Consider the following 55,090-nt stretch of genomic DNA (forward strand, 5'->3'; position numbering starts at 1 on the left):
AATTTCGCAGCGTCGTTAAACGCGGTGTAACTCATCGGGGTATTGAAAAGAGCGATAAGCTCATTTTGAATCTGACGAGATTAAACATCTCATTTGTGTTCCAGTTTTCATACAGCCAGATGGCATGTACCAAAAACCTTCACGTCATTCTGCGAGCAGAATGTTTACTCACTCGTTGTTCAGTTTTCAAAGATCAAACATAATTTGATGCGTTGTTTTTCATTTTGCCGTCGTTTCAGCGGCGACTTTTATAATGTAACACATCCACGTTTTCTTTGCAAGCATTTTTTTCAACCGTTTTAGTTACTGTCTTATAAAAATGCTTGTCCAATCAAACGGCTCCTTAAAAATGGAACGAAAATTAATTTACCATATAGTTTCGAAAAGGTCAACCCTATTTCGACAAATAAGTTGATCATTCCCTTTAGCAAATGGCGAATACAATGAGAGGCGCATTCTCTATCTAGAGAACTACACCTCTCATCATAACGTTTAAAATTATATGTTCAGCTTTATTTTATAGCTTGGAGTTTTTTAACTTACCGCCTCTTGCATACTTGGATAACTCTTTAGGCGGGGCGAACCGTGCATACATACGAAAAACTGTTTTATACCGACTTGCTATAGCATATTTAATCTCCTGATCAAGACGATGGTCACTCAGATCGAACAGCATTTCATCCAACTCTTTGCGTAATACATAGTCCAGTTCCTTGCATTCCTTCTCGTTAAATAGCATACCCAGCATTAAAAGTTCTCCTTTTTGTGCATAGCCTCTATAGTCACACTACGTTCTCAGCTTTGTTTTTTGTTAAAAGCAGATCTCTTTTTGTCTGCACTGCTGAAACCCGTTTTATTGTTATGGTCAAATTACTGGGAATTTATGAATGCTGGGTATCACAAATTTTCACGAATGATTTCATCCTCTGACTAGTGCATATGTGAGTGTGCTCTCAATAACCGCTGCAACGAGAAGCAAGATGACTATCCAGAAGCTTGCCGTTAACGTCATATTCATAAACTCTTTCCATCTGGGACCGATCATAGCTCGTTTATCGCTTCCCAGTTGTGCCAAGCTTCGTACTACCACCCCGCCGAACCTCAATCCAAATGCACAGGCAATAATAATAACCGGGATTTCGATAATGCCATGTGGAAGTAACCCCTTCACGACAATATCAAAAAAGCTTGCCCCATAATTCATCGTGGTGTGAACAACAAAGCCGAGCACCATCCCGTTAATTATCAGAAAAATGATGGGTAAGATACCGAAAATAACTCCGGCATAGATAACCAGCACACTTTTGATCGCATTGTTGAAAAAGATGAACAAAAAGAAATTCCATTGCACATTACCGCCTTGCTCCAACTGTTGGCTGACTTGACGAAGCCCCTCGATCTGGCCCAATAATAACTCTTCCAGGGGCCCTGTACTCAGCCATCCTGCTCCTATACCAACTGCAAACAACAAGAATGACCAGATTAAAGCTCCTCTAATCGTACCCATATCTCTTATAAACGTACTGAATTTTAGCATAACAACCTCCTATAAACAGAAATGATGGACCAACAAAGATGGAAAACGAATAACTGGGCGGTACGAGCATACATTGAAAAGTAAACAAGCATTTCTTTATTGGGAGAGGGGCGCTTAGCGAAATGAACTCGTTCTATGTATTCAGCGGCAAAAAGATCAAACGTAATCTGATTGTGCTCGTTGCTGCCATTTTTGCGATTGGTATTATTTATTTGGAAAGTGGCAACGTGTCAGTGTTCTCGGAAGAAGCACCTTCCGCCGTCTACAGTGTACCGACTGACAAGAAAGTCATTGCACTTACCTTTGACATTAGCTGGGGTGATAAACGAACTGAACCGATTCTTAAAGTTCTTCAGGAGAATAAAGTGCAGAAGGCCACTTTCTTTCTCTCCTCACCCTGGAGCAAAACCCATCCCGAGATTGTGACTGCCATCAAAGATGCAGGCTATGAGATCGGTAGTCATGGACATCGGCACGAGAACTATACTAGCCTGACCGAAGAGCAGATCCGCAAGGAGATTTCGACAGCTCACAGCATTTTAACCGATTTAACGGGAAAAGAACCCAATTTGCTACGATTGCCTAATGGAGATTTTGATAAGCGCGTGCTTCAGGTGGCGAACAGTCTAAACTATCAAGTTGTTCAGTGGGATACGGATTCTCTGGATTGGAAAAATCCCGGGGTACAGACGATCGTGGATCGAGTCGTCAGCAAAGCACATCCCGGTGACATTGTCCTGCTGCATGCCAGCGACTCATCGAAGCAGACCCATGAGGCACTTCCAGCCATCATCGACAAATTAAAAAATCAGGGTTATGAATTCGTAACCGTATCCGAGTTGCTCAATCATTCCACCGTAGAAGGTAAGGAAGTACGTGATCAAGCCAGTGGCCAATAAGGCACATGGTGTAACCTTTTTTAGATCTTCTGGCAGAAACGGCAAGTCGACAAATGAATCCCATACTAAAAAGTTGAAAAAGAGCTAACGCAGTTAGCTCTTTTGATTTTTTCATAGATATGAGACCTTACTCATGAGTATGACCCTTAAGTATTTTATGACGACATTCGTTTAACGACTAGGAGCAGGATTTACAGCCCCTTCTTTTGAATTATCGACAAGTTTGTGCAGGATCAGCATCTGATATGCATTACATAGCAGCAAAGGGATCACAATAAAGATGGTGGCCGCATTAACGTCAATACGCAGTACACCGATCGTTTCCACTGCAGTCACAGCGATCATGAAAAAGAGCGTTGGCACTAGCGCAGAGATATGTGTCTGTTTCACTTTCACGTAAGCGGTAACAATTGCAGCCGCCAAAATGATCAGTCCCAGCACAATGTCCGAAATACGCTCTCGACCTCCTCCGACAAATAAACGCAAAAACATGAGGTCCAGCAAAGCCAGTACAGTCAGCACAATCTGCACAATCTGCCATCCACGTCTTGGAAATACACCCTTGCCCATATAATTCAAGATGAGATATGCAAAGAAACCCATTTGTGAATATACGCTAATCATCACTCCAGAGCCAAACAGAATTAAAAGATATAACATAAAGTCTGCAATTCCGTTTGTTTTCTCCCCGTTGACCAACATCATAATCAGTCCCGTTCCTAACGCTCCTGCGTCGCCAATAAGCAAGGCTGTCCAAAACAGGAAAAACCATCTACGCAAATTCAAATGTTTTCCACCCCCGAGAGTTTATTTTACCAACCTTCACAGCAAAAAACCATCATTGCTCAACATATTTCCCCCTTTCCCATCACATACTACATCCAGTATCTAATCAAGGAGGGATTGTACACATGAAAAGGCCTATGTGGCAACTATGCTGCATTGTATTAGGGCTATCCGTCATGCTCGCCGGCTGCGGTTCAGATCAGAGTTCTTCGCCTCCTCAGGGCAGTTATAAAGAGATGAAAACGATGGTCGTAGATATTTTGAAAAGTGATGAAGGTAAGAAGGCTGTTGAGGAGGCTCTAACGGGTCAGAGCTCCTCTAGCGGAGGCGGCAGTGGTGGCTCGGAAGAGAGCGGTGGCTCTGGTGGCGGCTCTGGAACGGTTGGTATGAAAATGTTAATGCCCATGCAATCTTCGGAACAAATACGTATTGCCGTTAAAGATACCATAACCGCTCCTGAATACCAGAAGGAATTCGAGAAAATCATGACCGATCCGCAATTTGCTGGTGAATTCGCCAAAGCGATCAACGGACAAAGCAAACAACTGCATATGCAGCTAATCAAAGATCCGACGTACCAGAAATCCATCGGGGATATTATGAAATCACCTGAGGTATCCAAAATGTTTATGGATATGACCAAAACCCCGGAATACCGAAAACAAACCATGACCGTTATGCAGGAAGTGATGCAAAATCCTTTGTTTCGCATGGAAGTTCTTACTTTGCTGAAAAAAGTGGTACAAGAAGAACTCCAGCCTAAAACGGAAAGCGGTGGTGGGCAGAAGGGTCAGGACGGGGGAGATGGTGGCAATGGTGATTCTGGAGGTGGAGACTCCGGTGGTGGTGGCGGAAGCTCATAAGGCTATGGCGCTGATGCAAATTCTCTAACAGATAATATGTGATCCCTTTTTTGGAAAATTTGTAATGATGTCAAAAAGCCTGCATCCAAAGGACGCAGGCTTTTATATAGCCACATTAAATTCCATATTAACAAACCTTATTCAAACTTAGACTCAATCGACTTGGCAACTTCGTCATATATAGCGCCTATTGTAGTCTCTGCCTTGTACACAGACGGTGAGAAATCCGGCTCTGAAGGATGGTTATCCGGAGCACCTAATGGAATCTGGGCAAGCAGCACCGTGTGCAAGCTTTCGGCAAGACGTCCGCCCCCTCCACGACCAAAGACATACTCCTTCTCTCCACATTTACCACATTCGTAATAAGCCATGTTCTCCACTACACCTAATAGCTCATGCTCCGTTTGAATGGCCATCGCTCCGGCACGTGCCGCTACAAAGGCCGCAGTGGCATGTGGAGTGGTAACGATGATCTCTTTGCTCTGTGGCAACATCTGATGTACATCCAGTGCGACGTCCCCAGTGCCTGGAGGCAGGTCCAATAACATGTAATCAAGCTCACCCCACTGTACATCAGTGAAGAATTGGCGCAGCATCCGGCCAAGCATTGGGCCACGCCAAATTACAGGGTTATTTTCCCGAATGAAGAACCCCATAGACATCACTTTGACACCAAAACGTTCGACGGGTTGAATCACCCCGTCCTCAACAACCGGATATTCCTCGATCCCCATCATATCCGGCACACTGAAACCATAAATATCAGCATCAATGAGTCCGACTTTCTTTCCTTGACGTGCCAAAGCAGCAGCCAGATTAACGGTGACGGTAGACTTGCCCACGCCCCCTTTACCACTAGCTACGGCAATAAAACGAACTCCCGAATCAGGACTTAACAGCTCATGTCCATCGAGACCAGCTGCATGGCCTTTTACAAGGACTTCATCCTGATCTTGCTCTTCTTCTACTTGTCCCAAGTCAAGGCTCTGACGGTCATGCTCGGACGCTACTCGTGTGCGGATATGTACATCCTTCACTCCATGCTGGGACAGCAAGTTACGTGCAGCATCCGTTAAAGCGGTTGCATCTTCTGGCCGATTCTCCAGTGTCACCATGCTTAAGGCCACATGATGTTCTTTCACCATAATGTCACGTATCCATCCCAGCTCCGTCAAGCTTAGTCCCAGCTGCGGTTCCTGTAATGGCTGTAAAAGTTCAAGTATCTGTTCTTTTGATAACATCAGACAGCACCTCGGTTTTATCTATTGGCATGTGTTAGGTATGCTGTTCCAATTATAGCACTACCTTTCTTCTTATGACTAACTTTTCGGACGTTCACCAGCAGAATATCGGAGAATACCGTTATAAATAGACGCAGCTACTTTCCGTTGGTACGTTTCTTCAGCGAGCAGACGAGCCTCTTCGGGGTGGGACAAAAAGCCGACCTCAACGAGCGCTGACGGGATTTTCAGAGCCTGAAGCAGATAAACGGTACTCACCGTTTTGGCTATACGGTCTGTATTTTCCAGATTCCGAATCATTTCGGCTTGTAGCAGATTTGCAAGACCTTCGTTATCAGGATGATTAGGCGTATAGAAGACTTGTGCACCGCTCCAACGATTAGATGGCACACTGTTCATGTGAATGCTGATAAATAAATCCGCTTGTTTATCTTCAATCTGTCTTACTCTCTGTTTCAGATCCTCTGTCTTGCGTCTGGAGTATCCTCTCGTCCCCTCGTCAGCCAAATCCTTATCGATTTCACGCGTCATCACAACTAGAGCGCCAGCCTGCTGTAGATAATCTCTAACATACAGCGCAATGGACAAATTGATATCCTTCTCAATGACTCCCTGTCTGCTCACTGCTCCCCCATCCGGTCCTCCATGACCTGCATCAATTGCGATGACTTTACCAGCCAGAGGCAGACTCCAATACCCTGACGTTTTGGCCGAGGGCATCTCATACGAAACTACCGCTACAAACATAGCCATCAAACACAGGCTCAACATAACCCTCTTCACCGTTTTTAATCGGATCCAGACTACCAGATGTTTCCCCATGTTTTTACGCATAAAAAAAACCACCTCGCCCCTATAAATGACTCTAATCATCTATATGGGACAAGATGGACAAATATACCCTTAGGAATGGACTTGCTCAGCCATACCCTCAATCAATACCTCAGCAACCTCAGGACGTGTAAATTCTGGCGGTGGACATTCACCATTACGCAACAATCCACGTACCTTGGTTCCCGACAAAGTCATATGATGTTCCTTGTCATGAGGGCAGGTTTTGCTGGAAGCCATATTTCCGCATTTGGTGCAGAAGAAACTGTGTTCAAAGAACAGTGGTGTAATGCCCAATTCCTCCGCCGTAAAATTAGAGAAGATCTCTTGTGCTTCATAGGTTCCGTAATAATCACCTACACCCGCATGATCACGCCCCACGATAAAGTGGGTACATCCATAATTTTTACGTACCATTGCATGGAAAATAGCTTCACGAGGCCCTGCATACCGCATGGCAGCCGGAAATACACCTAGAAACGCACGATCGGCCGGATAATAGTTCTCCAGCAGTACCAGGTAACTCTTCATGCGCACATTCGCTGGAACATCATCCGACTTCGTCTCACCTACTAGTGGATTTAAGAAAAGTGCATCCACGATTTCCATTGCACTCTTCTGGATATACTCATGTGCCCGGTGGACAGGGTTACGCGTCTGAAAACCAACAACGGTTCTCCATCCTTTATCCTGAAAAATCTTACGTGTCTGAGCCGGGTCATAATAGAAATCTTCAAACTTGGCCGGTTTCGGACGGTTCAACACTTGAATTGGACCTCCTACATATGTTGCAGGACGCTCCAGCAGTTTTTTCACACCAGGGTGTTCAGGATCATCGGTTTTGAAAACTCGACGTGCTTCCTCTGCCTGATCCACCTTATAGATGCTTTGAACCTCGAGCAGACCGTACGTTACTCCATCCGCTTCACCAACAAGAGCTACAGTTTCACCTTTACGAAGTGAATCAGCCTGTTGATCATTTACAGCCAGTGTAATCGGTATGCTCCATACTGTGCCATCTGCCAAACGCATTTGGGATACGACAGACAGATAATCTTCCTCATTCATAAAGCCTTGAAGCGGTGAAAACGCACCTACACCAATCAAATCCAAATCTGAGATCGTCCAGGTGTTAATCTGCAATGAGTTCAGGTTTTTGCTTTCCTGCAATAATTGCTCACGTTCTTCTCCTTGTACGATACGCTGCACCAGCGTACCTCCATGAGGCAGAATCGAAGTCATCTTGTCAGCTCCTTGTTTTATACATCCGTTTTTTGAGGTGATAGCGGCATTATAATTCATAATTTTAAAAATGATTTTACTGAAAAAGACATTTGCATTGTCATTACTCTATTGACACAGCTTATTTATGCAAACCGCATTCCGTTTTATCATTGCCAGACCAACGTCCCGCACGCGGATCTTCACCAGGCATAACCTGCCGTGTACAGTGCTCGCAGCCGATACTTGGGTAATTCTGATCATGCAACGGATTATACGTTACGTTATTGGCACGGATGTACTCCCATACATCCTCATTCGTCCAGTGTGCAATCGGATTAAATTTCATCAGACCAAATTTCGTATCATATTCGACCTTCTTGGCATTGGCACGAGTAGGTGCCTGATCTCTGCGAATACCTGTAATCCATGCATCATACTGCGAAAGAATACGTGTCAAGGGCTCTACCTTACGAATGTTACAACAAGCATTGGGATCGGATTTCCACAAGTCTTCCCCATGTTGAGCAGCTTGTTCTTCTGGTGTGATTTTTGGCGATACTTTTACAAACTCAAGGTTGTACTTTTCTTGCATCCGATCACGCGTATCATATGTTTCCTGAAAATGAAAATCTGTATCCAGATAAAATACATCAGTAGATGGACTAATTTTTTGCAACATATCTACAAGCACAACATCTTCTGCACCAAAGCTGCAGGCAAAAGTAATATTAGGAAATGTTTCAACCGCATAGCGAATAATGTCCTCCGGACTAGCTTGCTCCAGTTCCTCTGCTTTTGTACGGGCCAATTCTTCCTTTTCTAACAAGTTCATTGTTCTTTTTCCCCCATTCATAATCTGAACCACATAAAGCCGACTAATCTAATATGAATTATGTATAGTATAAATCTTTCACTCGGGATGTCAATGCCTGCCATCTGGTAAATTACATCAGTTGTACTCACTAAAAACAGTAAAACAGCGCTCTATTTTTAGTGCTTATTAGGCTCTCCTATAAAAAGCAGGCATAATTATACAACATCTCATGAATGCAAATTTCAAGTTCACTATTCCCTAAAGAGCGAAATTCGTTGCTATTGTTGGCTTTATGAGATGAACGATGAAATATCTTGCATTATTAGACAGCGTAATCTTATAAAGAACCGTCCTCATTAGAGGATATTGAAAGCCGGAGTCTGAAACTCCATCAAACAACAAAAGTAAGAACCCTTTATCGTATTCATAAAAAAGACTGATAACTCAGATATGAGAAAAACGATGATCATCTGGAGAGATGGTATGACTAAAACGGCTAAGATTGTGATAACCATATTTAAAACTATACAGAGAGTCAAGCCATGAATGGGCAAGCGAGGATGGGCATATTAGATGAATTTGAATTTAAAATATGCAAACATTAAGTATAACCTATAGTGTATAAAATATAAAAAAAGCCCTTGGCCGAAGCCAAGGACTTTGAAAATCTTAACGTTTGGAGAACTGAGGTGCGCGACGAGCCGCTTTAAGACCGTATTTTTTACGTTCTTTCATACGTGGGTCACGAGTCAGGAATCCTGCTTTTTTCAGGGATGCACGGTATTCCGGATCTGCTTTGAGCAGAGCGCGTGAGATACCGTGACGGATCGCGCCGGCTTGACCGGAGATTCCGCCACCATGAGCGATAACCAAAACGTCATAGTTAGTGAGCGTTTCTGTCAAAGTCAGTGGTTGTTTTACGATCAGTTTGAGTGTTTCCAAACCGAAGTATTCATTAATATCACGTTTATTGATGACAATGCGTCCTTCACCCGGTACAAGGCGAACACGTGCTACCGAATGTTTACGACGACCTGTCCCATAGTATTGTACTTGTGCCATGAAACTGTCCTCCTTTTAATTAACCGCGAAGTTCGTAAACTTCTGGTTTTTGTGCTGCGTGTGGATGCTCAGTGCCTCTGTACGCTTTAAGTCTCAGCTTCATTTTCTCGCCCATGCGAGTTTTAGGAAGCATACCGCGAACAGCCAATTCCAACATACGTTCAGGTTTGTTTTTAACCATCTCTTCAGCAGTAGTTACTTTCAAACCACCTGGGTGCATCGAGTGACGGTAGTATTTTTTACCTTGCATTTTTTTACCAGTCAATACAATTTTCTCTGCATTGATGATAACAACGAAATCGCCAGTGTCCACATGTGGAGTGAATTGTGGCTTATGTTTGCCGCGGATCAAAGCAGCTGCTTCGCTCGCCAAACGTCCGAGGGTTTTGCCTTCAGCATCAATGATGTGCCATTGGCGCTCAACTTCGTTAGGCTTCGCCATGTACGTAGTACGCATGAAAAGTTCCTCCTTAAATGTTCAAAATCATCATTTTCATTTATCTTCGTTCGTTAAGTGATAACTTTAGGTGTTGATGGATAGTTGTTGCGATGTGAACATCTTAATTGGGGCTGTGGGAAAGCCATTAAGAAAACACAACTTTTATATTACATGATAAGAGACCAATTCGCAAGTATTATTTAAGCTTTTTACTCACCAAATTTAATCTTTTTTGTATTCGAGATCCCAGAGCATTAAACCGCAACTCACTGCAGTAGGTCCTGCAGCAGAACGATTGCATGCAGCAATCATATTCGGTACATCAGAGGCTTTCCGTTTGCCCTCTCCAATCTCCAGCAGCGTCCCGACAATGATACGCACCATATGCTGCAAAAAGCCGTTACCACTCACATAAATATGAATGACACCCTGATCGCGAGGATGGTTCCTACACATTGAACGGTCCACTTCTATCCATGCTTCGTATACCGAACGTACATGATTCTCTTTCTGAGACTTGCGTGAAGCAAAGGAAGTAAAGTCATATGTGCCTATGAAATGACGCAGGCCTTCCTCCATAGCAGTAATGTCCAGCTTGGCATGATGATGATGCTGCAGTCTTCTGTTAAAGACATCCGGAAATTGGTTTGCATTGACCGTATATCGATAGGTTTTCTTTTTCGCTGCATAACGAGAATGAAAATCTAGCGGTACCTCCATTGCATCAATAACAACAATGTCAGATGGCAATCTGGAGTTGAGTGCAATACACCATCGTTCCACCGGAATCTGGGACGCTGTAGGAAAATTGAAGATTTGTCTGCGGGCATGAACGCCTGCATCCGTTCGGCCTGACCCCGTGATTTTCACCGTCTCACCAGTCAACGCACGAATGGCATCCTCAAGGTGGTCCTGAATGGTATTACCTCCTGGCTGTACTTGAAAGCCGTAGTAGGCCGTTCCATCGTAAGTTACCGTCATACATAAGTTGCGCATATTACCACACCTTTGTTCCATACTATACATAACCCTATCCCGAACAGCAAAAGAAGCCCCTTACGGAGCTTCATTTACAGCACGAATTCCGAAATGAAGAGAAAAAAAGGGTTGACCCAGAATCTTGGACTCTGTCCCCTTTCCTCATCTCACATCTGTATTACGCGCGGTCTACCAGTTCCAAGTAAACCATAGGCGCTGCGTCACCACGACGAGGTCCCAGTTTCAGGATACGTGTGTATCCGCCTGGACGCTCAGCGTAACGACCGGACAATTCGCTAAACAGTTTTTGGATTGCATCTTGCTCACCATCGATCGTTTCGCGGCGAACATATGCTGCCACTTGGCGACGGGCATGAAGATCTCCCTTTTTCGCTTTAGTGATCAGTTTTTCAGCAATAGAGCGAACCTCTTTTGCTTTCGCTTCAGTTGTCTGAATGCGCTCGTATAAGAACAGGTCGGTTACCAGGTCACGGAACAAAGCTTTACGTGCGCTGGAATTACGGCCCAACTTTTGGTATGCCATTGTTTTCCCTCCTTCACTTCAAGCACTCAGCTGTCTATTCTTCTGTACGTAATCCCAAACCCAGTTCCTCAAGCTTCTCTTGAACTTCTTCCAAAGACTTGCGTCCGAGGTTACGGACTTTCATCATGTCTTCTTCCGTTTTCGTAGTCAGCTCTTGTACGGTATTAATACCGGCACGTTTGAGGCAGTTGTAGGAACGAACAGAGAGATCCAGCTCTTCAATCGTCATTTCGAGTACTTTTTCTTTTTTGTCTTCTTCTTTTTCAACCATGATCTCTGCATCCTTCGCTTCGTCTGTAAGACCCACGAAGAGCATCAGATGCTCGGTCAAAATTTTAGCGCCGAGGCTTACAGCCTCTTCAGGACGAATACTTCCGTCAGTCCAAACTTCCAACGTGAGCTTGTCATAGTTGGTTACTTGGCCTACACGCGTATTTTCCACAGCGTAGTTTACGCGGCTAATCGGGGTGAAGATGGAATCGACAGGGATGACGCCGATCGGCTGGTCATCGCGTTTATTCCGATCTGCCTGGACGTAGCCGCGACCGCGATTGGCAAAAATACGCATGTGAAGTCTCGAACCTGGTCCAAGCGTAGCAATGTGAAGATCCGGGTTAAGGATTTCTACATCGGAATCAGCACGAATGTCTCCAGCCGTGATTGCTCCTTCGCCTTCAGCATCAATCTCGAGCACTTTCTCCTCGTCAGAATGAATTTTGAGCGACAAAGCTTTCAGGTTAAGGATAATCTCTGTAACGTCTTCCATTACGCCAGGAACTGTAGCAAATTCATGCAGAACGCCATCGATTTGAACCGAAGACACTGCCGCACCCGGCAGTGATGAGAGCAGGATTCGGCGAAGCGAGTTTCCAAGCGTCGTACCGTATCCGCGCTCCAGCGGTTCTACTACGAATTTCCCATAGGTGCCATCATCGTTGACGTCTACCGTCTCAATTTTCGGCTTTTCGATTTCTATCACTGCAATACCCCTCCTTCAAAACGTCGGTCCTTTATGAAACATTTACCTTCTCTTGCGAAAACATGTAGTAGTATGCCTAAACAACCATTATTAGCAGATTGTGCCGGAAGTATACCACACGCAGGGGCAAATCTCATTAGACACGACGACGTTTTGGAGGACGGCATCCGTTATGCGGGACTGGAGTTACGTCTTTGATCAGGTTAACTTCAAGACCAGCAGCTTGCAAAGAGCGGATCGCTGCTTCACGGCCTGCGCCTGGTCCTTTAACCATAACCTCAACGGATTTCATCCCATGCTCCATTGCAGCTTTGGCAGCAGTCTCAGCAGCCATTTGTGCAGCAAACGGAGTCGATTTACGGGAACCTCTGAATCCGAGGCCGCCGGAGCTTGCCCACGAAATCGCGTTTCCGTGAGGATCCGTAATAGTAACGATAGTGTTATTGAAAGTGGAACGGATATGTGCCACGCCAGATTCAATATTTTTACGGTCACGACGTTTAGTACGTACGACTTTTTTCGGTTTAGCCATTTTCTCTTATCCCCCCTTATTATTTCTTCTTGTTCGCTACAGTACGACGAGGACCTTTACGAGTACGAGCATTCGTTTTCGTACGTTGTCCACGAACAGGCAGACCACGACGATGACGAACTCCACGGTAACAACCGATCTCCGTCAAACGTTTAATATTCAAAGAGATTTCACGACGCAGGTCACCTTCAACTTTGACCTCTTTGTCGATACTTTCACGCAATTTGCTGACTTCATCTTCCGTCAAATCACGAACACGAGTGTTCTGATTGATGCCTGTAGAGCTCAGAATTTTCTGGGAAGTCGTTTTACCGATTCCGAAAATATAAGTCAAGGCGATCTCAACGCGCTTATCACGTGGCAAATCCACACCAGCTATACGTGCCATTTTACGCTACACCCCCTTCATTAACCTTGTTTTTGTTTGTGTTTTGGATTTTCACAGATAACCATTACATTCCCTTTGCGGCGAATGACTTTGCATTTTTCGCAAATCGGCTTGACCGAAGGTCTTACCTTCATGTGAATTACCTCCTCAAAGTTCTGCTTAGCAAAACCCTCTTCGTAAGCATTGACCTTGTTCTACTATTGTAAAACCGGCTTCGAAGCTTTCGCAAGTTTTGCCGGGCAAAACCCGCTTCATAAGCTTCACAGTTCATTGCAACTGTCTACTACTATTTACGGTAAGTTATACGACCTTTTGTTAGATCATAAGGCGATAACTGAACAACTACTTTGTCTCCAGTCAGGATACGGATGAAGTGCATCCGCAATTTTCCGGAAACGTGAGCGAGAATTTGATGACCATTCTCAAGCTCAACCTTGAACGTTGCATTCGGCAGCGGTTCAAGAACCGTGCCTTCCACTTCAATGACATCTTCCTTGGCCATTAGTCAGTCTCCTTTCTCTTCAGCTTGAATGTTGGTGGATTCCAGAAACGAATGAACCGCATAGCGGAGCTTCCCGTTTGTCACCCGACCACTCTCGTTTAAACTGTTTACAACCTCACTGCTAATCATCGGTTGAAGTTCAAGATGAAGAACATTCTTCTTCTTGGGTTGGTCAAACTTTCGTTTGTCTCCATCCGCGATATATACGAACCTATTGTCCTCTATAGCAACAATTACTGCGGCTTGGTCCGCATTGCGGCCTTTACGGATCTTCACAAGTTGACCGAGCTGCGGATTCGACGGATTGTTCATGCCTAATCACCTACGCATTCAGTTTTGTGAAAATTTCCATACCTTCAGGTGTAACTGCTACGGTGTGTTCAAAGTGGGCACATAACGATCCATCAGCCGTAACGACAGTCCAGTTATCTTCCAACGTTTTGACATACCGCCTACCTGCGTTAACCATTGGCTCAATAGCCAGCACCATACCAGCCTTTAACCTAGGCCCACGATCAGGGAGACCATAGTTCGGAATCGATGGTTCCTCGTGCAAATTCGCTCCAATGCCGTGACCGACATATTCACGAACGACGGAAAACCCTTCATCTTCAATATATTTCTGAATTGCATGAGATATTGTAAACAAGCGAACGTCTGGTTTTACCAGCGCTAGTCCTGCGTATAATGAAGCCTCGGTAACGTCCAGAAGACGACGAGCTTCTTCGGAAATACGGCCGACTGGATAGGTCCAGGCAGAATCTCCATGATACCCTTGGTACTGCGCGCCAATGTCAAACGTAACGATATCGCCCTCGTTCAACTTGCGTTTGCCGGGAAATCCATGTACCAACTCTTCATTCACTGAAGCGCACACACTGGCAGGGAAACCGTTATAACCTTTGAAAGACGGCACAGCTCCTTGACTGCGAATAAATTGATCAGCCATATGGTCAAGTTCACCAGTCGTAATACCGGGAACAATGTGTTCTTCCAAGAGACGATGCGTTTCCGCAACAATTCTCCCAGCTTCCCTCATCAAACCCAGTTCCGTTTCGGACTTACCAATGATCATCAATTAACCTCTCAACAAGGACACGATTTCTTGAGAAACTTGATCGATATCCTGCTCTCCGTCGATTTGACGAAGAAGGCCTTTAGTTTCGTAGAACGTGAGGAGTGGTGCTGTTTTGTTGATATATTCGTCTAAACGAGTGCCTACACTCTCTTCGTTATCATCAGAGCGCTGGTACAACTCGCCGCCGCATTTATCACAGATACCATCCTGCTTCGGTGGATTAAATACGACATGATACGTGGAACCACAGTTTTTACAAATACGACGACCCGTTAACCGAGCCAGCAATTTGTTGCGATCCACTTTCAGGTTGATCACATGATCAAGACCTGAGTTCAGTCGTCCCAAGATGCCATCCAGTGCCTCTGCCTGAGACAGGGTTCTTGGAAAACCATCCAAGAGGAATCCTTCCCTGCAGTCTGACTGTTGCAAACGTTCTTCAACGATGCCGATGGTTACATCATCTGGTACAAGTAATCCTTGATCCATATATTCCTTGGCTTTCAGGCCAATGGGAGTTCCCTGTTTAATCGCAAGACGAAATGCATCGCCTGTTGAAATATGGGGAATACCGAACTCTTTCACAATGACGTCTGCTTGCGTACCTTTTCCTGCCCCCGGAGGGCCCATGAATAGGATGTTCACGTTATGTCACTCCCTCCAAGACTACCCTACATCAACAAACAGCACAATAGGTGCCGGCAAGTAAATCTTTACTCAACCGGAACCTATTGCCTATTTATTGATAAAACCTTTGTAGTGGCGTTTGATCAATTGGCTTTCGATTTGCTTCATCGTATCCAGCGCAACACCGATAACGATCAGGAGGGATGTTCCTCCAATTTGCGCTGATTGAGGCAAACCAGAAAGTGCCCCTAAGAATACAGGCAGAACGGAAATGACTGCCAAGAAGATGGCTCCGGCCATTGTCAAACGAGTCATGACACGGGTCAGATATTTCTCGGTTGCTTTACCTGGGCGAATACCCGGAATGTAACCGCCGTTCTTTTTCATATTATCAGCCATCTGCTGTGGATTCATCTGTACAAAAGTATAGAAGAATGTGAATCCGAAGATCATCACGACATACAGCACCATACCAAGTGGTTTGTGTGTAGTCAAGTTTTGACCGATCCACTGTGCCCAACCATGATTAGCCCAGAAGTTGGCGATAATTGTTGGGAACATCAACAGCGATGATGCGAAGATGACAGGGATAACACCAGCTGCATTAATCTTCAGCGGGATATGTGTATTCTGTCCACCGTACATTTTGTTACCTACGACACGTTTTGCATACTGTACAGGAATCTTCCGAATCGCCTGTTGAATGTAAATGACCCCGATGATAATCAGCACGATGACAATCGCGATAATCACACCTTTAAGGATGTTCATGAACAATTGATCAGGTTGGATGAAGTCGGACTCGATCGTTTGTTTGATAATGTTAGGCACTGTTGACAGGATACCTGCAAAGATCAAAATCGAGATTCCGTTTCCGATGCCTTTCTCGGTGATCTGCTCACCAAGCCACATCAGGAATGACGTACCGGCCGTAAGTACAATCGCGATCAAGATATAATCAGCAAACGTAGCATTAGGGATCATGTCTGTATTGTACAAGCGGTTAAATCCGATCGACGTACCAAACGCTTGAATCAATGCCAGCCCGATCGTTAAGTAACGAGTCAGTTGTGCCGATTTCTTCTTACCTTGTTCACCTTGCTTTGCCCACTCCGCTAATTTAGGAATAACGTCCATGGAAAGCAACTGTACTATGATAGACGCAGTGATGTAAGGAACGATCCCGAGTGCAAATATCGAGAACTGGAATAGTGCTCCACCCGAGAACGTATTGAGAAGTCCAAAAACTTCTTTACCCGCAGAATTTGTCGCTTCGAACACATCTTTGTTTACACCTGGAACAGGAACAAAGGAGCCGATGCGGTAAATGATCAGTACAAAAAGGGTAAATAATACCCTTTTGCGCAGATCCTCAACCCGCCAGATATTCTTTAGGGTCTTGAACATTAAATCACCTCGGTTGTACCGCCGGCAGCTTCAATTTTCTCCACCGCAGATTGAGAAAACTTGTTAGCTTTAACAGTCAGCTTCACAGTGACTTCACCGTTACCCAGGACTTTGATTCCGGATTTAGCGTTTTTAACAACGCCGTTCGTCATCAAGAATTCTGGAGTTACTTCAGTACCCGCAGGCAAACTATTCAGGTCTTCGATATTAACAACTGCATATTCTTTGCGAGTTGGGTTTACGAAACCGCGTTTTGGCAAGCGACGATACAATGGATTTTGTCCACCTTCGAAGCCTGGACGCACACCACCGCCAGAACGAGCGTTTTGTCCTTTATGACCGCGACCTGATGTTTTACCCGTACCACTACTTGGACCGCGACCAACACGTTTGCGTTCTTTACGCGATCCAGGAGATGGTGAAAGCTCATGTAACTTCATCGTTCGTTGCACCTCCTTAAAGATTTGTGGGTGTATACCCGTTTATTAAGCTTCTACTTCTTTGACAGCTACCAAGTGACTTACTTTGTTAATCATACCACGGATGGCAGGATTATCGTTTTGGATCACTTTGCTGTTGATTTTGCGCAATCCCAATGTTTTCACAGTTGTTCTTTGCGTCTCCGGACGTCCGATCAAGCTACGGACGAGGGTAATTTCTAATTTAGCCATGAGAATTCCCTCCTAACCCAGAAGCTCTTCGACGGATTTTCCGCGCAGTTTAGCCACGTCTTCAGCACGCTTCAAACGGGACAAACCTTCCAAAGTCGCATTGACCATGTTCATGGAATTCGAAGAACCCAGAGATTTTGTCAAAATGTCACCTACACCAGCAAGTTCGAGAACCGCACGTACAGGACCACCAGCGATAACACCAGTACCTTCAGATGCTGGTTTCAACAGAACGCGTCCTGCGCCGAACTTACCTGTTACCAAGTGAGGAATCGATGTTCCTACGAGTGGAACGTGTACAAGGTTTTTCTTAGCATCTTCAATACCTTTGCGAATTGCATCAGGTACTTCGCCCGCTTTACCGATACCCGCTCCAACCCAGCCGTTGCCGTCGCCGACTACAACCAGTGCGCTAAAGCTGAAACGGCGTCCGCCTTTTACTACCTTAGCTACGCGATTAATGTTTACTACTCTTTCAGACAGTTCCAAAGTATTCGGATCTACACGCAAGTCGTTAACCTCCTTTTGAAAAATATCTTAAAACTCAAGTCCTGCTTCACGAGCCGCTTCAGCCAAAGCTGCAATACGACCATGATACAGATATCCGCTACGGTCAAATACGATATTGGAAACACCTTTATCTTTTGCACGTTTAGCAACGAGTTCGCCAACTTTACGAGCAGATTCAACAGATGCACCATTTTTGATGTCAGTGCTCAATTCTTTGTCTACAGTAGACGCGGAAGCAATTGTTACACCAGCTACATCATCGATGATTTGAGCGTACATATGTTTACCAGAACGGAAAACGTTCAAACGAGGACGTGCAGCCGTTCCTTGGATTTTCTTACGAACACGAAGGTGTCTTTTCAGACGAGCCTTGTTTTTATCTGGTTTCGTAATCATCTCAGGGATTCACTCCTTTCAGGTTACCTCGCTGGCTTCAAAGCAGAAGCCACGGGGTATATTAGAAACACACGAAGCAAGCGAGCCGAAAGCCGCGAAAAGGCGGTAAGAGAAATCTTATTTCTTCTTACCGGCTTTACCTTCCTTACGGATGATACGCTCGCCTTCATATTTAATACCTTTACCTTTGTACGGCTCAGGTTCACGAACGGAACGAATTTTAGCAGCGTAAGCACCTACGCGCTCTTTATCGATACCGCGAACGATGATTTTTGTGTTCGAAGGTACTTCGAACTCAATTCCCGCTTCCGGTGTGATTTCAACCGGGTGAGAGTAACCAACGTTCAGAACGATTTTATCTCCGGATTTGCTTGCACGATATCCGACCCCAACCAGCTCCAGAGATTTAGCGAATCCTTCAGTTACGCCACTTACCATATTGCTGACAACGCTACGCGTTGTGCCGTGCAAAGAACGGTGAGTTTTGTTATCGGAAGGACGCACAACTGTAATTTCGTTGTTTTCAACTGTAACCTTCATGTCTTTGTGAAGTTCACGAGTCAAAGTTCCTTTTGGTCCTTTTACCGTAATAACGGTGTTGTCCAAAGTGATGTCTACACCACTTGGTACTGTAATTGGTTTGCGACCAATACGAGACATGTGTTGCACCTCCTATCTTGTGACGTTATATTACCAAACGTAGCAAACGACTTCTCCGCCGGATTTCGATTGACGAGCTTCTTTGTCCGTCATAACACCTTTGGATGTCGAGATGATCGCGATTCCCAGGCCACCAAGTACACGAGGTACTTCATTGCTTTTCGTGTAAACACGAAGACCAGGTTTACTGATTCTTTTCAGACCAGTGATAACGCGTTCGTTATTTTGACCGTATTTCAAGAAAACACGGATAATCCCTTGTTTGTTATCTTCGATAAATTCAGCATCACGGATGAAACCTTCGCGCTTCAAGATATCGGCGATTTGTTTTTTCATTGTCGAAGCAGGCATTTCTACCGTTTCGTGACGAACAGTGTTCGCGTTACGAATACGAGTAAGCATATCTGCAATTGGATCAGACATAGTCATTGTGAGTTAACCTCCTTCCCGTTCAGGACTTTTTACCAGCTTGCTTTTTTCACGCCAGGAATCTGGCCTTTATAAGCTAATTCACGGAAGCAAATTCTGCAAATTTTGAACTTTTGCAGTACCGAATGTGGACGACCGCAACGCTCACAGCGTGTATAAGCACGTACTTTAAACTTTGGTGTACGTTGTTGTTTAACTTTCATCGAAGTTTTTGCCACTTTAGCCTGACACCTCCTAAATAATTTCGGAGAAAAGGGAGTCTTTCCAGACACCCGGAACGTTTATGCCAACATTATTTAACGAAAGGCATTCCCAGTTGCGTAAGCAATTCGCGGGACTCTTCGTCTGTTTTCGCCGTTGTTACGATGACAATATCCATACCGCGGACTTTGTCTACTTTATCATACTCGATCTCTGGGAAGATCAATTGCTCTTTCAGACCCAGAGTGTAGTTACCACGACCATCGAACGCTTTGCTCGATACACCGCGGAAGTCACGTACACGTGGAAGTGTTACGTTGAACAATTTATCGAGGAAGTAGTACATACGCTCGCCGCGCAATGTAACTTTCACACCGATAGGCATGTTCTCACGCAGTTTGAAACCTGCGATTGATTTTTTTGCACGAGTGATTACAGGTTTTTGACCTGCGATCAATTGCAAATCGTTTACTGCGGAATCCAACACTTTGGAGTTTTGGACAGCGTCGCCCACACCCATGTTGATAACGATTTTCTCGATTTTCGGCACTTGCATTACCGTTGTATAGTTAAACTTCTGCATCAAAGCAGGAGCGATTTCTTGCAGGTAACGTTCTTTCATTCTTGATGCCATGAATCATAGCCCTCCTTTCTCATTCGGTTCAATTAGTCGATAATTTCTCCGGAACGTTTTGCAACGCGCACTTTTTTACCGTTATCCAACACTTTGTAACCGATACGGGTTACTTTTCCGCTCTTTGGATCGATGTGCATCACGTTGGAAACGTGAATCGGAGCTTCCTTCTCGATAATGCCGCCTTGCGGATTTTGCTGGTTAGGCTTCTGGTGTTTTTTCACCATGTTAACACCTTCCACAAGGACGCGGTTTTCACGAGGATAAGCAGCGATGACACGGCCTTTTTTACCTTTGTCTTTACCGCTGATCACCATAACCGTATCTTCCTTTTTAACGTGAAGTTTGTTGTTATGGGATTCCAGAACTTTTTTCACTCTTGGCATTTCGTACACCTCCTGTTTCTAAACATCACGAGCTTAATCTATTAGATAACCTCTGGGGCCAAGGAAACGATTTTCATGAAATCTTTCTCGCGAAGTTCACGAGCAACAGGTCCGAAAATACGTGTTCCGCGCGGGCTTCTGTCGTCTTTTACAACAACAGCTGCATTTTCATCAAAACCGATGTAGGAACCGTCTTTACGACGTACAGAACGTTTAGTACGAACGACAACCGCTCTAACTACATCACCTTTTTTGACAACGCCGCCTGGTGTTGCTTGTTTTACAGAACAAACGATCAGATCACCGATTTGAGCTGTACGACGTCCCGTACCGCCGAGTACGCGGATACACATCAGTTCCTTCGCACCGGAGTTGTCGGCTACAGTCAAACGTGTAAATGGTTGAATCATTTAGTATTCCTCCTTCCAGCTATGCTGATCATGCAATTAGATGATAACCGCTTTTTCAACGACTTCAGTAAGTCTCCAGCGTTTATCTTTCGAAAGCGGACGAGTCTCCATGATTTTCACCGTGTCACCGATTTTCGCAGTGTTTTCTTCGTCATGCGCTTTGAACTTTTTAGTAACCTTAATGCGTTTATGATACAATTTGTGGTTTTTGTAGGTTTCTACAGCAACAACAATCGTTTTGTCCATTTTATCACTGACAACTTTACCAGTTTGAACTTTACGTGCATTACGCTCTTCGCTCATTGTTGGCCTCCTTCCTGATTACAGACGGAATGTATATCCGACCTCTAATTAACCGATTCCCAGTTCTCTTTCACGGATGATGGTTTTAGCACGAGCTATTTCTTTCCGCACATCACGGATTCGAGTCGGGTTATCCAGCTGACCGGTAGCGAGTTGAAAGCGGAGGTTAAAGAGTTCTTCTTTAAATCCGGCAATCTTTTGCTCGATTTCAGCTGAGGTTAGGTTGCGAAATTCACTAGCTTTCATTTGCTTCACCACCCAATTCTTCACGTTTCACGAACTTCGTTTTGATCGGCAGTTTGTGAGCGGCAAGACGCATCGCTTCGCGTGCAATATCCTCCGGTACACCAGCAAGTTCAAACATGATCTTACCTGGTTTCACTACTGCAACCCATTTTTCTACGTTACCTTTACCGCTACCCATCCGAACCTCGAGAGGCTTTTGAGTGATTGGTTTGTCAGGGAAAATTTTGATCCAGACTTTACCACCACGTTTGATGTAACGAGTCATCGCAATACGAGCCGCTTCGATTTGACGGTTCGTAATCCAAGCCGGTTCCGTAGCTTGCAGACCGTATTCGCCAAAGTTCAGCGTAGTTCCGCCTTTTGCTTGGCCTTTCATATGTCCGCGTTGTTGCTTACGGTGTTTTACGCGTTTTGGTACCAACATGATTAGTTGCCTCCTTCCTTAGCAGCTTGTTTCTTAGCCGTAGGAAGAACCTCTCCACGATAGATCCATACTTTTACGCCGATACGTCCGTAAGTAGTATGTGCCTCTGCTGTACCATAGTCGATGTCAGCACGCAGTGTGTGCAGTGGAACAGTTCCTTCGCTGTAGCCTTCAGAACGTGCAATCTCAGCACCGCCAAGACGTCCGCCTACTTGAGTTTTAATACCTTTAGCACCGGAGCGCATAGTTCTTTGAATAGCTTGTTTCAACGCACGACGGAAAGAAACACGACGTTCCAATTGTTGTGCAATGCTTTCTGCTACGAGGATTGCGTCCAGGTCTTGGTTCTTAATTTCAGAGATGTTGATGTGTACTTTTTTACCGCCAGCAATTTTCGTAATTTGGTTACGAAGATTTTCAACTTCAGATCCACCTTTACCGATTACCATACCTGGCTTCGCAGTGTGAATCGTTACGTTTACGCGGTTAGCCGCTCTCTCAATTTCTACACGAGATACAGCGGAGTCTTTCAATTTATTTTTCAGGAATTCACGAATTTTCACGTCTTCCATCAAAAGATCGCCGAAGTCTTTGCCTGCATACCACTTAGATTCCCAGTCACGGATAACTCCGACACGAAGTCCGACTGGATTTACCTTTTGGCCCACACGTTTTCCCTCCTTCTACTTTTCAGATACCACCAAAGTAATGTGGCTAGTACGTTTGTTAATACGACTTGCACGTCCCATTGCACGAGGGCGGAAACGTTTCATCGTTGGTCCTTGGTTTACGTAAGCTTGTGAGATCACCAAGTTATTAACATCCAAAGAATAATTGTGCTCCGCATTCGCAATAGCGGAGTTAAGCAACTTCTCAACAACTGGAGAAGCGGATTTCGGAGTGTGACGGAGAATGGCAACCGCCTCACCTACTTGCTTGCCGCGAATCAAGTCAACAACGAGTTGAACTTTACGAGGAGCAATCCGGATAAACTTAGCATGTGCTTTTGCTTCCATTGTGTAACCTCCTCTCAAACATTAGAGATGTTCATTTATCTTCTTGTTTTCTTGTCATCATCAGTATGGCCTTTGTACGTACGGGTTGGAGCGAACTCACCCAGTTTGTGTCCGACCATGTCCTCAGTTACATACACTGGCACGTGTTTACGACCGTCGTAAACGCCAAATGTGTGTCCGATGAATTGTGGGAAAATTGTAGAGCGACGGGACCAGGTTTTGATAACATTCTTCTTGCCTGATGCTTCCATCTCTTCTACCTTCTTGAGCATGTAGCCATCAATGAATGGCCCTTTTTTCAAACTGCGACTCATGTGGAGATCCTCCCTTCAAACATAGCTTTTATGCATCCGTAGATGCCTCACGAAGTTATGCACAATGTGTATTACTTCGTGCGGCGACGGATGATGTATTTATCAGAAGCTTTATTTTTCTTACGCGTTTTGTAACCAAGAGTAGGTTTACCCCATGGTGACATTGGCGATTTACGTCCGATTGGAGCACGACCTTCACCACCACCGTGAGGGTGATCGTTAGGGTTCATTACCACACCACGAACCTCAGGACGTTGACCCAACCAACGGCTACGACCGGCTTTACCGATTTTGATAAGCTCGTGGTCTTGGTTACCAACGGATCCGATTGTTGCGCGGCAAACTTTCAAAATACGACGAACTTCTCCGGAAGAGAGACGAACAGAAACGTATTTTTCTTCTTTACCAAGCAATTGAGCTTCTGTACCAGCAGCACGAACCAATTGTCCGCCCTTACCTGGTTTTAACTCAATATTGTGGATAACGGTACCTACTGGAATGTTTTCAAGTGGTAGTGCGTTACCGATTTTGATATCTGCGTCAGGACCAGAGAATACTTGATCTCCAACTTTCAGACCTTTAGGAGCGATGATGTAACGTTTCTCACCATCAGCATAGTGAATCAATGCAATGTTGGAAGTACGGTTCGGGTCATACTCGATTGTAGCAACGCGGCCCGGTATTCCATCTTTAGTACGTTTGAAGTCGATGATACGGTATTTACGTTTGTGTCCACCACCGTGGTGACGAACTGTAATTTTACCTTGGTTGTTGCGGCCTGCTTGTTTGCTCAGTGGGGCCAACAACGATTTCTCCGGCTTATCTGTGGTAATTTCCTCAAATGTAGAAACGGACATATTCCGTCTTGCCGGGGATGTTGGTTTATACTTTTTGATTGGCACTAGTTTTCCCTCCTTACTTCAAAGATTTCAATTATACAGTTTCAAAGAACTCAAGCGATTTGCTATCTTGCGTCAGTGTTACAAACGCTTTTTTCCATTCACTTGTGTATCCGGAATAACGTCCGTACCGTTTCGGTTTAGCTGGAACACGAAGTGTGTTCACGTTTTTCACTTTTACGCCGAAAATAGCTTCAACCGCTTTTTTGATCTCGGTTTTGTTTGCACGGATATCGACTTCAAATACATATTTCAAGTCGTTCATCATGTCAGCAGTACGTTCCGTAATAATCGGACGTTTTACAATATCACGAGGATCCTTCATTACGCGAGCACCTCCTCTACCTTCTGAACTGCTTCTTTCGTAATGATCAGTTTGTCGTGCCCAAGCACGTCAAGAACATTAATGCCGTCAGCAGCTACGAATTTCACGCCAGGAATATTCCGTGCGGAAAGAGCTACATTATCATCATAGCTAGGTGCTACGATCAAAGCTTTGCGACCTACTTTGAGGTTATTCAAAATAGCAGCAAATTCTTTAGTTTTCGGTGAGCTCAATGTCAGAGCATCCAAAACGATAATGTCATTGTCTTGCACTTTAGATGAAAGGGCAGATTTGATCGCCAGACGGCGAACTTTCTTAGGCAGTTTGTATGCATAGCTCCGTGGAGTCGGACCAAATACGATACCGCCGCCTTTCCATTGTGGAGAACGAATCGAACCTTGACGAGCGCGACCTGTACCTTTTTGTTTCCAAGGCTTACGTCCACCGCCACGTACTTCAGAACGTCCTTTTACTTTGTGGGTACCTTGACGAAGGGAAGCGCGTTGCATAAGAACCGCATCGTACAGAACGTGTTGATTCGGCTCAATACCGAATACCGCATCATTCAGTTCAACTTCACCCACTTGGCTACCATCTACATTGTAAACTGATACTTTTGGCATTTTGTGTTCCTCCTTTCTTCAGTGGTTATTTTTTCACCGTTTCTTTGACTTTTACAAGACTGTTCTTCGGTCCAGGAATGGAACCTTTCACGAGGATAACATTACGTTCAGCGTCTACTTTAACAACTTCAAGACGTTGAATCGTAACACTATCATGTCCCATGTGTCCTGGCAGGCGTTTGCCTTTAGGAACGCGGTTAGCTTGGATCGAACCCATCGAACCTGGGCCACGGTGGTAACGCGAACCGTGTGACATAGGTCCAGTACTTTGTCCCCAACGTTTGATAACGCCGGCAAAACCTTTACCTTTAGAAACACCTGTTACGTCAACGAACTCGCCTTCAGCGAAAATGTCAGCTTTCAATTCTTGGCCAACTTCATATTCCGCGATGTTGATGCCGCGAAGCTCACGAACGTAGCGCTTAGGTGCAGTATTCGCTTTTTTAGCGTGTCCTGCTTCTGGCTTGTTAGCATTTTTCTCTTTCTTATCGGAGAAACCGATTTGAACTGCTTCGTAGCCATCGTTCTCAATATCTTTCTTTTGCAAAACAACACAAGGACCTGCTTCGATAACCGTCACTGGAACTACGTTACCTTCAGCGGTAAACACTTGAGTCATTCCAAGTTTTTTTCCTAAGATACCTTTCATGTTGACACCTCTTTTCCTTTATACGTGGTCTTGTTTGTTGCTATATATTACAATTTAATTTCGATATCTACACCGGACGGTAAATCCAAGCGCATCAAGGCATCCACAGTTTGTGGAGTCGGGTTAACGATATCGATCAAACGCTTATGTGTGCGTTGTTCGAATTGCTCCCGAGAATCCTTGTACTTGTGCACCGCACGAAGAATAGTAATGATTTGTTTTTCAGTAGGAAGCGGAATCGGACCGGATACACCTGCACCCGAACGTTTTGCTGTTTCAACGATTTTCTCCGCGGATTGATCAAGAATTCTGTGGTCGTAAGCTTTCAAACGAATACGAATTTTTTGCTTTGCCATTTTAGTCCCTCCTTCTATCGCCCAATTTTTTATCGGACATACTCCGTGAAAATTTTCTAACCACTCTCCCATGGCAAAGGGGCCGGGTGTGTCAGTAACCTCTCACATCATCGCAACGTCACAAGAACAACATTCATTATTATATAGAAAAGATGGGCATATTGCAAGCATATTTAAAAAAAACATTTAAATTGATCTTTTCAAAAGAATCGGCTCAATTTATCTCAATGTTTTTCCTCATATCCAGGTTGCCTAACCTATCAATCTATAAGATGAATCTTGTTCATTTTAAATGACGCAGGTTCCGAAACGTTGACATAATAAAAGAGTTCTTTATCCGATGTCGGATAAAGAACTCTTCCGAAGCTTCGTTACAATACAATGTTACTCGTTCCAGTACACTGTTGCTTATACTCATTTGGCAAAAGCCAAATTATTTTTGGATTGTTGCTACGGAACCCGCACCAACTGTACGTCCACCTTCACGAATAGAGAACTTAGTTCCTTCTTCGATCGCGATTGGAGAGATCAGTTGAACAGTAACCGTGATGTTGTCACCAGGCATTACCATTTCAGTACCTTCTGGCAAGTTGATGATACCAGTTACGTCAGTTGTACGGAAGTAGAACTGTGGACGGTATCCAGTGAAGAAAGGCTTGTGACGGCCACCCTCTTCTTTAGTCAAAACGTAGATTTGTGCAGTGAATTCTGTGTGTGGTTTAACAGATGCTGGTTTAGCAAGTACTTGACCACGCTCGATTTGAGTACGGTCAACACCACGCAACAATGCACCGATGTTGTCACCCGCTTGTGCGGAATCCAACAATTTACGGAACATCTCAACGCCCGTAACTACGGATTTTTTAGTTTCTTCAGTGATACCAACGATCTCGATCTCTTCGCCGACTTTAACAGTACCACGCTCTACACGACCTGTAGCAACGGTACCACGACCAGTGATGGAGAATACGTCCTCGACAGGCATCAAGAAAGGCTTGTCAGTTTGACGCTCAGGCAGTGGGATGTAAGTGTCGATTTCTTTGAACATCTCAACGATTTTTTGAGCCCACTCACCATCAGGGTTTTGCAGAGCTTCACGAGCGGATCCACGAGTGATTGGAGTGTCATCACCTGGGAACTCGTATTCGTTAAGAAGGTCGCGAACTTCCATCTCAACCAGTTCCAACAACTCTTCGTCTTCAACCATGTCACATTTGTTCAAGAAAACAACAATGTAAGGTACGCCTACTTGACGGGAGAGCAAGATGTGCTCACGAGTTTGTGGCATTGGGCCGTCAGCTGCGGATACTACCAAGATAGCTCCGTCCATTTGTGCCGCGCCAGTGATCATGTTTTTAACATAGTCGGCGTGACCTGGGCAGTCTACGTGAGCGTAGTGACGAGTGTCAGTTTCGTACTCAACGTGTGCTGTGGAGATAGTGATACCGCGCTCGCGCTCTTCTGGAGCTTTGTCGATTTGGTCGAATGCTACAGCAGCACCACCGTAAGTTTTAGACAATACAGTTGTGATTGCAGCAGTCAGAGTTGTTTTACCATGGTCGACGTGACCAATAGTACCAATGTTAACGTGTGGTTTATTACGTTCGTATTTAGCCTTTGCCATTTGAACGTGGCCTCCTTAAAATTTATAATTTTATGTTTTTCACTGAATGCGGTGCTTCAAACTAGGTTTCAAGCACAAGCATTCAGTGTGAGAAAACTACTCGGTGCCTTTTGTTTTGGCAACGATCTCTTCAGCGATGCTCTTAGGAACTTCTTCATAGTGAGAGAGTTCCATGGAGAACACGCCGCGTCCTTGAGTACCGGAACGAAGAGTTGTAGAGTAACCAAACATCTCAGAGAGAGGTACCTTAGCACGAATGATTTGAGCCCCACTACGGGAATCCATACCTTCGATGCGGCCACGACGGGAGTTCAACATACCCATTACGTCACCCATATACTCTTCTGGAACAGTTACTTCTACTTTCATGATAGGCTCAAGCAGAACTGGACTACATTTGTCTTTCGCTGCTTTCAGCGCCATAGATCCGGCAATTTTAAATGCCATCTCGTTGGAATCGACATCATGGTAAGATCCGTCTACGATAGTAGCCTTAACGTCTACAAGCGGGAAGCCTGCAATAACGCCGTTTTTCATTTGCTCTTCAATCCCTGACAGTGCAGGTTGAATGTACTCTCTTGGAACGGAACCACCGACAACCTTACTTTCGAACTGGCTGCCTGTACCCGGCTCGAGAGGTTCGAATTCAACCCATACGTGACCGTATTGACCACGACCACCGGATTGACGTACGAATTTACCTTCAACGCGCGCTGGAGCACGGAATGTTTCGCGGTAAGCTACTTGTGGTTTACCCACAGTAGTTTCAACCTTGAACTCACGACGCATACGGTCGATGATGATATCAAGGTGAAGCTCACCCATACCTGCCAAGATTGTTTGACCTGTTTCTTCGTCAGTATGAGCACGAAGAGTTGGATCCTCTTCCGTCAATTTGCCGAGAGCCACACCCATTTTATCTTGGTCAGCTTTGGTTTTAGGTTCAACAGCGATTTCAATTACCGGATCAGGGAAGTTCATGGATTCCAGGATAACCGGGTGTTTCTCATCACATAGTGTATCACCTGTACCTGTATCTTTCAAACCAACAGCTGCTGCGATATCACCAGAGTAAACTTCAGTGATTTCTTGACGGCTGTTTGCGTGCATTTGAAGGATACGACCGATACGCTCACGTTTGTTTTTAGTTGCATTCAATACATAAGATCCGGATTGAAGTACGCCGGAGTATACGCGGAAGAATGTCAATTTACCAACGTAAGGGTCAGTCATGATTTTAAAGGCCAATGCAGAGAATGGCTCTTCATCGGAAGACTTACGAACTGCCTCAGTTCCATCCTCAAGGAGACCCTTGATTGCTGGAACGTCAACTGGAGCTGGCAAGTAGTCGATAACAGCATCCAACATCAGTTGAACACCTTTGTTACGGTATGAGGAGCCACAGATAACTGGGAAGATCTTAACATCTACAACACCTTTACGGAGAGCGGATTTAATCTCATCAATAGTGATTTCTTCGCCTTCCAGGTATTTCATTGTCAATTCTTCATCAAGTTCTGCAACACGCTCAATCAATTCGTTGCGAAGTTCTTCAACCTGCTCAACGAATTCCGCAGGAATATCGGTTTCTTCGATATCTTGTCCCAGGTCATCTTTGTACATATGAGCCCGTTGTGCAACGATATCAATGATACCTTTGAAATCATTCTCAGCACCGATTGGAAGTTGAATCGCAACAGCGTTCGCTTGAAGGCGTTCACGCATGTCAGATACAACATTCAAGAAGTCAGCACCGATGATATCCATTTTGTTTACGTATGCGATACGAGGTACGCCGTACTTATCAGCCTGTCTCCATACAGTTTCAGACTGAGGCTCAACGCCTTCTTTCGCACTGAATACACCTACTGCTCCGTCCAATACACGAAGGGAACGTTCAACTTCAACAGTGAAGTCAACGTGTCCCGGGGTATCAATGATATTAACGCGGTGACCTTTCCAAGCAGCGGTAGTCGCAGCGGAAGTAATCGTAATTCCGCGCTCCTGTTCCTGTTCCATCCAGTCCATTGTCGCAGCGCCTTCGTGAACTTCACCGATTTTGTGCGTACGTCCTGTGTAAAACAAGATCCGCTCAGTTGTCGTGGTTTTACCCGCATCAATATGAGCCATGATCCCGATATTACGTGTATTTTTCAAGGAGAACTCTCTAGCCATGAAATGGGTCTCCCTTCAAAATTGAAGTTTATTTTTGTGAACTGAATCCTACCAACGGTAGTGAGCAAACGCTTTGTTCGCTTCAGCCATTTTGTGCGTGTCTTCACGTTTCTTAACGGAAGCGCCTGTGTTGTTGGAAGCGTCGATGATCTCAGCCGCCAAACGCTCTTCCATTGTTTTCTCACCGCGGTTGCGGGAGTAGTTCACGAGCCAACGTAATCCCAAAGAAGTACGTCTCTCTGGTTTTACCTCGATTGGTACTTGGTAGTTGGCACCGCCGACACGGCGAGCTTTAACTTCCAGGACTGGCATGATATTCTTGATTGCTGCTTCAAATACTTCCATCGGGTCATTACCCGTACGTTCTTGGATCAACTTGAACGCATTATACAGAATGCTTTGAGCAACACCGCGTTTTCCGTCGAGCATGATGCGGTTGATCAAACGAGTAACCAACTTGGAGTTGTATACCGGATCTGGCAACACGTCTCTTTTCGTAACTGGACCTTTGCGTGGCATGGATATCCCCCTTTCTTTCTTGTTCAGCAGTTCCTGCACCTTCTAGGCCTAAGCCAGAAGGCTTTCAGGCAATCCGCTTATCATAATTAGGCTTTTTTAGCTTTTGGACGTTTCGCACCGTATTTAGAACGAGCTTGCATACGGTTGTTAACACCTGCAGTATCGAGAGCTCCACGAACGATGTGATAACGAACCCCTGCAAGGTCTTTTACTTTACCTCCGCGGATCAATACCACACTGTGCTCTTGAAGGTTATGTCCGATTCCCGGGATATAAGCAGTTACCTCGAGACGGTTCGTCAAACGAACACGGGCATATTTACGAAGTGCAGAGTTCGGTTTACGAGGTGTCATTGTACCTACACGAGTGCAGACACCACGTTTTTGTGGGGCACTGATGTTAGTGGATTCACGTTTCAAAGCGTTGAATCCTTTTTGCAAAGCTGGTGATTTTGACTTCTCAACTTTAGCTTGACGTCCTTTACGAACCAGTTGGTTAATAGTTGGCATGTGATTGCCACCCCCTTCCTCAATTATTCATGTTTCTTTACAAACCTTTATCTAAGCCCACAGACCCAGGCGGTTCATAAAAAGACAAATGAAAAGTTTTTGCCTTGGAGAATCCTTAAATGTTCTCGGACAAAAACGTTCCTTACCGTATCATTTTACGACAGCAGCCATCGCTGCTCCCACTCCAATCCCGCAAGCTTTGCCGAGATTTTTCATTGTGTCCACTCTTGTGTATTTTACATTGTGTTGTTCACACAAAGCAATGATTTTGGAAGTGAGCTGCGGATCACTATCTTCTGCGACATAGACTTCTAAAGCCATTCCTGTCAGCACTGTCCGCATGGTCTGTTTGGTACCAATCTTGACATGAGCATCTTGCAAGCCTTTTTCATTAGACATCATACATTCCTCCGAATAGGACCAATTACAATCAGCTGCCCACGCACCTTTGATATATTAGCATCTAGCGCAAGCATTGTCAATGCTATTCCAAAAAGTTTTTATAAAGTTTGTGTATATCAGGATTCGTCGCTCGGATATTACAAACGTCGTTTCCTGACATACACATTCTTTACTTCCTCAGAACAAGGAAATCTATATTAATCTACCGAAACTGGCTCCAGTTCTTCTACAGAAGATTGGCCATCTTCAGGCTCAGCAAATTTGATGCTGCGGTAACGGTTCATACCCGTACCAGCAGGGATCAACTTACCGATGATAACATTTTCCTTCAGACCGAGCAACTGATCGACTTTACCTTTGATTGCTGCATCCGTCAATACACGTGTTGTCTCTTGGAACGATGCCGCTGAGAGGAAGGAGTCTGTTTCAAGGGATGCTTTTGTAATACCGAGCAAGATTGGTTTTGCAACCGCTGGCTCTTTATCACTCAGAATCGCAATTTTATTAGCTCTTTCGTACTCATGCGTATCTACAAATGATCCCGGCAACAGCGTTGTATCTCCCGCATCAACGATACGGATTTTACGCAGCATTTGACGAATCATAACTTCAACGTGTTTGTCATTGATTTCTACGCCCTGGTTACGGTATACGCGCTGTACTTCCTGCAAAATGTAGTTCTGTACGCCACGTACGCCTTTGATGCGCAGCATTTCTTTTGGATCGATAGAACCGTCTGTCAACTCGTCACCCGCTTCAATTTCCATGCCTTCGCTTACGCGGACACGGGAACCGTAAGTAACAGAGTACACTTTGGATTCTGCTTCACCTTGGATTTCGATTTCACGACGATCTTTCGCTTCGCGAATCTCTTTAACCACACCGTCAATCTCACTGATCGTTGCTTGACCTTTAGGGTTACGGGCCTCGAACAACTCCTGGATACGCGGCAAACCTTGCGTGATGTCGTCTCCGGCTACACCGCCGGTATGGAACGTACGCATTGTAAGCTGTGTTCCTGGCTCACCAATGGATTGTGCAGCAATGATACCAACCGCTTCACCAATCTCCACGTGTTTACCTGTCGCAAGGTTGCGACCATAACACTTCTTGCAGACACCATGGCTTGCACGGCAGCTGAGAACGGAACGGATTTGCAATTTGGTTACGCCAGCTTTGATAATCGCCTCTGCTTTGTCAGAGTCAATCAACTCGTTACGGCCAGCGATAATTTCTTTCGTTTCTGGATGACGAACAGTTTCGAAGCAGTATCTGCCCTCAATACGGTCGTAGAGATCTTCGATAACCTCTTTACCATCCTGGATACGACTAACGGTAAAGCCTTTATCTGTACCACAATCGTCTTCACGCACAATTACGTCTTGGGCTACGTCTACGAGACGACGAGTCAGGTAACCTGAGTCGGCTGTACGCAGGGCTGTATCCGCGAGACCTTTACGCGCACCGTGAGTGGAGATAAAGTACTCGAGTACTGTCAAACCTTCACGGAAGTTCGATTTGATTGGGAGTTCGATAATACGACCAGACGGGTTGGCCATCAGACCACGCATACCACCCAATTGAGTGATTTGTGATTTGTTACCCCGTGCTTTGGAGTCAACCATCATCATGATCGAGTTGTAACGGTCCATGGATTTCATCAGGATATCCGTGATGTCATCTTTAGATTTTGACCAGATATCAATGATACGGTCATAACGCTCTTCATTCGTAATCAAACCACGACGGTACTGGTTTGTAACGATCTGAGCTTTATCTTCGGACTGTCTGAGAATTTCGAATTTCTCAGGTGGAACGACAACATCGGACACGGCTACGGTAATACCCGCGCGCGTCGAGTACGTGAATCCAAGTTGTTTGATTTTATCCAAAATAACCGCAGTTTCGGTTGTATGATAAATTTCAAAACAACGAGCGATGATGGAACCGAGGTATTCTTTGCCGACACCGCCAGCTTGAGGAGCATTAATAATAGCTTCTCTCAAGTCAGCACCTTTCTCATAAACAAATGAATGATCCGCTGTACCTTGATACAGGTTCGCGCGAGTCGCATCATTGATATAAGGGAAGCTTGCTGGGAAAATTTCATTAAAGATAATTTTACCGATCGTTGTCAACAACATACCTTTTTGTTGCTCTTCCGTGAAACTTGTTTTACCAAGTGCTTTAACCGGAATAGCGACACGTGCATGCAGTCCAGCAGTACCCCGTTGGTAAGCAGATACAGCCTCATTGACTGTACGCAGAACCATACCTGTACCCTTCTCTTCTTTGTTGTCCATTGTTAAATAGTACGAACCAAGAACCATATCCTGGGAAGGGGTTACAACCGGTTTACCGTCTTTCGGGTTCAAAATGTTACCTGATGCAAGCATCAGGATACGCGCTTCCGCTTGAGCTTCAGCGGACAATGGAACGTGCACGGCCATTTGGTCACCGTCAAAGTCGGCATTGTATGCTGTACATACGAGCGGGTGAAGACGAATCGCTTTACCTTCAACCAGAATCGGTTCAAACGCCTGAATACCGAGACGGTGAAGCGTAGGGGCACGGTTCAATAGTACCGGATGCTCCTTGATGACTTCTTCAAGAACATCCCATACTTCAGGACTTACACGCTCAACTTTACGTTTTGCGCTCTTGATGTTGTGGGCAAGTCCTTTATTTACAAGCTCTTTCATCACAAAAGGCTTGAACAGTTCCAGTGCCATATCTTTAGGAAGACCGCACTGATACATTTTCAGGTAAGGTCCAACAACGATAACGGAACGGCCGGAGTAGTCAACACGTTTACCGAGCAAGTTCTGACGGAAACGACCTTGTTTACCTTTCAGCATATGGCTGAGGGATTTCAAAGGACGGTTACCCGGACCTGTAACAGGACGTCCACGACGACCGTTATCGATCAAGGCGTCAACTGCTTCTTGCAGCATCCGCTTTTCATTTTGCACGATGATATCTGGCGCGCCCAGGTCAAGCAGACGTTTCAGACGGTTGTTCCGGTTAATTACACGGCGATACAAGTCATTCAAGTCAGACGTAGCGAAACGTCCACCATCCAGTTGTACCATCGGACGAAGTTCCGGCGGAATAACAGGAAGTACATCCATGATCATCCACTCTGGGTTATTGCCAGAGTTACGGAATGCTTCAATTACTTCCAACCGTTTGATTGCACGGTTACGACGTTGTCCTTGTGCAGTGCGGAGCTCTTCCTTCAAGAATTCAAGCTCTTTCTCTACATCAAGGTCTTGAAGCAATTTTTTAACTGCTTCTGCACCCATGCCGGCTTGGAAGCCGTATCCGTATTTTTCACGGTAGCTGCGATATTCCTTCTCGGACAACAGCTGTTTTTTCTCCAGTGGAGTTTCTCCTGGATCAGTTACTACATATGATGCAAAATAAATGATCTCTTCGAGAGATCTTGGAGACATATCCAATGCGAGACCCATACGGCTCGGAATACCTTTGAAGTACCAGATATGCGATACCGGAGCAGCAAGCTCAATATGGCCCATCCGTTCACGACGGACTTTCGCACGTGTTACTTCAACCCCACAGCGATCACAGACAACGCCTTTATAACGAACGCGTTTGTATTTACCGCAATGACATTCCCAGTCTTTTGTAGGGCCAAAAATCTTTTCGCAGAACAGCCCTTCTTTTTCCGGTTTCAACGTACGATAGTTGATCGTTTCCGGTTTTTTCACTTCTCCGCGGGACCAAGAACGAATTTTCTCTGGGGAAGCAAGCCCGATCTTCATGTATTCGAAATTGTTGACGTCCAACAAGGAGCAACCCTCCTTAACCAATTCCTGTATTCTAGGTTACGCCTGCCCCGGCTGTAGCCGGAGCATGACGTGAGCCTGATGAAAAACGCCGGTCATCATGCGCTCGAAGCGATTATTCCGCTCCGACCTCTGTACCCTCAAGGTTGAGGCTGAGCTTATCGCTCGCAGCGTCATCTTCATCGTCCATTTCTTTCATTTCAATCTCTTGCTCATCTTCACTCAAAATCTTAACGTCCATACCCAAGCTTTGCAGCTCTTTGATCAATACTTTGAACGATTCAGGAACACCTGGTTCCGGTACGTTCTCGCCTTTGACAATGGACTCGTACGTTTTCACCCGACCGACAACGTCATCGGATTTAACCGTCAAGATTTCTTGCAGAGTATAAGCCGCACCATATGCCTCAAGCGCCCATACTTCCATCTCCCCGAAACGCTGTCCACCGAATTGGGCTTTACCACCCAGCGGTTGTTGCGTAACAAGTGAGTAAGGACCTGTGGAACGGGCATGGATTTTATCGTCAACCATGTGTGCCAATTTGATCATGTGCATGACACCAACGGTAACTTCACGTTCAAACTCTTCACCAGTACGGCCATCATACAGTACCGTTTTACCGTTACGTTGCATACCTGCTTCTTCCATTGTATCGAAGACGTCATACTCCTTCGCTCCGTCGAATACAGGTGTTGCTACATGGATACCCAGCTGCATTGCTGCCATACCTAAGTGAACTTCAAGCACTTGACCGATGTTCATACGGGAAGGTACGCCCAGTGGGTTAAGGACGATTTGAACCGGTGTACCGTCTGGCAGGAAAGGCATATCCTCTTCCGGCAAGATGCGGGCCACGACCCCTTTGTTACCATGACGCCCGGCCATTTTATCACCCTCGGAGATTTTCCGTTTTTGGGCAATATAAACACGAACGAGCTGGTTTACACCTGGTGGCAGTTCATCTCCGTTTTCACGGGTAAATACTTTCACGTCAACAACGATACCATCGGTACCGTGAGGTACACGGAGAGATGTATCACGCACTTCACGTGCTTTTTCACCAAAGATTGCATGCAAGAGACGCTCTTCTGCAGTCAGCTCTGTTACTCCTTTTGGTGTAACTTTACCAACGAGAATGTCGCCAGCAGCAATTTCGGCACCGATGCGGATAATACCGCGCTCATCGAGATTACGTAACGCTTCTTCCCCAACGTTAGGGATATCACGCGTGATCTCTTCAGGTCCGAGCTTGGTATCACGAGCTTCCGACTCATATTCCTCGATGTGGATGGATGTGTATACATCTTCTTTAACGAGTTTTTCGCTGAGTAGGATCGCATCCTCGTAGTTGTAACCTTCCCATGTCATGAAGGCAACGACTACGTTGCGTCCAAGAGCAAGTTCACCCATTTCCGTCGAAGGACCGTCAGCAAGAATGTCGCCAGCTTTAACCGCAGCGCCTCTTTTTACGATCGGACGTTGGTTGATGCATGTTCCTTGGTTCGAACGCATAAATTTGTGTAATTTATATTTAACGATATCGCCTTTGACTTCTTGACCGTCAACCTCTTCTACACGACGAAGCCAGATCTCGTTCGCGGAGGAACGTTCAATAATTCCGTCATAATCGGCAACAATACATACACCGGAGTCTTTCGCAGCTTTGTGTTCCATACCTGTTCCTACAAGCGGAGCTTTAGGAATCAAGAGTGGAACCGCCTGCCGTTGCATGTTTGATCCCATGAGGGCACGGTTGGAGTCATCGTTCTCAAGGAACGGAATGAGCGCCGTAGCGACAGATACAACCTGCTTAGGAGATACGTCCATGTAGTCCACTCGTTCACTCGGCATCGTAAGGATGTTATCCGACTGTTTGTTGTAACGTACAATGATCGCATCTTCTGCAAAAGTGCTATCCTCGTTCAGCTTCGCGTTCGCCTGAGCGATAACATAGTTGTCCTCTTCGTCTGCTGTCAGGTAATCAATTTGCTCAGTGACAACACCCGTCTTTGGATCAACCCAACGATACGGAGCTTCAATGAAGCCATATTCGTTCACACGGGCAAACGTCGACAAGGAGTTGATCAAACCAATGTTTGGTCCCTCTGGTGTCTCGATCGGGCACATCCGGCCATAGTGGGATGGATGGACGTCACGGACTTCCATGCCGGCACGCTCACGAGTCAAACCGCCCGGTCCGAGTGCGGACAGACGACGTTTATGTGTCAACTCGCCCAGCGGGTTCGTTTGATCCATAAACTGTGACAATTGGGAGCTACCGAAGAACTCTTTAATCGATGCGATTACCGGACGGATGTTGATCAATGCTTGTGGTGTAATGACATTTGCATCCTGGATGGACATTCTTTCACGAACCACACGCTCCATACGGGACAAACCGATACGGAACTGATTCTGCAAAAGTTCACCCACAGAACGCAGACGACGGTTACCCAGGTGATCGATATCATCCGTGCTTCCGATGCCGTGCAACAAGTTCAGGAAGTAACTGATGGAAGAGATGATATCCGCTGGCGTGATGTTTTTCACGGACTTGTCAATGTCGCCATTGGCAATCAGCTTAACCACTTTACCATCTTCGATTGGTGAAAACACATCAATGGTTTGCATCGGGATATCATTGGCATCCAAAACGCCGTTGCCCACGTGATACGTGCGGAAGCCAACGCTTTTCTCCAGGTAAGGCATGATCTCGTCGAGCAAACGACGGTCAACCATCTGACCTGCTTCTGCAATGATTTCGCCTGTTTCAGCATCGATCAAAGATTCAGCCAAACGCTGATTAAACAAACGGTTTTTGATGTGAAGTTTTTTGTTGATTTTGTAACGACCTACGTTTGCAAGGTCATAACGTTTTGGATCAAAGAAACGTGCAACGAGCAAGCTCTTCGCGTTATCCAGCGTAGGTGGCTCGCCCGGACGAAGGCGCTCATAGATCTCGATGAGGGCTTTCTCGGTGGAATCCGTGTTGTCTTTGTCCAGTGTGTTGCGGATATATTCGTCATTACCGAGCAAATCCAGAATCTCAGCATCTGTGCCAAAGCCAAGGGAACGCAGGAGAACCGTAACCGGAATTTTACGCGTACGGTCGATCCGGACATAAACAACATCCTTCGCGTCCATCTCTAGCTCCAGCCAAGCGCCGCGGTTAGGAATTACTGTAGCGGTATACGTTTTTTTTGCGTTTTTATCTACTTTGGTACTGAAGTAAACGCTAGGAGAGCGAACCAACTGGCTGACAATAACCCGTTCAGCACCATTAATAATAAATGTGCCGGTGCTGGTCATCAGCGGGAAATCTCCCATGAATACTTCCTGCTCTTTGACTTCTCCGGTTTCCTTATTAATGAGCCGGACTTTCACCCGAAGTGGTGCTGCATAAGTAACGTCGCGTTCTTTCGCGTCATCTACTGTATACTTCGGTTCTCCGAGACTGTAATCGATAAATTCCAAAATCAAATTACCTGTAAAATCCTGGATCGGCGAGATATCCTGGAACATTTCGCGCAACCCTTCCTCCAAAAACCAATCATATGATTTCTGTTGGATTTCAATCAGGTTCGGAACTTCGAGTATCTCGTTAATTCGTGCATAACTGCGCCGAGTGCGTCGACCATATTGAACAAGATGTCCTGCCAACTTAAACTCACCCCTCAATGTCTACTCACTTTAAAAATTTCGTTGCGAACCTCTGTTTGTAACCTTATAATGGTACACATACAGAGCAAAGCAATGCACCCGCAAATAAAGAAAAGCCCTTATTCGAAATGTCGTTCGATAAAAGAGCAACTTTGATCGGCGGATGTCTTTCCAAATCATTCTTATCCCCAGTTTGCCCAAAATGTACATATTATACGCCAAACATAGGCATAATAAGCCCGGTTCGGCGTAAAAAAAGGTTGACATTTTTAGTTAGCTAAAGCCAAGTAGGGCATCTTAATACTGACATTTTACAACTATACCACGGCTTGAATTTCAAGTCAATAGTCCTATTGCAAAAAAAATGATCCCCTGCTTACTTTACAAATTCGAATGAACCTCTCACAGTTCCTCTACTCTTCTTTAACCGCTTTGAAGATTCTGTAGCCTTTATCCTTCGTTACTTCTTCCACTCGTGTAAACAACGATTCCAACTTCGCTTTCGCAGAAGGTGCCCCTTGTTTCTTTTGAATGACAACCCATAACGACCCGCCTACCTTCAAATGGCCATGCGCCTGCTCAAAGATCGTATGAACCGTTTCTTTGCCAGCTCGAATTGGAGGATTAGTTAAGATCACATCGAAATCCTGCTTCTTTACTTCAGCCAGTAGATTACTCTGCATTATATTAACATTAGCAATACCATTACCTTTGGCATTTTCTTTGGAAAGCTCAACCGCTCTTTCGTTGATATCGATCATGGTGACATGCCCATTCGGTACAAGTTTTGCTGCTGTAAGCCCGATTGGCCCGTAACCACATCCCACATCGAGAACATGAGCGCCTGACGGCAGTTCCATCGCATCAATCAATACTCTGCTGCCATAATCGATTCCATTTTTGGAAAAAACACCAGCATCCGTCACCAAGCGTAGACTAATTCCGCGGAGTACCGCTTCCGCAGCCTTGCGATCATGTGCCACTTGTGGTTTGTCCGAATAATAATGATTGGACATGCCCTCACTCACTTTCCATAGTTACATTTACAGCAACAAACCCCTTGATATAAGTCAAGGGGTTTGTTGTTTTGTTCATTCAGCTTGGATAAGCTAAATTATTTAACTTCGATTGTAGCGCCAGCTTCTTCAAGCTTAGCTTTGATTGTTTCTGCTTCTTCTTTAGAAACTTTTTCTTTCAATGCTTTTGGAGCGTTGTCAACTACTTCTTTAGCTTCTTTCAAGCCAAGACCAGTGATTTCGCGAACCGCTTTGATAACGTTGATTTTGGAAGCGCCAGCGCTTGCCAAGATTACGTCAAACTCGGATTGCTCAGCTTCAGCTGAAGCTGCGCCGCCACCTACAGCAGCTACTGGAGCTGCAGCAGTTACGCCGAATTCTTCTTCAATTGCTTTAACAAGATCGTTCAGTTCCAGTACAGTCATGCCTTTGATTGCTTCCAAGATTTGCTCTTTACTCATGATTGAACCTCCATATATAATTTTATTTTTTGTTATTTCATTACTGCTAGGCAGTATTCAGATCAAGTAGCTTACGCGCCTTGTTCTTCTTTGTCTGCAACAGCTTTAACCGCAAGCGCGAAGTTGCGAACTGGCGCTTGAAGCACGCTGAGGAGCATGGAGAGGAGACCTTCGCGGGATGGCAGTTCTGCCAACGCTTTAACTTCTGCTTCTCCAATTACACGACCTTCTACGACAGCACCTTTCAATTTCAGTGCATCGTTCTTCTTAGCGAAGTCGTTCAGAATTTTGGCTGGAGCTACAGCATCTTCTCCGCTGAATGCAATCGCAGTAGGACCTGTCAGAACGCTATCGAGTTCTGTCAATTCTGCTGCTGCAGTTGCACGGCGAAGCAATGTGTTTTTCAGCACTTGGAATTCGATTCCGGCTTCACGAAGCTGCTTGCGCAGTTCAGTAGCTTGGGCAACGTTCAATCCGCGGTAGTCAACAACAACTGTTGTCACGCTTTCGCGCAATTTTGCTGTTACAACATCAACGGACTCTTGTTTTGCTTGAATCACTTTTGCGTTTGCCAATCTGTACACCTCCTGATCAAATTTATCCCATTAAGAAAAGCCTCCGTAGAATCACGAAGGCTTGATATATACTCGCATCCGATTTGCATCGTTCAAGTTGTATAATCACACCTCGGTAGGAAATTAAGCCATATGGCACCTACTGTCTACGGCAAGCATATTCAAATGTCAACGGTCAGTCACTCGGACTCACAACTTTTATAGAATATCAGAACAGGGCGAACCTGTCAAGAATATTTTATCTAAAAGCTGCTGCGTTCACGCGTGCACCAGGGCCCATCGTAGAAGAAAGACTTACGTTCTTCAGATAAACACCTTTAGCTGCCGCCGGTTTAGCACGGTTCAGAGCATCCATGAGAGCTTTGAGGTTCTCATTCAATTGCTCGGAAGAGAAAGAAGCTTTACCGATCGGTGCATGAATTTGACCTGCACGATCCAGACGATATTCGATTTTACCGGCTTTGATTTCTTGAACAGCCTTAGTTACATCGAAAGTTACCGTTCCGGCTTTAGGGTTAGGCATCAGACCTTTACCGCCGAGCAGACGGCCCAATTTACCTACTTCACTCATCATATCCGGTGTCGCTACGCAGACGTCGAATTCGAACCAGCCTTGTTGGATTTTGTTGATCATGTCTGCATCACCAACATAGTCCGCGCCAGCCGCTTCCGCTTCTTTCGCTTTGTCACCTTTTGCAAATACCAATACGCGTTGTGTTTTACCTGTACCGTGTGGCAAGACAACAACACCACGTACTGCCTGGTCTTGCTTACGAGGGTCTACGCCCAAACGAACTGCTGCTTCGATAGTTTCATCGAACTTTGCAGTAGCTGCCTTTTTCACAAGCTCTACAGCTTCTGAAGGCTCGTAAGTTGCTTCGCTGTCGATCAGCTTAGCAGCTTCCAGGTATTTTTTACCGTGTTTAGCCATGTTATATTCCTCCTTTGTGGTTTTAGCGGATATACCTCCCACATTGACCGGCCGCGAATCGGCCGGCTTTACGAAGCCATGTTTCGTGTGAAAATTAGTCTTCGATGGTGATACCCATGCTGCGGGCAGTACCTTCAACCATACGCATTGCGGACTCAACGTCAGCAGCATTCAGGTCAGGCATTTTTGTTTCCGCGATTTGACGTACCGCGTCACGTTTAACGGTAGCAACTTTTTTCTTGTTCGGCTCGCCGGATCCTTTTTCAACTTTAGCTGCCACTTTCAACAGAACTGCTGCAGGTGGAGTTTTAGTGATGAATGTAAAGGAACGGTCCTCGAATACAGAAATCTCAACTGGAATGATCAATCCTGCTTGGTCAGCTGTACGAGCGTTGAATTCTTTACAGAATGCCATGATGTTGACACCTGCTTGACCCAATGCCGGACCTACTGGTGGTGCTGGATTTGCTTTACCTGCTGGAATCTGCAGTTTTACCATTTTGATTACCTTTTTTGCCATGATAGACACCTCCTTGCAAAATAGTGGTTAACGGGCCTCACAGCCCTCCCACAAGAAACTTGAAGAAACTATATCTTCTCCACTTGGGTGTATTCCAACTCAAGCGGTGTTTCCCGTCCAAACATGTTAACATGTACCTTGAGCTTGCTCTTGTCTACCAAAATCTCTTCCACGGAGCCCACAAAATTCGCAAAAGGACCGACTTTAATACGTACGGATTCCTTAATATCGAATTCAATTTTAGGCTTAGGTTCAACCATACCCATGTGCTTCAGAATTTGTTCCACTTCTTCTGGCAACAAGGCTGTTGGTTTGGAACCGGAACCTGTCGAACCGACAAAGCCGGTAACACCTGGTGTATTGCGAACAACATACCAAGAATCATCCGTCTGAACCATTTCGACCAAGACATAACCGGGGTAAACTTTACGCATAACGGTCTTTTTCTTACCGTCTTTGTTTACCACTTCTTCTTCCATCGGAACAAGAACGCGGAAAATCTTGTCTTCCATGCCCATGGACTCTACGCGTTTTTCCAAATTGGCTTTGACCTTATTTTCATACCCTGAATAGGTATGAACGACGTACCATCTTTTTTCCATATCAAGCCACCTGGGACCCTTCTTAAATAATCGCTTCGATCACAGCGGAGATGCCGATATCTACGACCCAAAAAAACAGCGTCATAACCACAACAGTACCAAGTACAATTAACGTGTAGTTCGTCAGCTCTTTACGATTAGGCCAGCGAACCTTTTTAAGTTCAGCCCAGCTTTCAGAGAAAAAGGAAATCAGAGATTTGAAACTACGTTTCACGCCGACTACACCTCCAAAAAACTATCTGGTTTCGCGATGAGAAGTCTGCTCGTTACAAAACTTGCAAAATTTCTTCATCTCCATGCGGTCGGGGTGATTACGCTTGTTTTTTGTCGTAGTGTAATTTCTTTGTTTGCAGTTCGTACAAGCCAAAGTAATAATTACCCGCATGATGTACACCTCCCGAAGACTTCCACATTGAAGCAGAGTCTCTAAATTGATCCTGAAAAAAAAGCCGTAAAATAGGCCTACCTAAAACACTTTATCACAAGGGTATAAGCATGTCAACGAAAGAATAACCTTTCGTCGATGGGTATTAATTCCGCAGGAAACGCAACGTATCTCTCATCTCTGATTTTTTCACTGCTCCAGTATGAACCGAGCGATTACTAGTATTTATCAAACCTTAACAATATAAACTACAGACAATAAAAAAAGACTCAAACACCGAGCCTTTTTCATCAACGACAACAACCTTTGTTCAATTATCTCGAACTTCCAGGTACTTTTCAAGTTTGCGCTTTACACGCTGCAATGCATTATCGATAGACTTTACATGACGATCCAAATCCACTGCAATCTCTTGATAAGATCTCCCGTCTAGGTACAACATCAGCACTTTACGTTCCAGGTCACTCAAAATCTCGGACATTTTATCTTCCAGGCCTACAAACTCTTCCTGGTTAATAATCAACTCTTCCGGATCACTGACCTGAGTTCCACAAATCACATCGAGTAACGTACGATCAGACTCTTCATCATAAATGGGCTTGTCCAGAGATACATAAGAATTAAGCGGAATATGCTTCTGACGTGTGGCTGTCTTGATCGCCGTAATGATCTGTCTTGTAATGCACAGTTCGGCAAATGCCTTGAACGAAGCAAGCTTGTCCCCTTTGAAATCACGAATGGATTTGTAAAGTCCAATCATTCCTTCTTGAATAATATCTTCCCGGTCAGCTCCGATCAAAAAATAAGATCTTGCCTTGGCGCGTACAAAGTTGCGATACTTGTTGATCAAAAACTCCAGCGCTTCGCTTTCGCCTTCACGGACCGCTTCGACAATGTCTTCGTCACTTTGGTAATCATACTTGGATAACATGATATCTTTGAGGTCGACACTCACAGACAATCCCTCCGGCTGCAACGCAAGGTACCCCGTTACTCTACTCTATGAAATATACGAACAGTATATATGATGGTACCTCCCACCGTCAACCACGGCATCCCTAAAAAAGAACAGCTATAACATAATTGTCAATAGTTTCAATATTGAAAAATTTGTAAGAAATCCGCTGTCAGCCTCGTCTCCAGCGTTCAAATTGCTGTAAAACATCCGGGCTTAATTTGCCCCCAATTGTATTCCGTGTTGACCTTGCCTGATCCTCTGCAAGCCGTTGTTGCAATTCCTTTTCATTTTGTTCCACTTCAATAAGCAGCTCTCTGGCAGATACGCGCAACGCTCCCTGTCCAAAGATGACATGTTGCTCTACCATATCGCTGGTTGCTACATAGATTTGGCGTCTTCGCATGCTTAGTTCCCGAACGAGTCTCTCGATACATTCGTCTGCCGTCTCTTTTTCCTTTGTAAAATGAACTTCAATTTTGCTCTGTGTAAAGGATTTACCGAGTCCTGGCACAAGGTAGGCGTCAAACACAACAATGACTCGGCGGCCGGAGAAAGCCTGGTAGTCCGCAAGCCGAAAGAGGAGCCTGTTCCGCGCTTCTTCCAATTCGTTCTCGGCTAGTTTGGATAATTCCGGCCAGCCGCCGATCATGTTATACCCGTCTACAAGAAGCACATCACGGGAATCAGCCATATCATCTATTCCTGCTCTTGACGAGCACGAAGCACCTCATACATAACAACGCCAGCTGCCACAGAGGCATTCAGGGAATTAATCTGACCTTGCATAGGCAATTTAACCAGAACGTCGCATTTCTCACGAATAAGACGGCCCATACCTTTGTTTTCATTGCCGATGACAAGTGCAACCGGTCCTGTGAATACTCCATTGCCAAACACGCCTTCACGCGCAGTAACATCTGTACCAACAACCCATACACCTTCTTCTTTCAATCGATCAATCGTTTGTGCCAGATTGCTTACACGAGCGACTGGAACATACTCTGCTGCACCTGCTGATGTCTTAGACACCGTTGCAGTTACAGATGCTGAGCGCCGTTTAGGAACAATGACGCCGTGAGCGCCTGTGCAATCCGCTGTACGCAAGATAGAACCCAGATTATGAGGGTCTTCAATCTCATCTAGCAGAATTAAAAACGGATGTTCATTTTTAGATTTGGCCGCTTCCAAAATATCTTCAACCTCAGCATAAGCATAAGGTGCTGCTTGAGCAACTACACCTTGATGCTGGATACCAGGAACCGTCTGATCCAACTTCCGCTTGTCCACATGCTGAATGACAATCCCTTGTTTTTTGGCCTCTGCAATAATCGGTTGCGTCAGATGTTTCTGCGCCGTATCAGCAATCCATATTTTGTTAATGGTCCGGCCTGATCGCAACGCCTCCGTTACGGAGTGTTTACCGGCAATCCATTCTTCTTCCATCCTCATTCGTTCCTCTCTGTATTGCTTGTTATATATATTTCAACCCGAAGCTATTTCGATGTTGATGCAGAAGCTTGCTCCGCCAACTCAATCCCCAGCCCGATCAATTGCACCATTCGATCATGCTGACTACTGCTATACAGATAACCGATCAGACATTCAAACGCCGTTGCATGTCTATACTCCAGCACATCTGCATTTTTGGGAACACTGCCCGATTTGGCATTCCGCCCTTGCCGCACAACATCTTGCTCTTCCTCTGTCAGTTCAGCCTCAATACTTGTCAGTATCCGGCTTTGTGCTCTGGCAGATACCAGTTTGGTTGCACTGCGGTGCAGATGGTTAGGGCGCATATTCGCTTTGGATAACAGATACTGTCTCACGGCAACCTCATATACCGCATCACCGATGTAAGCCAGCGCGATTGGCGGAATCAATCGTGCAGGCCTGGAGGGTGGATAAGGAAACCATCCCCCCTCAAGTTCATTAACCTGATTATTAGTCACCATTTGTTCGGCCTGTTCATCCAGCTCGACAGAACCAGACAAAACATTCTCTTTTTCTTCGCTCATTTGCGCCGCCATCTCATTCCCTGTGCGGTATCTTCCAGCAGAATCCCTTGAGCAGATAGTTCATCACGAATTTCATCCGCCCGAGCCCAGTTTTTAGATTTACGTGCTTCCACACGCTCCTGGATCAATCGTTCAATGTCCTCATCGAGAAGCTCCGGTTCAACGTCTGTATAGATTCGAAGCACAGCATTGAGTTCCGCGAATAGTTCAAGCAGCGCATGAATCTCAGCGGCATTAACCACATCTTGTTGCAACAACTGGTTAGCTTCCCCAGCCCACTCGAACAACGCTGTGATTGCATCCGGTGTATTAAAATCATCCTGCATTTTTTCATGATATTGTTGTCGAATCTGGTCTAGTCTTGCTGCAAATTCCGGTGTGACCTCCTGATTAACCGACACAGCTCCTAGGCGATGTCTCAGGTTACCTACTGCATTCGCAATTCGATCCACACTGTTTTGCGCCTGTTCCATCGTATCTTCTGTGAAATTGAGCGGGTTGCGATAGTGGGTGGACAACATAAAGTAACGAATTGCTTCACGTTTGTACTGATTACGCAAGTCTTTTACCAGAACACCATTACCGAGAGATTTCGACATTTTTTCGTTATCAATACGAATAAAACCGTTATGCATCCAGTAATTTGCCAAAGGCGCGCCTGTGATTGCCTCGGACTGTGCGCATTCGCATTCATGGTGAGGGAACTGCAAATCCTGTCCACCGCCGTGAATATCGAGCGTGTCACCAAGGTATTCTCTTGCCATGGCGGAGCATTCGATATGCCATCCAGGACGACCATCCCCCCATGGGCTCGACCAGAAGATCTCACCTGGTTTGGCTGCCTTCCAGAGCACAAAATCTTCCGGGTGTTCCTTCCGTTCATCTACACCGATCCGAATACCGAACTGCAACTCCTGCAGGTTTTGTTTCGACAATTGACCGTATTTTTCGAACTTTCCTGTTCGATAATATACGTCACCGCCATTTTCATATGCGAAACCTTTTTCAACCAGTTCACGGATAAAATCGATAATAAGAGGCATATTCTCCGTTACCCGTGGATTACTGCTGGCTTTAGGAATACCTAGTCCTTCCAGGTCCGCGTAATAAGCGGCAATAAACTTTTCAGCCACATGCGGTACGTCTGTGCCAAGCTGCTCCGCTTTGCGGATCAGTTTGTCATCGACATCAGTGAAGTTTACGACATAATTCACTTCATGCCCTGTCTGCTCTAAATATCCACGAACCGTGTCGAAAAAGATCACCGGACGTGCATTGCCGATATGAATGTAGTCATAGACGGTTGGTCCGCATACATACATTTTTACTTTGCCGGGCTCTTGTGGAACAAACTCCTCTTTGGTACGACTCATCGTATTGTAAATCTGAAGCGTCATAGTCACTTTTCCTTTCGTTCTAAACTACGTATACTTGATTCCATGGTTTATGTTGATCGATGGAATTATGTGCATTTCTCCGATTCTCGTGTATTTTGCAAAGTTCGCACTTCCTCCTGCAGCCGTTCAATCTCGCGCTGCATGCTGCGCAGAGAGTCAATAACCGGATCGGGCAATTGTTGATTGAGACGATCCACTCTACGACCATCTTGTTTGACGATTCTACCTGGAATGCCCACCACCGTGCTATTGGCAGGAACTTCTTTCAGCACAACGGAGTTTGCTCCGATGTTGCTTTGATCCCCCACACGGAATGATCCCAGTACCTTCGCGCCAGATGAGATAACAACATTATTACCAATCGTGGGGTGTCTCTTTCCTTTTTCTTTCCCTGTTCCCCCAAGAGTTACTCCTTGATAGATCACGACATCGTCACCTATCTCACAGGTTTCTCCAATAACAACACCCATACCGTGGTCAATGAACAAACGATCTCCAATCGTAGCTCCGGGATGAATCTCTATCCCTGTCATAAACCGGCTAACCTGTGATACGAACCGGGCGAACGAATACCATCTTCGCTTGTACAGATTGTGAGCAAATCGATGGGCCCATATGGCATGAAGCCCCGAATACGTAAATACGACTTCAAACCAACTCCGGGCGGCCGGATCATTTTCAAAGACCGTCTTAATATCGGATCTGATCTTTTTGAACATGCTCGTTCCCCTCTTGTTCCGGTTCTCGTCCTCCGGGTTCGCCGGACGGCGCGTTCCTTGGTATTATACTTGCGCATCGCCTAAACAAAAAACGCCCCTGCAGCACGAAGCTGCAGAGGCGTTAGTCGCGGTCCCACTCTGCTTGGCTCATTCCTCTCCTTAATATAAAAGGAATGAACCCTCTGATGGCTCGGTAACGGGAACCAGTCGTCGCCATCTATCCTGACGTTCTCCTCTATCCTAAAGACAAAGGCGGGGCCGGATTCGACGGTGCAGCTCACGGGTGCATTTCAGACTGCTGGACAGTGGATGGCTTACAGCCACCACTTGTTTGAACAGATAAATCTCTGTACATTGTGGGGCCATCCTCTCTGAATCTGTCCAAATCAGCTTACTTCTCCCGGTCTTTGCTGTTCTATATGAACGTATTATGACAATTTCAACCTTGTGTTGCTATTATAGCGAAAAGCCTTCGCACTGACAACCGGCAGAACCCAATTACATAAGTTGAACAATGAAAACTTACACTCGAGCCAGCAAACGCTGGGTAACCGTGTCACGGCCCAGTAGCACGATGGTCTGGTTGAGATCACGCCCATGTGTCTGCCCCGTCAAAGCAACACGGATTGGCATAAAGAGCTGTTTGCCCTTGAAGCCTGTTTCTTTCTGCACTTCCTTGATTAGCGCAGCCATTTTACTCGGCGTAAATTCGTCATTTGCCTGTACCTTATCTGCAAATGCCTTCAATACGGTGGGAACCTGCTCTTCAGCAAGCACCGCAGCGCCTTCGCTTTCCAATTCAACTTCGGAACGGAAGAACACTTCCGACAGTTCTACGATATCGGATGCCGCATTCATCTGCTCCTGATAGAGATGTACGAGCGTATATGCCCACTCTTTTTGTTCAGGTGACAGCTCCGCGGGCAGACGTCCTGCTTTTTGCAGATGCGGAATAGCCATCTCGGCAACTCGTGCAGGGTCCGCATTTTTGATGTAATGGTTATTCAAGTGCGCCAGCTTATGTGTATCGAATACGGCCGGGCTCTTGGATAGACGCTTCGTATCAAATATGGAGATCAACTGCTCTTGTGAGAAGATTTCTTCCTCTCCTTCTGGCGACCAGCCAAGCAGGGAGATGAAGTTAAACATCGCTTCTGGCAGATAGCCAAGCTGATCATATTGCTCAATAAACTGAATTACGGATTCATCGCGTTTACTCAGTTTTTTGTGGTTTTCGTTCACGATCAGCGTCATATGACCGAATTGCGGCGGCTCCCAGCCAAGCGCTTCATAGATCATCAGCTGTCGTGGTGTATTGGAGATATGATCTTCCCCGCGTAGGACGTGGGAGATCTTCATCAAGTGATCGTCCACGGCAACGGCATAGTTGTACGTGGGAATGCCGTCCTTTTTCACAATGACAAAGTCGCCTGATTCCTTGCTGTTAAACGAGATTGTGCCTTTAACCATATCGTTGAATGTATACGTGCGGTCTGCTGGTACTCGGAAACGAATGCTCGCCACGCGACCTTCCGCCTCAAACACCTCGATCTGTTCCGGTGTCAGGTCACGGTGTTTCCCGGAGTAACGCGGAGTTTCTCCACGAGCCGACTGTTCTTCGCGCTCCTGCTCCAACTCTTCTTCTGTACAGTAGCAACGATAAGCCAGACCTTTGTCCAGCAGTTCTTGCGTGTACTTGCGATACAAATCCAGACGTTCCGTCTGACGGTACGGCCCGTATTCTCCGCCTACATCAATACTCTCATCCCACTCGATGCCGAGCCATTTCAAGTATTTCAGCTGGCTTTCTTCTCCGCCCGCAATGTTCCGCTTCACGTCTGTATCTTCGATACGAATGATAAATTTCCCGTTATTATGTTTGGCATACAAGTAGTTAAACAGCGCCGTACGAGCGTTCCCGATATGCAGGTGTCCCGTTGGGCTCGGTGCGTAGCGCACCCGAATTTCTGTGCTCATATGATCCCCTCCGTCTCTAATTGGTTGATGATATCACACACGTACCAGGCATACAACGGATTGGGCTGCAATTCCCTCTCCCCGTCCAGGGAAGCCCAATTGCTCTGTTGTCGTTGCCTTCACGTTCACTTGTGTTACATCCGCTTCCAGTGCTTTGGCAATCACCTCAGCCATCTGCGGGATATAAGGTGCCATCTTTGGTTTCTGGGCAATAATCGTTGAATCGATATTCCCAAGTTTATAGCCGCGATCCTTCACAAGCTGCCACACATGCTCGAGTAATTTCAAGCTGTCCGCATCCTTGAATTCCGGATCGGTATCCGGAAAATGCTTGCCGATATCCCCAAGTGCCAGCGCGCCAAGAATGGCATCGCTGATTGCGTGCAACAGCACGTCTGCGTCCGAGTGACCCAGTAGCCCCTTTTCATAAGGAATGGTTACCCCGCCAATAATACACGGTCTACCTTCCACCAATTGGTGCACGTCAAACCCTTGTCCTACACGTATCATCGCTTCTTCTCTCCCTCAAGCCAAAACGCGGCATACTGTAAATCTTCCGGTGTCGTTAGTTTGATGTTGGTATAACTGCCTTCCACAACCTTAACCGACATTCCCTGGCGCTCAGCCAGCATGGCATCATCCGTCCCCAGAAACCCGTCACGTTCCGCGGATTCGTAAGCCTCCAGCAGGGAAAAAAGACGAAAAGCCTGCGGGGTTTGAATGCTCCACAGACTGCTGCGATCCGGCGTCGCTGTAACGATACCTTCCGCATTCACTTGTTTGATCGTATCCTTTACCGGCACAGCCAGAACAGCACCTCCGCCTGATTCGGCGGCAGCCATACATTCTCTAATCTGCTCACGGGTCACAAAAGGACGCACCCCGTCGTGAACGAGGACCCAATCCGTGCCTAGCGCCCGAAGGCCTTCATGCACTGAATACTGTCTCTCTTTCCCTCCGGGGATCACGCGGACACGCGTTTCCAGTTGGTATTCTTTTACCCATTCCAGGCATCGTTCAACATCTGCAGCGCCTGTAACCAGAATGACCTCACGGATCTCGTCCAAAGCCGCAAATACTTCAAGCGTATGTATGAAAACGGGCTTGTCCTGCAGCAGCAAAAATTGTTTGCTCTCGGTCGTTCCCATTCGGGTTCCCCGGCCTGCCGCCACAATGACAACGCCCCACCCTTTTTCCATGCCGCAATCCCTGCCTTGTCTGTCAGTTTATCGCCGGGCAACAATTCATATCTGCTTCGATATCCATCATCGTACAACGATACACTACCCATCATACCGCTTTTATTGGGCTTTTTCCAACAGTTTCGGCTTGGCAAAAATCATTCGTCCCGCAGATGTCTGTAGCACGCTGGTCACCAGCACTTCCATCATCATGCCGATATACTCGCGTCCACCTTCCACCACGATCATCGTTCCATCATCCAAATAGGCTACGCCTTGTCCGTGCTCCTTGCCGTCTTTGATAATCTGTACCATGATCTCTTCCCCCGGCAGCACAACTGGTTTCACCGCGTTCGCAAGGTCATTGATATTGAGCACGGATACTCCCTGAAGCTCACAGACCTTATTCAGATTGAAGTCGTTGGTGACAACTTTTCCTTGCAGTACTTTAGCAAGCTTCACCAGTTTGCTGTCCACCTCGGAGATTTCCTCGAAATCACCTTCGTAGATCAACACCTGCACATCAAGCTCCTTCTGGATTTTATTCAAAATATCCAGCCCACGGCGCCCACGGTTGCGCTTAAGCAGATCCGATGAGTCTGCAATATGCTGTAGCTCTTCCAGTACAAATTCCGGGATAACAATCGTGCCTTCGATGAATCCGGTTTTGCAGATGTCTGCGATTCTGCCGTCAATAATGACGCTGGTGTCCAAGATTTTATGTTCTTCCATTCTTCGCTCTTCTTCGGGCTCAGGGTGTCCCCATCGTCCCGACTTCCAGAATGACGCCAGATCATCTTTCTTAGCCATGGCCAAGCTATAACCCGAATATGCAGCCATTACCGTGAGAGCAACTTGTAGAACCTCTCCTGCGGTTCCGAGCCACGCCAGACAAGGATAAAGCAGTAATGCTACGAGTAGTCCAGCTAAGATGCCTGTTGCGCCAGCAGCAAGCTCGTTCATGGGTATTCTTGCTAAAGAATCAATACCACTGTTCAAACGGTTTGCCATCATTGTTCCACCGATCGTGCATACGGACATGAACAGTACTGCTCCTAGCAGTGTTGATATGCCCGCACCTAGCAGTCCCGCTGATTGGATCCATTCAGCCATCCAAGGAATGGACTTGCCTGCCAGATGATAAGCTGTGTACCCGAACCATGCGCCGCACAATCCAGTAAAAGTTAAAATGCCTTTTCTCCACATGAGTTCCTGCACCTCCTCAAATCATTCTTCATTTTCATATCCAGTATGATCCAATTATCGAAAAGCTAATCGCGTCAGTATGAAGTTTTTGGAAATCTTGCACTCGTCAGTTGAAAGTAAGACTTTTATTGGCATATAATGAATTCAATTCATATCCCGAGGTGAGTGGCAAAATGAGTACGCTAAGTTTACAGGCTTTTCAGGATCAAGTTTCCGAACTGTTGCTGCGGCATCGCAGCCTGATTGATGTACTGTCCAAAACAGGACAAGCCGGAGCCTCCGTTAACCGCGCTGTGTCCAAAGCCATTACCGAATGCGGCTGTATTGAGCTGCACGCCACCAAACAGAAATATGCCCCCGAGAGTGATATTTCTCAAGCCAAGGGCCTGCTGGAAACGCATGTGGAAGGTTCATTGTGTGAGAATTGCAAAGAGGTGATCAGCTCCGAGTTGGGGCGGAACCTGTTCTATATGTCTGCACTCTGCAATCTGCTGGACATTAACATGGAAGAGGTCGTGAATCACGAATCACAGAAATGTTCGACGCTTGGGATGTTCAATCTGTCTTAGCTAACTTGTCTTTCGTTACTTGGTCATAGTTCAAAAAATACAAACAAAAAGCACGCACACTCCTTTCAAGGAAATGTACGTGCTTTTTTATATTTTTGAACTTGTTAGGATATTAGATTTTGCCGAATGGGTAATGAAGTACCCTACCCCTTCTAATTGTCAGAAGACCGCGATGATTTCCTGTCCTTACGTTTTTTGGCACGATTGCGAGAAGCTGCCGTTCTCACACTATATCTCATGCCATATAGGGCATATAACACCAGCGGTATGAAAATCAGCTTGGAGAGTTGGTCCGGGAAAAGAACAGCTAGCGCAACCGCAAGCAACACAACCCATGGGGCGATCCAGATCGCCTTGCGAGGCAATCCGACTTTTTTGAAATTGGGATATTTCAGTGAGCTGACCATCAGATAAGATAACAGCAACGTAGCAACCATCATGCTGATAGGTCCAATATCCTTATGAAATAGCGAGAGCGTTGCCAGTACACCACCGGCAGCAGGAATAGGCAAGCCTGTGAAATACCCTGGAATGCCTGGGCGAACATTAAATCTCGCTAAACGAATCGCACCACAGATCGGAAAGGCCGCAGTTGCGATCCAGGCAAAGATGGGCATGGAATCCTGGAAGGATACCATAAAAATAATCAATGCAGGCGCCGCACCGAACGAAACCATATCCGATAGGGAATCCAGCTCCTTGCCGAATTCACTTTGTGCATTTAGCGCTCTGGCAACCCGCCCATCCAGACCGTCGAGTAGCATCGCAACGATAACCATGATTGCGGCCGAGCTGTATTTTCCGTTAATCGCCAGCAAAATGGCCAGCATACCCAGAAACAGATTACCTAAGGTAAAAAGATTTGGAATGAATCTGGTTAACATGTTGTTTCACCTCATCCATTAGAAGCCGTTATAAGCCATTCCTACATCTGTCTGTCAATAAACATCTGCTCTTGCAGACGTTTGAGACCTTCCTTGATGGTACGAGCACGAACCTCGCCAATGCCGTCCACTTCATCGAGTTCTTCAATCGTTGCCATGATGACATGAGGTAATTGCTCAAATTGATCCACCAGGTTATGAATAATTACATTAGGCAGACGTGGGATCTTATTTAGTACCCGATATCCGCGAGGGGCAACCGAATCTTCAGATGTTGCCGCAGATGAAGGATAACCAAGCAATCGTACAATATGATGTGCATCAAGCAACTCATCGTCCGACAATCTTTTCAAGCCCACGATAATTTCCCGAATCTTGTCATCGCTATCATCCCGCGCATAGTCTTTATACAGCAGCCATGCTTCTTCCTCTGTAGTACCCACAAGCTCTTCCATTTGCATGGAAATAAGTCTTCCTTCGTTCCCCAGTTCATCAATATATCGTTCAATCTCGGTTTTGATCCGCAGCACCATTTCCGTACGCTGAATAACATTGACCACTTCAGGAATCGTTACCAGTTCCTCAAATTCGGAAGCACTCAAATTGGTAAGTGATTGTTTCAGTACAGCTTTATACTTTTCAAGCGTTTGAATCGCCTGATTCGCTTTGGTCAAAATCACCCCGATTTCCTTAAGTGAATATCGAAGGGTTCCTTGGTATAGGGTAATAATGTTCCGGCGCTGTGAGATGGAAACGACCAACTTACCGGTTTGTTTCGCTACCCGCTCTGCGGTCCGGTGACGAATGCCCGT

At 45.7% G+C, this 55,090-nt stretch carries 72 protein-coding genes and 1 other annotated feature (1 of these 73 cut by a window edge); of the genes, 4 read left to right on the forward strand and 68 right to left on the reverse strand.

The window, feature by feature from the left end; genetic code table 11:
- Positions 1-203 (forward strand): hypothetical protein (locus tag M3629_RS27235; RefSeq protein ID WP_251511991.1); only part of this gene is annotated, 203 nt, incomplete at its 5' end.
- A 314-nt stretch (positions 204-517) separates the two neighbouring features.
- On the opposite strand, the gene M3629_RS27240 is transcribed toward M3629_RS27235, so the two are convergent.
- A complete protein-coding gene (locus M3629_RS27240; RefSeq protein ID WP_090924652.1) occupies positions 518-748 on the reverse strand; it encodes a hypothetical protein in 231 nt (76 codons plus the stop codon).
- A 171-nt stretch (positions 749-919) separates the two neighbouring features.
- On the reverse strand, positions 920-1,537 hold the full coding sequence (locus tag M3629_RS27245; RefSeq protein WP_251511993.1) for a stage II sporulation protein M: 618 nt from the start codon (positions 1,535-1,537) through the stop codon (positions 920-922).
- A gap of 122 nt (positions 1,538-1,659) precedes the next feature.
- Here M3629_RS27245 and pdaB point away from each other — a divergent pair, with 122 nt between their 5' ends.
- A complete protein-coding gene (gene pdaB / locus M3629_RS27250; RefSeq protein WP_251511994.1) occupies positions 1,660-2,436 on the forward strand; it encodes a polysaccharide deacetylase family sporulation protein PdaB in 777 nt (258 codons plus the stop codon).
- 171 nt (positions 2,437-2,607) lie between these two features.
- Here the strand turns inward: pdaB and M3629_RS27255 are convergent, their stop codons facing one another.
- A complete protein-coding gene (locus M3629_RS27255; protein WP_251511996.1) occupies positions 2,608-3,222 on the reverse strand; it encodes a KinB-signaling pathway activation protein in 615 nt (204 codons plus the stop codon).
- Between the two features lie 125 nt (positions 3,223-3,347).
- On the opposite strand from M3629_RS27255, the gene gerD reads away from it, so the two are divergent.
- Positions 3,348-4,085 (forward strand): spore germination lipoprotein GerD, encoded by a 738-nt coding sequence (gene gerD, locus M3629_RS27260; RefSeq protein WP_251511998.1) that lies wholly within the window; start codon positions 3,348-3,350, stop codon positions 4,083-4,085.
- Between the two features lie 137 nt (positions 4,086-4,222).
- Here gerD and M3629_RS27265 read toward each other — a convergent pair whose 3' ends face one another.
- The 63 genes from M3629_RS27265 to M3629_RS27580 all read right to left on the reverse strand — a co-directional run bounded on the left by M3629_RS27265 (position 4,223) and on the right by M3629_RS27580 (position 52,825).
- Entirely contained in the window at positions 4,223-5,326 is a 1,104-nt protein-coding gene (locus M3629_RS27265; RefSeq protein ID WP_285889056.1) for an Mrp/NBP35 family ATP-binding protein, read from the reverse strand.
- 78 nt (positions 5,327-5,404) lie between these two features.
- Complete coding sequence (gene cwlD / locus M3629_RS27275; RefSeq protein WP_251512000.1) at positions 5,405-6,160, reverse strand: N-acetylmuramoyl-L-alanine amidase CwlD; 756 nt, start codon at positions 6,158-6,160, stop codon at positions 5,405-5,407.
- 69 nt (positions 6,161-6,229) lie between these two features.
- Positions 6,230-7,399, reverse strand: coding sequence for a sulfate adenylyltransferase (gene sat / locus M3629_RS27280; RefSeq protein WP_251512002.1), 1,170 nt, complete (start codon positions 7,397-7,399; stop codon positions 6,230-6,232).
- A 121-nt stretch (positions 7,400-7,520) separates the two neighbouring features.
- Positions 7,521-8,213: a phosphoadenylyl-sulfate reductase gene (locus tag M3629_RS27285; RefSeq protein ID WP_251512003.1), complete on the reverse strand. Its 693-nt coding sequence runs from the start codon at positions 8,211-8,213 to the stop codon at positions 7,521-7,523.
- A gap of 651 nt (positions 8,214-8,864) precedes the next feature.
- Positions 8,865-9,257, reverse strand: a complete 393-nt coding sequence (gene rpsI / locus M3629_RS27290) for a 30S ribosomal protein S9 (protein WP_090924661.1) — start codon at positions 9,255-9,257, stop codon at positions 8,865-8,867.
- A 19-nt stretch (positions 9,258-9,276) separates the two neighbouring features.
- The gene (rplM, locus tag M3629_RS27295; protein ID WP_024633564.1) at positions 9,277-9,714 is read right to left on the reverse strand and encodes a 50S ribosomal protein L13; all 438 of its coding nucleotides are present in this window, start codon (positions 9,712-9,714) and stop codon (positions 9,277-9,279) included.
- Between the two features lie 204 nt (positions 9,715-9,918).
- Positions 9,919-10,692, reverse strand: coding sequence for a tRNA pseudouridine(38-40) synthase TruA (truA, locus tag M3629_RS27300; RefSeq protein WP_251512005.1), 774 nt, complete (start codon positions 10,690-10,692; stop codon positions 9,919-9,921).
- A 160-nt stretch (positions 10,693-10,852) separates the two neighbouring features.
- Positions 10,853-11,218 (reverse strand): 50S ribosomal protein L17, encoded by a 366-nt coding sequence (gene rplQ, locus M3629_RS27305; RefSeq protein ID WP_017692102.1) that lies wholly within the window; start codon positions 11,216-11,218, stop codon positions 10,853-10,855.
- Between the two features lie 34 nt (positions 11,219-11,252).
- Positions 11,253-12,197, reverse strand: coding sequence for a DNA-directed RNA polymerase subunit alpha (locus tag M3629_RS27310; protein ID WP_024633566.1), 945 nt, complete (start codon positions 12,195-12,197; stop codon positions 11,253-11,255).
- Between the two features lie 136 nt (positions 12,198-12,333).
- On the reverse strand, positions 12,334-12,729 hold the full coding sequence (gene rpsK / locus M3629_RS27315) for a 30S ribosomal protein S11 (protein ID WP_068537278.1): 396 nt from the start codon (positions 12,727-12,729) through the stop codon (positions 12,334-12,336).
- Between the two features lie 19 nt (positions 12,730-12,748).
- A complete protein-coding gene (rpsM, locus tag M3629_RS27320; RefSeq protein WP_056697730.1) occupies positions 12,749-13,117 on the reverse strand; it encodes a 30S ribosomal protein S13 in 369 nt (122 codons plus the stop codon).
- A 20-nt stretch (positions 13,118-13,137) separates the two neighbouring features.
- Positions 13,138-13,251: a 50S ribosomal protein L36 gene (gene rpmJ / locus M3629_RS27325; protein WP_003333770.1), complete on the reverse strand. Its 114-nt coding sequence runs from the start codon at positions 13,249-13,251 to the stop codon at positions 13,138-13,140.
- Between the two features lie 152 nt (positions 13,252-13,403).
- On the reverse strand, positions 13,404-13,619 hold the full coding sequence (infA, locus tag M3629_RS27330; protein WP_017692098.1) for a translation initiation factor IF-1: 216 nt from the start codon (positions 13,617-13,619) through the stop codon (positions 13,404-13,406).
- 3 nt (positions 13,620-13,622) lie between these two features.
- Positions 13,623-13,931, reverse strand: coding sequence for a KOW domain-containing RNA-binding protein (locus M3629_RS27335; RefSeq protein WP_251512007.1), 309 nt, complete (start codon positions 13,929-13,931; stop codon positions 13,623-13,625).
- 10 nt (positions 13,932-13,941) lie between these two features.
- A complete protein-coding gene (map, locus tag M3629_RS27340; RefSeq protein WP_090924664.1) occupies positions 13,942-14,694 on the reverse strand; it encodes a type I methionyl aminopeptidase in 753 nt (250 codons plus the stop codon).
- Between the two features lie 3 nt (positions 14,695-14,697).
- Positions 14,698-15,342 carry an adenylate kinase gene (locus M3629_RS27345; RefSeq protein ID WP_251512034.1) on the reverse strand — a complete coding sequence of 215 codons (645 nt, stop codon included), beginning with the start codon at positions 15,340-15,342 and terminating at the stop codon, positions 14,698-14,700.
- 90 nt (positions 15,343-15,432) lie between these two features.
- Complete coding sequence (secY, locus tag M3629_RS27350) at positions 15,433-16,731, reverse strand: preprotein translocase subunit SecY (protein WP_090924666.1); 1,299 nt, start codon at positions 16,729-16,731, stop codon at positions 15,433-15,435.
- Positions 16,731-17,171, reverse strand: a complete 441-nt coding sequence (gene rplO, locus M3629_RS27355; protein WP_090924667.1) for a 50S ribosomal protein L15 — start codon at positions 17,169-17,171, stop codon at positions 16,731-16,733. The genes secY and rplO overlap by 1 nt, the downstream gene beginning before the upstream one ends.
- A gap of 45 nt (positions 17,172-17,216) precedes the next feature.
- Entirely contained in the window at positions 17,217-17,402 is a 186-nt protein-coding gene (gene rpmD, locus M3629_RS27360; RefSeq protein WP_090924668.1) for a 50S ribosomal protein L30, read from the reverse strand.
- A 12-nt stretch (positions 17,403-17,414) separates the two neighbouring features.
- Positions 17,415-17,912, reverse strand: a complete 498-nt coding sequence (rpsE, locus tag M3629_RS27365) for a 30S ribosomal protein S5 (RefSeq protein ID WP_024633574.1) — start codon at positions 17,910-17,912, stop codon at positions 17,415-17,417.
- A gap of 27 nt (positions 17,913-17,939) precedes the next feature.
- The gene (rplR, locus tag M3629_RS27370; protein ID WP_017692090.1) at positions 17,940-18,308 is read right to left on the reverse strand and encodes a 50S ribosomal protein L18; all 369 of its coding nucleotides are present in this window, start codon (positions 18,306-18,308) and stop codon (positions 17,940-17,942) included.
- Positions 18,309-18,425: 117 nt separating this feature from the next.
- Positions 18,426-18,968 carry a 50S ribosomal protein L6 gene (gene rplF / locus M3629_RS27375; RefSeq protein ID WP_090924669.1) on the reverse strand — a complete coding sequence of 181 codons (543 nt, stop codon included), beginning with the start codon at positions 18,966-18,968 and terminating at the stop codon, positions 18,426-18,428.
- 30 nt (positions 18,969-18,998) lie between these two features.
- Entirely contained in the window at positions 18,999-19,397 is a 399-nt protein-coding gene (rpsH, locus tag M3629_RS27380; protein ID WP_123067254.1) for a 30S ribosomal protein S8, read from the reverse strand.
- Positions 19,398-19,429: 32 nt separating this feature from the next.
- Entirely contained in the window at positions 19,430-19,615 is a 186-nt protein-coding gene (locus M3629_RS27385) for a type Z 30S ribosomal protein S14 (protein WP_013312154.1), read from the reverse strand.
- Positions 19,616-19,689: 74 nt separating this feature from the next.
- Positions 19,690-20,232: a 50S ribosomal protein L5 gene (rplE, locus tag M3629_RS27390; RefSeq protein ID WP_111271027.1), complete on the reverse strand. Its 543-nt coding sequence runs from the start codon at positions 20,230-20,232 to the stop codon at positions 19,690-19,692.
- Between the two features lie 32 nt (positions 20,233-20,264).
- The gene (gene rplX, locus M3629_RS27395) at positions 20,265-20,618 is read right to left on the reverse strand and encodes a 50S ribosomal protein L24 (RefSeq protein WP_090924672.1); all 354 of its coding nucleotides are present in this window, start codon (positions 20,616-20,618) and stop codon (positions 20,265-20,267) included.
- A 41-nt stretch (positions 20,619-20,659) separates the two neighbouring features.
- Positions 20,660-21,028, reverse strand: a complete 369-nt coding sequence (gene rplN / locus M3629_RS27400) for a 50S ribosomal protein L14 (protein WP_024633579.1) — start codon at positions 21,026-21,028, stop codon at positions 20,660-20,662.
- A gap of 36 nt (positions 21,029-21,064) precedes the next feature.
- Entirely contained in the window at positions 21,065-21,331 is a 267-nt protein-coding gene (gene rpsQ / locus M3629_RS27405) for a 30S ribosomal protein S17 (RefSeq protein ID WP_056697701.1), read from the reverse strand.
- A 48-nt stretch (positions 21,332-21,379) separates the two neighbouring features.
- Entirely contained in the window at positions 21,380-21,577 is a 198-nt protein-coding gene (gene rpmC, locus M3629_RS27410) for a 50S ribosomal protein L29 (RefSeq protein WP_017692083.1), read from the reverse strand.
- Entirely contained in the window at positions 21,567-22,001 is a 435-nt protein-coding gene (rplP, locus tag M3629_RS27415; protein ID WP_076292170.1) for a 50S ribosomal protein L16, read from the reverse strand. The genes rpmC and rplP overlap by 11 nt, the downstream gene beginning before the upstream one ends.
- Positions 22,002-22,003: 2 nt before the next feature.
- On the reverse strand, positions 22,004-22,669 hold the full coding sequence (gene rpsC, locus M3629_RS27420) for a 30S ribosomal protein S3 (RefSeq protein WP_110899283.1): 666 nt from the start codon (positions 22,667-22,669) through the stop codon (positions 22,004-22,006).
- A gap of 15 nt (positions 22,670-22,684) precedes the next feature.
- Positions 22,685-23,017, reverse strand: coding sequence for a 50S ribosomal protein L22 (gene rplV, locus M3629_RS27425; protein WP_090924674.1), 333 nt, complete (start codon positions 23,015-23,017; stop codon positions 22,685-22,687).
- Between the two features lie 35 nt (positions 23,018-23,052).
- Positions 23,053-23,331: a 30S ribosomal protein S19 gene (gene rpsS / locus M3629_RS27430; RefSeq protein WP_056697694.1), complete on the reverse strand. Its 279-nt coding sequence runs from the start codon at positions 23,329-23,331 to the stop codon at positions 23,053-23,055.
- A gap of 71 nt (positions 23,332-23,402) precedes the next feature.
- Positions 23,403-24,233 (reverse strand): 50S ribosomal protein L2, encoded by an 831-nt coding sequence (gene rplB, locus M3629_RS27435; RefSeq protein WP_076292169.1) that lies wholly within the window; start codon positions 24,231-24,233, stop codon positions 23,403-23,405.
- A 31-nt stretch (positions 24,234-24,264) separates the two neighbouring features.
- Positions 24,265-24,555: a 50S ribosomal protein L23 gene (gene rplW / locus M3629_RS27440; protein ID WP_090924675.1), complete on the reverse strand. Its 291-nt coding sequence runs from the start codon at positions 24,553-24,555 to the stop codon at positions 24,265-24,267.
- Complete coding sequence (gene rplD / locus M3629_RS27445; RefSeq protein WP_110899280.1) at positions 24,555-25,178, reverse strand: 50S ribosomal protein L4; 624 nt, start codon at positions 25,176-25,178, stop codon at positions 24,555-24,557. Before rplD ends, rplW begins: the two co-directional genes overlap by 1 nt.
- 25 nt (positions 25,179-25,203) lie before the next feature.
- Positions 25,204-25,827: a 50S ribosomal protein L3 gene (rplC, locus tag M3629_RS27450; RefSeq protein ID WP_251512056.1), complete on the reverse strand. Its 624-nt coding sequence runs from the start codon at positions 25,825-25,827 to the stop codon at positions 25,204-25,206.
- Positions 25,828-25,874: 47 nt separating this feature from the next.
- The gene (gene rpsJ / locus M3629_RS27455) at positions 25,875-26,183 is read right to left on the reverse strand and encodes a 30S ribosomal protein S10 (RefSeq protein ID WP_017692074.1); all 309 of its coding nucleotides are present in this window, start codon (positions 26,181-26,183) and stop codon (positions 25,875-25,877) included.
- A 433-nt stretch (positions 26,184-26,616) separates the two neighbouring features.
- On the reverse strand, positions 26,617-27,807 hold the full coding sequence (gene tuf, locus M3629_RS27460) for an elongation factor Tu (RefSeq protein ID WP_090924678.1): 1,191 nt from the start codon (positions 27,805-27,807) through the stop codon (positions 26,617-26,619).
- A 96-nt stretch (positions 27,808-27,903) separates the two neighbouring features.
- Positions 27,904-29,982 (reverse strand): elongation factor G, encoded by a 2,079-nt coding sequence (gene fusA, locus M3629_RS27465; protein WP_251512058.1) that lies wholly within the window; start codon positions 29,980-29,982, stop codon positions 27,904-27,906.
- Between the two features lie 48 nt (positions 29,983-30,030).
- Positions 30,031-30,501 carry a 30S ribosomal protein S7 gene (rpsG, locus tag M3629_RS27470; RefSeq protein ID WP_007432586.1) on the reverse strand — a complete coding sequence of 157 codons (471 nt, stop codon included), beginning with the start codon at positions 30,499-30,501 and terminating at the stop codon, positions 30,031-30,033.
- An 86-nt stretch (positions 30,502-30,587) separates the two neighbouring features.
- Positions 30,588-31,010 (reverse strand): 30S ribosomal protein S12, encoded by a 423-nt coding sequence (gene rpsL, locus M3629_RS27475; RefSeq protein WP_017692070.1) that lies wholly within the window; start codon positions 31,008-31,010, stop codon positions 30,588-30,590.
- A 150-nt stretch (positions 31,011-31,160) separates the two neighbouring features.
- Positions 31,161-31,409 carry a ribosomal L7Ae/L30e/S12e/Gadd45 family protein gene (locus M3629_RS27480; RefSeq protein WP_251512088.1) on the reverse strand — a complete coding sequence of 83 codons (249 nt, stop codon included), beginning with the start codon at positions 31,407-31,409 and terminating at the stop codon, positions 31,161-31,163.
- A 200-nt stretch (positions 31,410-31,609) separates the two neighbouring features.
- Positions 31,610-35,224 carry a DNA-directed RNA polymerase subunit beta' gene (gene rpoC, locus M3629_RS27485; RefSeq protein WP_251512060.1) on the reverse strand — a complete coding sequence of 1,205 codons (3,615 nt, stop codon included), beginning with the start codon at positions 35,222-35,224 and terminating at the stop codon, positions 31,610-31,612.
- A 112-nt stretch (positions 35,225-35,336) separates the two neighbouring features.
- Positions 35,337-38,882, reverse strand: a complete 3,546-nt coding sequence (gene rpoB, locus M3629_RS27490; RefSeq protein ID WP_123067248.1) for a DNA-directed RNA polymerase subunit beta — start codon at positions 38,880-38,882, stop codon at positions 35,337-35,339.
- Positions 38,883-39,295: 413 nt separating this feature from the next.
- Positions 39,296-39,898: a class I SAM-dependent methyltransferase gene (locus M3629_RS27495; RefSeq protein ID WP_251512062.1), complete on the reverse strand. Its 603-nt coding sequence runs from the start codon at positions 39,896-39,898 to the stop codon at positions 39,296-39,298.
- Between the two features lie 98 nt (positions 39,899-39,996).
- Complete coding sequence (gene rplL, locus M3629_RS27500; RefSeq protein ID WP_145336480.1) at positions 39,997-40,359, reverse strand: 50S ribosomal protein L7/L12; 363 nt, start codon at positions 40,357-40,359, stop codon at positions 39,997-39,999.
- A 71-nt stretch (positions 40,360-40,430) separates the two neighbouring features.
- Positions 40,431-40,934: a 50S ribosomal protein L10 gene (gene rplJ / locus M3629_RS27505; RefSeq protein WP_090924685.1), complete on the reverse strand. Its 504-nt coding sequence runs from the start codon at positions 40,932-40,934 to the stop codon at positions 40,431-40,433.
- Positions 40,935-40,957: 23 nt separating this feature from the next.
- Positions 40,958-41,104 (reverse strand) — a sequence feature (ribosomal protein L10 leader region).
- Positions 41,105-41,172: 68 nt separating this feature from the next.
- On the reverse strand, positions 41,173-41,865 hold the full coding sequence (gene rplA, locus M3629_RS27510) for a 50S ribosomal protein L1 (protein ID WP_090924686.1): 693 nt from the start codon (positions 41,863-41,865) through the stop codon (positions 41,173-41,175).
- 94 nt (positions 41,866-41,959) lie between these two features.
- Complete coding sequence (gene rplK, locus M3629_RS27515) at positions 41,960-42,385, reverse strand: 50S ribosomal protein L11 (RefSeq protein ID WP_017692062.1); 426 nt, start codon at positions 42,383-42,385, stop codon at positions 41,960-41,962.
- Positions 42,386-42,453: 68 nt separating this feature from the next.
- Positions 42,454-42,987 carry a transcription termination/antitermination protein NusG gene (gene nusG / locus M3629_RS27520; protein ID WP_024633599.1) on the reverse strand — a complete coding sequence of 178 codons (534 nt, stop codon included), beginning with the start codon at positions 42,985-42,987 and terminating at the stop codon, positions 42,454-42,456.
- A gap of 22 nt (positions 42,988-43,009) precedes the next feature.
- Entirely contained in the window at positions 43,010-43,201 is a 192-nt protein-coding gene (gene secE / locus M3629_RS27525; protein ID WP_024633600.1) for a preprotein translocase subunit SecE, read from the reverse strand.
- Positions 43,202-43,222: 21 nt separating this feature from the next.
- Complete coding sequence (gene rpmG / locus M3629_RS27530; protein ID WP_072735843.1) at positions 43,223-43,372, reverse strand: 50S ribosomal protein L33; 150 nt, start codon at positions 43,370-43,372, stop codon at positions 43,223-43,225.
- Positions 43,373-43,682: 310 nt separating this feature from the next.
- Positions 43,683-44,327: an RNA polymerase sporulation sigma factor SigH gene (sigH, locus tag M3629_RS27535; protein ID WP_024633601.1), complete on the reverse strand. Its 645-nt coding sequence runs from the start codon at positions 44,325-44,327 to the stop codon at positions 43,683-43,685.
- A gap of 172 nt (positions 44,328-44,499) precedes the next feature.
- Positions 44,500-45,021 carry an NYN domain-containing protein gene (locus M3629_RS27540; protein WP_251512064.1) on the reverse strand — a complete coding sequence of 174 codons (522 nt, stop codon included), beginning with the start codon at positions 45,019-45,021 and terminating at the stop codon, positions 44,500-44,502.
- A gap of 5 nt (positions 45,022-45,026) precedes the next feature.
- Positions 45,027-45,773 (reverse strand): 23S rRNA (guanosine(2251)-2'-O)-methyltransferase RlmB, encoded by a 747-nt coding sequence (rlmB, locus tag M3629_RS27545; protein ID WP_123067243.1) that lies wholly within the window; start codon positions 45,771-45,773, stop codon positions 45,027-45,029.
- A 50-nt stretch (positions 45,774-45,823) separates the two neighbouring features.
- Positions 45,824-46,282 (reverse strand): Mini-ribonuclease 3, encoded by a 459-nt coding sequence (locus tag M3629_RS27550; RefSeq protein WP_251512090.1) that lies wholly within the window; start codon positions 46,280-46,282, stop codon positions 45,824-45,826.
- 59 nt (positions 46,283-46,341) lie between these two features.
- On the reverse strand, positions 46,342-47,742 hold the full coding sequence (gene cysS, locus M3629_RS27555) for a cysteine--tRNA ligase (RefSeq protein WP_251512065.1): 1,401 nt from the start codon (positions 47,740-47,742) through the stop codon (positions 46,342-46,344).
- 65 nt (positions 47,743-47,807) lie between these two features.
- Entirely contained in the window at positions 47,808-48,461 is a 654-nt protein-coding gene (gene cysE, locus M3629_RS27560) for a serine O-acetyltransferase (RefSeq protein WP_251512067.1), read from the reverse strand.
- Positions 48,462-48,983: 522 nt separating this feature from the next.
- Positions 48,984-50,438, reverse strand: a complete 1,455-nt coding sequence (gene gltX, locus M3629_RS27565; protein ID WP_251512069.1) for a glutamate--tRNA ligase — start codon at positions 50,436-50,438, stop codon at positions 48,984-48,986.
- A gap of 33 nt (positions 50,439-50,471) precedes the next feature.
- Positions 50,472-50,948, reverse strand: coding sequence for a 2-C-methyl-D-erythritol 2,4-cyclodiphosphate synthase (ispF, locus tag M3629_RS27570; RefSeq protein WP_017692052.1), 477 nt, complete (start codon positions 50,946-50,948; stop codon positions 50,472-50,474).
- A complete protein-coding gene (gene ispD, locus M3629_RS27575; RefSeq protein WP_251512071.1) occupies positions 50,945-51,637 on the reverse strand; it encodes a 2-C-methyl-D-erythritol 4-phosphate cytidylyltransferase in 693 nt (230 codons plus the stop codon). The genes ispF and ispD overlap by 4 nt, the downstream gene beginning before the upstream one ends.
- Before the next feature lie 102 nt (positions 51,638-51,739).
- Complete coding sequence (locus M3629_RS27580) at positions 51,740-52,825, reverse strand: PIN/TRAM domain-containing protein (protein ID WP_251512072.1); 1,086 nt, start codon at positions 52,823-52,825, stop codon at positions 51,740-51,742.
- Between the two features lie 173 nt (positions 52,826-52,998).
- Between M3629_RS27580 and M3629_RS27585 the strand changes: the two genes are divergently transcribed.
- Complete coding sequence (locus M3629_RS27585) at positions 52,999-53,394, forward strand: DUF1573 domain-containing protein (protein WP_251512074.1); 396 nt, start codon at positions 52,999-53,001, stop codon at positions 53,392-53,394.
- A 152-nt stretch (positions 53,395-53,546) separates the two neighbouring features.
- Here M3629_RS27585 and pssA read toward each other — a convergent pair whose 3' ends face one another.
- Together pssA and disA are read right to left on the reverse strand one after the other, a co-directional pair.
- Positions 53,547-54,278: a CDP-diacylglycerol--serine O-phosphatidyltransferase gene (gene pssA / locus M3629_RS27590; RefSeq protein WP_251512076.1), complete on the reverse strand. Its 732-nt coding sequence runs from the start codon at positions 54,276-54,278 to the stop codon at positions 53,547-53,549.
- A gap of 41 nt (positions 54,279-54,319) precedes the next feature.
- Positions 54,320-55,090 carry the 3' portion of a DNA integrity scanning diadenylate cyclase DisA gene (gene disA / locus M3629_RS27595; RefSeq protein WP_251512077.1) on the reverse strand. 306 nt of this gene lie beyond the right edge of the window, so only the last 771 of its 1,077 coding nucleotides appear in the window; the start codon falls outside the window, past its right edge — the gene reads right to left on this strand; its stop codon occupies positions 54,320-54,322.

This window comes from Paenibacillus polysaccharolyticus, from assembly GCF_023714295.1.
Taxonomy (GTDB): Bacteria; Bacillota; Bacilli; order Paenibacillales; family Paenibacillaceae; genus Paenibacillus; species Paenibacillus polysaccharolyticus_A.

What these genes read in the sequence shown, in the direction of transcription:
- M3629_RS27240 (WP_090924652.1), bottom strand. Translation starts at nt 748, where the DNA reads ATGCTGGGTATGCTATTTAACGAGAAGGAATGCAAGGAACTGGACTAT.
- M3629_RS27245 (WP_251511993.1), bottom strand. Translation starts at nt 1,537, where the DNA reads ATGCTAAAATTCAGTACGTTTATAAGAGATATGGGTACGATTAGAGGA.
- pdaB (WP_251511994.1), top strand. Translation starts at nt 1,660, where the DNA reads ATGAACTCGTTCTATGTATTCAGCGGCAAAAAGATCAAACGTAATCTG.
- gerD (WP_251511998.1), top strand. Translation starts at nt 3,348, where the DNA reads ATGAAAAGGCCTATGTGGCAACTATGCTGCATTGTATTAGGGCTATCC.
- M3629_RS27265 (WP_285889056.1), bottom strand. Translation starts at nt 5,326, where the DNA reads ATGTTATCAAAAGAACAGATACTTGAACTTTTACAGCCATTACAGGAA.
- cwlD (WP_251512000.1), bottom strand. Translation starts at nt 6,160, where the DNA reads ATGCGTAAAAACATGGGGAAACATCTGGTAGTCTGGATCCGATTAAAA.
- sat (WP_251512002.1), bottom strand. Translation starts at nt 7,399, where the DNA reads ATGACTTCGATTCTGCCTCATGGAGGTACGCTGGTGCAGCGTATCGTA.
- M3629_RS27285 (WP_251512003.1), bottom strand. Translation starts at nt 8,213, where the DNA reads ATGAACTTGTTAGAAAAGGAAGAATTGGCCCGTACAAAAGCAGAGGAA.
- rpsI (WP_090924661.1), bottom strand. Translation starts at nt 9,257, where the DNA reads ATGGCACAAGTACAATACTATGGGACAGGTCGTCGTAAACATTCGGTA.
- rplM (WP_024633564.1), bottom strand. Translation starts at nt 9,714, where the DNA reads ATGCGTACTACGTACATGGCGAAGCCTAACGAAGTTGAGCGCCAATGG.
- truA (WP_251512005.1), bottom strand. Translation starts at nt 10,692, where the DNA reads ATGCGCAACTTATGTATGACGGTAACTTACGATGGAACGGCCTACTAC.
- rplQ (WP_017692102.1), bottom strand. Translation starts at nt 11,218, where the DNA reads ATGGCATACCAAAAGTTGGGCCGTAATTCCAGCGCACGTAAAGCTTTG.
- rpsK (WP_068537278.1), bottom strand. Translation starts at nt 12,729, where the DNA reads ATGGCTAAACCGAAAAAAGTCGTACGTACTAAACGTCGTGACCGTAAA.
- rpsM (WP_056697730.1), bottom strand. Translation starts at nt 13,117, where the DNA reads ATGGCACGTATAGCTGGTGTGGATTTGCCACGTGATAAGCGCGTTGAG.
- rpmJ (WP_003333770.1), bottom strand. Translation starts at nt 13,251, where the DNA reads ATGAAGGTAAGACCTTCGGTCAAGCCGATTTGCGAAAAATGCAAAGTC.
- infA (WP_017692098.1), bottom strand. Translation starts at nt 13,619, where the DNA reads ATGGCCAAGGAAGATGTCATTGAAGTGGAAGGCACGGTTCTTGAACCG.
- M3629_RS27335 (WP_251512007.1), bottom strand. Translation starts at nt 13,931, where the DNA reads ATGAACAATCCGTCGAATCCGCAGCTCGGTCAACTTGTGAAGATCCGT.
- map (WP_090924664.1), bottom strand. Translation starts at nt 14,694, where the DNA reads ATGATCATTGGTAAGTCCGAAACGGAACTGGGTTTGATGAGGGAAGCT.
- secY (WP_090924666.1), bottom strand. Translation starts at nt 16,731, where the DNA reads ATGTTCAAGACCCTAAAGAATATCTGGCGGGTTGAGGATCTGCGCAAA.
- rplO (WP_090924667.1), bottom strand. Translation starts at nt 17,171, where the DNA reads ATGAAGTTACATGAGCTTTCACCATCTCCTGGATCGCGTAAAGAACGC.
- rpmD (WP_090924668.1), bottom strand. Translation starts at nt 17,402, where the DNA reads ATGGCTAAATTAGAAATTACCCTCGTCCGTAGCTTGATCGGACGTCCG.
- rplR (WP_017692090.1), bottom strand. Translation starts at nt 18,308, where the DNA reads ATGATTACGAAACCAGATAAAAACAAGGCTCGTCTGAAAAGACACCTT.
- rplF (WP_090924669.1), bottom strand. Translation starts at nt 18,968, where the DNA reads ATGTCTCGTATTGGTCGCAAACCAATTACAGTACCAAGTGGTGTAGAC.
- rpsH (WP_123067254.1), bottom strand. Translation starts at nt 19,397, where the DNA reads ATGACTATGTCTGATCCAATTGCAGATATGCTTACTCGTATTCGTAAC.
- rplE (WP_111271027.1), bottom strand. Translation starts at nt 20,232, where the DNA reads ATGGCATCAAGAATGAAAGAACGTTACCTGCAAGAAATCGCTCCTGCT.
- rplX (WP_090924672.1), bottom strand. Translation starts at nt 20,618, where the DNA reads ATGCCAAGAGTGAAAAAAGTTCTGGAATCCCATAACAACAAACTTCAC.
- rplN (WP_024633579.1), bottom strand. Translation starts at nt 21,028, where the DNA reads ATGATTCAACCATTTACACGTTTGACTGTAGCCGACAACTCCGGTGCG.
- rpsQ (WP_056697701.1), bottom strand. Translation starts at nt 21,331, where the DNA reads ATGAGCGAAGAGCGTAATGCACGTAAAGTTCAAACTGGTAAAGTTGTC.
- rpmC (WP_017692083.1), bottom strand. Translation starts at nt 21,577, where the DNA reads ATGAAAGCTAGTGAATTTCGCAACCTAACCTCAGCTGAAATCGAGCAA.
- rplP (WP_076292170.1), bottom strand. Translation starts at nt 22,001, where the DNA reads ATGTTGGTACCAAAACGCGTAAAACACCGTAAGCAACAACGCGGACAT.
- rplV (WP_090924674.1), bottom strand. Translation starts at nt 23,017, where the DNA reads ATGGAAGCAAAAGCACATGCTAAGTTTATCCGGATTGCTCCTCGTAAA.
- rpsS (WP_056697694.1), bottom strand. Translation starts at nt 23,331, where the DNA reads ATGAGTCGCAGTTTGAAAAAAGGGCCATTCATTGATGGCTACATGCTC.
- rplW (WP_090924675.1), bottom strand. Translation starts at nt 24,555, where the DNA reads ATGAAGGATCCTCGTGATATTGTAAAACGTCCGATTATTACGGAACGT.
- rplD (WP_110899280.1), bottom strand. Translation starts at nt 25,178, where the DNA reads ATGCCAAAAGTATCAGTTTACAATGTAGATGGTAGCCAAGTGGGTGAA.
- rplC (WP_251512056.1), bottom strand. Translation starts at nt 25,827, where the DNA reads ATGAAAGGTATCTTAGGAAAAAAACTTGGAATGACTCAAGTGTTTACC.
- rpsJ (WP_017692074.1), bottom strand. Translation starts at nt 26,183, where the DNA reads ATGGCAAAGCAAAAAATTCGTATTCGTTTGAAAGCTTACGACCACAGA.
- tuf (WP_090924678.1), bottom strand. Translation starts at nt 27,807, where the DNA reads ATGGCAAAGGCTAAATACGAACGTAATAAACCACACGTTAACATTGGT.
- fusA (WP_251512058.1), bottom strand. Translation starts at nt 29,982, where the DNA reads ATGGCTAGAGAGTTCTCCTTGAAAAATACACGTAATATCGGGATCATG.
- rpsG (WP_007432586.1), bottom strand. Translation starts at nt 30,501, where the DNA reads ATGCCACGCAAAGGTCCAGTTACGAAAAGAGACGTGTTGCCAGATCCG.
- rpsL (WP_017692070.1), bottom strand. Translation starts at nt 31,010, where the DNA reads ATGCCAACTATTAACCAACTGGTTCGTAAAGGACGTCAAGCTAAAGTT.
- M3629_RS27480 (WP_251512088.1), bottom strand. Translation starts at nt 31,409, where the DNA reads ATGTCTAATGAAAAAGGCTTGCAAGATGCTCATGTCAAGATTGGTACC.
- M3629_RS27495 (WP_251512062.1), bottom strand. Translation starts at nt 39,898, where the DNA reads ATGTCCAATCATTATTATTCGGACAAACCACAAGTGGCACATGATCGC.
- rplL (WP_145336480.1), bottom strand. Translation starts at nt 40,359, where the DNA reads ATGAGTAAAGAGCAAATCTTGGAAGCAATCAAAGGCATGACTGTACTG.
- rplA (WP_090924686.1), bottom strand. Translation starts at nt 41,865, where the DNA reads ATGGCTAAACACGGTAAAAAATACCTGGAAGCTGCTAAGCTGATCGAC.
- rplK (WP_017692062.1), bottom strand. Translation starts at nt 42,385, where the DNA reads ATGGCAAAAAAGGTAATCAAAATGGTAAAACTGCAGATTCCAGCAGGT.
- nusG (WP_024633599.1), bottom strand. Translation starts at nt 42,987, where the DNA reads ATGGAAAAAAGATGGTACGTCGTTCATACCTATTCAGGGTATGAAAAT.
- rpmG (WP_072735843.1), bottom strand. Translation starts at nt 43,372, where the DNA reads ATGCGGGTAATTATTACTTTGGCTTGTACGAACTGCAAACAAAGAAAT.
- M3629_RS27540 (WP_251512064.1), bottom strand. Translation starts at nt 45,021, where the DNA reads ATGGCTGATTCCCGTGATGTGCTTCTTGTAGACGGGTATAACATGATC.
- rlmB (WP_123067243.1), bottom strand. Translation starts at nt 45,773, where the DNA reads ATGGAAGAAGAATGGATTGCCGGTAAACACTCCGTAACGGAGGCGTTG.
- M3629_RS27550 (WP_251512090.1), bottom strand. Translation starts at nt 46,282, where the DNA reads ATGGTGACTAATAATCAGGTTAATGAACTTGAGGGGGGATGGTTTCCT.
- cysS (WP_251512065.1), bottom strand. Translation starts at nt 47,742, where the DNA reads ATGACGCTTCAGATTTACAATACGATGAGTCGTACCAAAGAGGAGTTT.
- cysE (WP_251512067.1), bottom strand. Translation starts at nt 48,461, where the DNA reads ATGTTCAAAAAGATCAGATCCGATATTAAGACGGTCTTTGAAAATGAT.
- gltX (WP_251512069.1), bottom strand. Translation starts at nt 50,438, where the DNA reads ATGAGCACAGAAATTCGGGTGCGCTACGCACCGAGCCCAACGGGACAC.
- ispF (WP_017692052.1), bottom strand. Translation starts at nt 50,948, where the DNA reads ATGATACGTGTAGGACAAGGGTTTGACGTGCACCAATTGGTGGAAGGT.
- ispD (WP_251512071.1), bottom strand. Translation starts at nt 51,637, where the DNA reads ATGGAAAAAGGGTGGGGCGTTGTCATTGTGGCGGCAGGCCGGGGAACC.
- M3629_RS27580 (WP_251512072.1), bottom strand. Translation starts at nt 52,825, where the DNA reads ATGTGGAGAAAAGGCATTTTAACTTTTACTGGATTGTGCGGCGCATGG.
- M3629_RS27585 (WP_251512074.1), top strand. Translation starts at nt 52,999, where the DNA reads ATGAGTACGCTAAGTTTACAGGCTTTTCAGGATCAAGTTTCCGAACTG.
- pssA (WP_251512076.1), bottom strand. Translation starts at nt 54,278, where the DNA reads ATGTTAACCAGATTCATTCCAAATCTTTTTACCTTAGGTAATCTGTTT.